At 37.5% G+C, this 57,671-nt stretch carries 45 protein-coding genes (1 of these 45 running past the window's edge); 10 read left to right on the forward strand and 35 right to left on the reverse strand.

The window, feature by feature from the left end:
* Positions 1 to 93: 93 nt before the first annotated feature.
* The 9 genes from CXF85_RS07725 to lrp form a co-directional block, all read right to left on the reverse strand.
* The gene (locus CXF85_RS07725) at positions 94 to 636 is read right to left on the reverse strand and encodes a tetratricopeptide repeat protein (protein WP_101227956.1); all 543 of its coding nucleotides are present in this window, start codon (positions 634 to 636) and stop codon (positions 94 to 96) included.
* A gap of 102 nt (positions 637 to 738) precedes the next feature.
* On the reverse strand, positions 739 to 1,101 hold the full coding sequence (locus tag CXF85_RS07730) for a hypothetical protein (RefSeq protein ID WP_101227957.1): 363 nt from the start codon (positions 1,099 to 1,101) through the stop codon (positions 739 to 741).
* 105 nt (positions 1,102 to 1,206) lie between these two features.
* Entirely contained in the window at positions 1,207 to 1,812 is a 606-nt protein-coding gene (locus tag CXF85_RS07735) for a hypothetical protein (protein WP_101227958.1), read from the reverse strand.
* A 381-nt stretch (positions 1,813 to 2,193) separates the two neighbouring features.
* Positions 2,194 to 3,474 (reverse strand): serine--tRNA ligase, encoded by a 1,281-nt coding sequence (gene serS / locus CXF85_RS07740; protein WP_101227959.1) that lies wholly within the window; start codon positions 3,472 to 3,474, stop codon positions 2,194 to 2,196.
* Between the two features lie 78 nt (positions 3,475 to 3,552).
* Positions 3,553 to 3,954: a fluoride efflux transporter CrcB gene (crcB, locus tag CXF85_RS07745; protein ID WP_101227960.1), complete on the reverse strand. Its 402-nt coding sequence runs from the start codon at positions 3,952 to 3,954 to the stop codon at positions 3,553 to 3,555.
* On the reverse strand, positions 3,938 to 5,368 hold the full coding sequence (locus tag CXF85_RS07750) for a replication-associated recombination protein A (protein WP_101228000.1): 1,431 nt from the start codon (positions 5,366 to 5,368) through the stop codon (positions 3,938 to 3,940). The genes crcB and CXF85_RS07750 overlap by 17 nt, the downstream gene beginning before the upstream one ends.
* A 100-nt stretch (positions 5,369 to 5,468) precedes the next feature.
* Complete coding sequence (lolA, locus tag CXF85_RS07755; RefSeq protein ID WP_101227961.1) at positions 5,469 to 6,185, reverse strand: outer membrane lipoprotein chaperone LolA; 717 nt, start codon at positions 6,183 to 6,185, stop codon at positions 5,469 to 5,471.
* Between the two features lie 115 nt (positions 6,186 to 6,300).
* Positions 6,301 to 8,934 (reverse strand): DNA translocase FtsK, encoded by a 2,634-nt coding sequence (locus CXF85_RS07760; protein ID WP_269801164.1) that lies wholly within the window; start codon positions 8,932 to 8,934, stop codon positions 6,301 to 6,303.
* Between the two features lie 290 nt (positions 8,935 to 9,224).
* Complete coding sequence (gene lrp / locus CXF85_RS07765; RefSeq protein WP_101227962.1) at positions 9,225 to 9,701, reverse strand: leucine-responsive transcriptional regulator Lrp; 477 nt, start codon at positions 9,699 to 9,701, stop codon at positions 9,225 to 9,227.
* A 174-nt stretch (positions 9,702 to 9,875) separates the two neighbouring features.
* Here lrp and ald point away from each other — a divergent pair, with 174 nt between their 5' ends.
* The 6 genes from ald to infA all read left to right on the forward strand — a co-directional run bounded on the left by ald (position 9,876) and on the right by infA (position 15,051).
* Positions 9,876 to 10,994: an alanine dehydrogenase gene (ald, locus tag CXF85_RS07770; RefSeq protein WP_101227963.1), complete on the forward strand. Its 1,119-nt coding sequence runs from the start codon at positions 9,876 to 9,878 to the stop codon at positions 10,992 to 10,994.
* A 226-nt stretch (positions 10,995 to 11,220) separates the two neighbouring features.
* Complete coding sequence (trxB, locus tag CXF85_RS07775) at positions 11,221 to 12,171, forward strand: thioredoxin-disulfide reductase (RefSeq protein WP_101227964.1); 951 nt, start codon at positions 11,221 to 11,223, stop codon at positions 12,169 to 12,171.
* 116 nt (positions 12,172 to 12,287) lie between these two features.
* Complete coding sequence (gene aat / locus CXF85_RS07780; RefSeq protein WP_101227965.1) at positions 12,288 to 13,013, forward strand: leucyl/phenylalanyl-tRNA--protein transferase; 726 nt, start codon at positions 12,288 to 12,290, stop codon at positions 13,011 to 13,013.
* 109 nt (positions 13,014 to 13,122) lie between these two features.
* Positions 13,123 to 13,950 (forward strand): hypothetical protein, encoded by an 828-nt coding sequence (locus tag CXF85_RS07785; protein WP_101227966.1) that lies wholly within the window; start codon positions 13,123 to 13,125, stop codon positions 13,948 to 13,950.
* Positions 13,943 to 14,704 carry an arginyltransferase gene (locus CXF85_RS07790; protein ID WP_101227967.1) on the forward strand — a complete coding sequence of 254 codons (762 nt, stop codon included), beginning with the start codon at positions 13,943 to 13,945 and terminating at the stop codon, positions 14,702 to 14,704. The genes CXF85_RS07785 and CXF85_RS07790 overlap by 8 nt, the downstream gene beginning before the upstream one ends.
* 128 nt (positions 14,705 to 14,832) lie before the next feature.
* Positions 14,833 to 15,051 (forward strand): translation initiation factor IF-1, encoded by a 219-nt coding sequence (gene infA / locus CXF85_RS07795; RefSeq protein ID WP_011043571.1) that lies wholly within the window; start codon positions 14,833 to 14,835, stop codon positions 15,049 to 15,051.
* Positions 15,052 to 15,352: 301 nt separating this feature from the next.
* Here infA and CXF85_RS07800 read toward each other — a convergent pair whose 3' ends face one another.
* From CXF85_RS07800 to CXF85_RS07845, 10 genes are all read right to left on the reverse strand, one after another.
* Positions 15,353 to 15,913, reverse strand: a complete 561-nt coding sequence (locus tag CXF85_RS07800) for a DUF3087 family protein (RefSeq protein ID WP_101227968.1) — start codon at positions 15,911 to 15,913, stop codon at positions 15,353 to 15,355.
* Positions 15,914 to 16,489: 576 nt separating this feature from the next.
* A complete protein-coding gene (gene recD, locus CXF85_RS07805; RefSeq protein ID WP_101227969.1) occupies positions 16,490 to 18,682 on the reverse strand; it encodes an exodeoxyribonuclease V subunit alpha in 2,193 nt (730 codons plus the stop codon).
* A 1-nt stretch (position 18,683) separates the two neighbouring features.
* Complete coding sequence (recB, locus tag CXF85_RS07810; protein ID WP_101227970.1) at positions 18,684 to 22,643, reverse strand: exodeoxyribonuclease V subunit beta; 3,960 nt, start codon at positions 22,641 to 22,643, stop codon at positions 18,684 to 18,686.
* A complete protein-coding gene (recC, locus tag CXF85_RS07815) occupies positions 22,643 to 26,296 on the reverse strand; it encodes an exodeoxyribonuclease V subunit gamma (RefSeq protein ID WP_101227971.1) in 3,654 nt (1,217 codons plus the stop codon). The genes recB and recC overlap by 1 nt, the downstream gene beginning before the upstream one ends.
* Before the next feature lie 241 nt (positions 26,297 to 26,537).
* A complete protein-coding gene (locus tag CXF85_RS07820; RefSeq protein ID WP_101227972.1) occupies positions 26,538 to 26,897 on the reverse strand; it encodes a DUF4870 domain-containing protein in 360 nt (119 codons plus the stop codon).
* Positions 26,898 to 27,089: 192 nt separating this feature from the next.
* Positions 27,090 to 29,270, reverse strand: coding sequence for a transglutaminase family protein (locus CXF85_RS07825; protein WP_101227973.1), 2,181 nt, complete (start codon positions 29,268 to 29,270; stop codon positions 27,090 to 27,092).
* The gene (locus CXF85_RS07830; protein WP_232771123.1) at positions 29,267 to 30,289 is read right to left on the reverse strand and encodes a hypothetical protein; all 1,023 of its coding nucleotides are present in this window, start codon (positions 30,287 to 30,289) and stop codon (positions 29,267 to 29,269) included. The genes CXF85_RS07825 and CXF85_RS07830 overlap by 4 nt, the downstream gene beginning before the upstream one ends.
* Positions 30,290 to 30,298: 9 nt before the next feature.
* Positions 30,299 to 31,363, reverse strand: a complete 1,065-nt coding sequence (locus CXF85_RS07835) for an AAA family ATPase (RefSeq protein ID WP_101227974.1) — start codon at positions 31,361 to 31,363, stop codon at positions 30,299 to 30,301.
* A gap of 82 nt (positions 31,364 to 31,445) precedes the next feature.
* Positions 31,446 to 32,498 carry a 3-deoxy-7-phosphoheptulonate synthase AroG gene (aroG, locus tag CXF85_RS07840; RefSeq protein ID WP_101227975.1) on the reverse strand — a complete coding sequence of 351 codons (1,053 nt, stop codon included), beginning with the start codon at positions 32,496 to 32,498 and terminating at the stop codon, positions 31,446 to 31,448.
* A 369-nt stretch (positions 32,499 to 32,867) separates the two neighbouring features.
* Complete coding sequence (locus CXF85_RS07845; RefSeq protein ID WP_101227976.1) at positions 32,868 to 33,128, reverse strand: DUF5062 family protein; 261 nt, start codon at positions 33,126 to 33,128, stop codon at positions 32,868 to 32,870.
* A gap of 225 nt (positions 33,129 to 33,353) precedes the next feature.
* Here CXF85_RS07845 and CXF85_RS07850 point away from each other — a divergent pair, with 225 nt between their 5' ends.
* Positions 33,354 to 34,469, forward strand: a complete 1,116-nt coding sequence (locus tag CXF85_RS07850; protein WP_101227977.1) for a DUF3083 family protein — start codon at positions 33,354 to 33,356, stop codon at positions 34,467 to 34,469.
* Between the two features lie 122 nt (positions 34,470 to 34,591).
* On the opposite strand, the gene CXF85_RS07855 is transcribed toward CXF85_RS07850, so the two are convergent.
* The 9 genes from CXF85_RS07855 to CXF85_RS07895 all read right to left on the reverse strand — a co-directional run bounded on the left by CXF85_RS07855 (position 34,592) and on the right by CXF85_RS07895 (position 42,040).
* Positions 34,592 to 35,350, reverse strand: a complete 759-nt coding sequence (locus CXF85_RS07855) for a hypothetical protein (RefSeq protein ID WP_232771124.1) — start codon at positions 35,348 to 35,350, stop codon at positions 34,592 to 34,594.
* Positions 35,350 to 36,255 (reverse strand): hypothetical protein, encoded by a 906-nt coding sequence (locus tag CXF85_RS07860; protein ID WP_101227978.1) that lies wholly within the window; start codon positions 36,253 to 36,255, stop codon positions 35,350 to 35,352. The genes CXF85_RS07855 and CXF85_RS07860 overlap by 1 nt, the downstream gene beginning before the upstream one ends.
* Entirely contained in the window at positions 36,245 to 36,601 is a 357-nt protein-coding gene (locus CXF85_RS07865; protein ID WP_442871866.1) for a cupredoxin domain-containing protein, read from the reverse strand. Before CXF85_RS07865 ends, CXF85_RS07860 begins: the two co-directional genes overlap by 11 nt.
* 43 nt (positions 36,602 to 36,644) lie before the next feature.
* Positions 36,645 to 38,159: a sensor histidine kinase gene (locus CXF85_RS07870; protein ID WP_101227980.1), complete on the reverse strand. Its 1,515-nt coding sequence runs from the start codon at positions 38,157 to 38,159 to the stop codon at positions 36,645 to 36,647.
* A 51-nt stretch (positions 38,160 to 38,210) separates the two neighbouring features.
* A complete protein-coding gene (locus tag CXF85_RS07875) occupies positions 38,211 to 38,939 on the reverse strand; it encodes a response regulator (RefSeq protein WP_101227981.1) in 729 nt (242 codons plus the stop codon).
* A gap of 9 nt (positions 38,940 to 38,948) precedes the next feature.
* On the reverse strand, positions 38,949 to 39,866 hold the full coding sequence (locus CXF85_RS07880; protein ID WP_101227982.1) for an FAD:protein FMN transferase: 918 nt from the start codon (positions 39,864 to 39,866) through the stop codon (positions 38,949 to 38,951).
* A 41-nt stretch (positions 39,867 to 39,907) separates the two neighbouring features.
* Positions 39,908 to 41,242, reverse strand: coding sequence for a DUF3570 domain-containing protein (locus CXF85_RS07885; protein ID WP_101227983.1), 1,335 nt, complete (start codon positions 41,240 to 41,242; stop codon positions 39,908 to 39,910).
* Complete coding sequence (locus tag CXF85_RS07890) at positions 41,242 to 41,430, reverse strand: DUF4266 domain-containing protein (protein ID WP_101228004.1); 189 nt, start codon at positions 41,428 to 41,430, stop codon at positions 41,242 to 41,244. The genes CXF85_RS07885 and CXF85_RS07890 overlap by 1 nt, the downstream gene beginning before the upstream one ends.
* 79 nt (positions 41,431 to 41,509) lie before the next feature.
* Positions 41,510 to 42,040 carry a TlpA disulfide reductase family protein gene (locus CXF85_RS07895; protein WP_101227984.1) on the reverse strand — a complete coding sequence of 177 codons (531 nt, stop codon included), beginning with the start codon at positions 42,038 to 42,040 and terminating at the stop codon, positions 41,510 to 41,512.
* Positions 42,041 to 42,643: 603 nt separating this feature from the next.
* On the opposite strand from CXF85_RS07895, the gene nhaD reads away from it, so the two are divergent.
* Entirely contained in the window at positions 42,644 to 43,888 is a 1,245-nt protein-coding gene (gene nhaD / locus CXF85_RS07905; RefSeq protein ID WP_198555557.1) for a sodium:proton antiporter NhaD, read from the forward strand.
* 103 nt (positions 43,889 to 43,991) lie between these two features.
* On the opposite strand, the gene CXF85_RS07910 is transcribed toward nhaD, so the two are convergent.
* Positions 43,992 to 44,660: a substrate-binding periplasmic protein gene (locus CXF85_RS07910; protein WP_101227986.1), complete on the reverse strand. Its 669-nt coding sequence runs from the start codon at positions 44,658 to 44,660 to the stop codon at positions 43,992 to 43,994.
* Positions 44,661 to 45,520: 860 nt separating this feature from the next.
* On the opposite strand from CXF85_RS07910, the gene CXF85_RS07915 reads away from it, so the two are divergent.
* A complete protein-coding gene (locus tag CXF85_RS07915; RefSeq protein ID WP_101227987.1) occupies positions 45,521 to 46,375 on the forward strand; it encodes a sensor domain-containing diguanylate cyclase in 855 nt (284 codons plus the stop codon).
* Positions 46,376 to 46,784: 409 nt separating this feature from the next.
* Here CXF85_RS07915 and CXF85_RS07920 read toward each other — a convergent pair whose 3' ends face one another.
* The 3 genes from CXF85_RS07920 to CXF85_RS07930 form a co-directional block, all read right to left on the reverse strand.
* On the reverse strand, positions 46,785 to 48,458 hold the full coding sequence (locus tag CXF85_RS07920) for an amidohydrolase (RefSeq protein ID WP_101227988.1): 1,674 nt from the start codon (positions 48,456 to 48,458) through the stop codon (positions 46,785 to 46,787).
* Positions 48,459 to 48,644: 186 nt separating this feature from the next.
* A complete protein-coding gene (locus tag CXF85_RS07925; protein ID WP_101227989.1) occupies positions 48,645 to 50,564 on the reverse strand; it encodes a YfiR/HmsC family protein in 1,920 nt (639 codons plus the stop codon).
* A gap of 78 nt (positions 50,565 to 50,642) precedes the next feature.
* On the reverse strand, positions 50,643 to 52,751 hold the full coding sequence (locus tag CXF85_RS07930; RefSeq protein ID WP_101227990.1) for a TonB-dependent receptor plug domain-containing protein: 2,109 nt from the start codon (positions 52,749 to 52,751) through the stop codon (positions 50,643 to 50,645).
* Between the two features lie 165 nt (positions 52,752 to 52,916).
* Between CXF85_RS07930 and CXF85_RS07935 the strand changes: the two genes are divergently transcribed.
* Positions 52,917 to 53,603: a cytochrome b/b6 domain-containing protein gene (locus CXF85_RS07935; RefSeq protein WP_101227991.1), complete on the forward strand. Its 687-nt coding sequence runs from the start codon at positions 52,917 to 52,919 to the stop codon at positions 53,601 to 53,603.
* A gap of 150 nt (positions 53,604 to 53,753) precedes the next feature.
* Here CXF85_RS07935 and CXF85_RS07940 read toward each other — a convergent pair whose 3' ends face one another.
* From CXF85_RS07940 to CXF85_RS07950, 3 genes are all read right to left on the reverse strand, one after another.
* The gene (locus CXF85_RS07940; RefSeq protein ID WP_101227992.1) at positions 53,754 to 54,233 is read right to left on the reverse strand and encodes a c-type cytochrome; all 480 of its coding nucleotides are present in this window, start codon (positions 54,231 to 54,233) and stop codon (positions 53,754 to 53,756) included.
* A gap of 220 nt (positions 54,234 to 54,453) precedes the next feature.
* Positions 54,454 to 56,937, reverse strand: coding sequence for an ABC transporter permease (locus CXF85_RS07945; RefSeq protein WP_101227993.1), 2,484 nt, complete (start codon positions 56,935 to 56,937; stop codon positions 54,454 to 54,456).
* Between the two features lie 25 nt (positions 56,938 to 56,962).
* Positions 56,963 to 57,671, reverse strand: partial view of an ABC transporter ATP-binding protein gene (locus CXF85_RS07950; RefSeq protein ID WP_101227994.1) — the 3' portion only. It continues 11 nt past the right edge of the window; the window shows 709 of its 720 coding nt (coding positions 12–720); its start codon lies off the right edge, out of view; its stop codon occupies positions 56,963 to 56,965.

Raw genomic sequence — 57,671 nt, forward strand, 5'->3', positions numbered from 1 at the left:
TAATAACAGGCAAAAAATAGTTTGCTAAAATGTTGAGGAACGAAAACAGCAAACTGTTTTTTGTCCTTGTTTATTAGCTTGTTAGGAGTACATTTACCCATACTTTTGAATCAGCTCTTTAGTATATTTAGATGCATCCTGTAATTGCTTTGTTGATAAATTTAGACCTGAAACAATCCTCTTTGCAGTTACTTGATCTTCGAGTTTTCTATGGATTGTGACTTGTAACCAAGCATACCCCTTAACTAAGTCTACATTCTCAGTGCCACCCATTTTGTAATACAGAACACCTAAATCAAATGGTGCCCTCTCATGTTTTTGTTGTGCTGCAAGAGTTAATAATTGAATAGCTTTTTTAACATCAGGTTCGCCAAAACTACTAGATAAAATAAGAATTGCAAGGTTGTAAGCAGAACGCCCATTTCCTTGTTCAATTGATTTTGAGTACCAATACTTAGCTTTGGATAAATCTTTAGGATTGCCGTCGCCTCGCTCGTAGCTATACCCCAAAAGGTATTGAGCATAATTATCACCACCCTCAGCCACTTTTTCTAGATTTTCCATTTTCTCATTTGAAGTAGACTGGCAACCAGAGAGGGTGAGTAGCAATGCTATGATGATTACTCTGAAATCCATTTGTACTCCTAACGCCGTTTTAAGCGGCAAATTGCAGTTGGCTAAAATAAGTGAGGCACGAACAAAAAGCCAACTGTAATTTGTCCGTCTTGAAAACCCTTGTTATGTTTTACATTTCACGATTTCTTTTGCTTCGGAAATCTCTAGCAGAGTTTGTTTAAAAAGCTCTAATGAAGGCTTTAACAATTCACAATGAGATATTTCAGTGTGCTCGATTGGATATTCGTTATTTTCTACCAATGTACCACAGTCAAAAGCATTAGTGCCCTGAGCATCGGCTATGCAGCTAGCAACAGCTCGCCAATGTTTAGAGCTTTTTGTGGATTTTTTACACTCGTTATACGGCTTATTTACTAAAGTATAAATCTCACTGCGCAACTCAGCATACTCTTTAGTTGGTTGGCACGAGTCATTAGCAACAGCAAAAAACGGTAATGAAGCTATTAACAATATTCGAATTACCACTTAAACCTCCGTAAAACATAACGCCCAAATAACAGGCTAAAAATTGTGGGCTAAAATGGAGCGAAGCGAACAGCCCGCTGTTTTTAGTCCTTGTTGATTTGCTTGTTATGTACCGATTTCACACAACACTTTGATTACATTAACATGTTCTTCGCCAACAAGACCAACATCTTGATGAAACCTAAACCCTGAACGTTTTACTTTAGCAACATCAAGTGCCAACTTTGCTTGTGTAGAGTCATTATTTATTAGCGCGAATGACGCGTGCCATTTGAATTTGTCTAACGAAAACATTAGTCGGCTTTGATATTTGTTAAGTACAACAAGTACATTTTGATACTCATCCTCTATTGCTTGAGTAGCAACAATATACGGATAGTCAACATAAGTTGTTGTCTGGTGATTTGGAAATTCATCTTCACGTTTGAGTACTGCACGATAGGCTTGCATTGAATTATCAACTTCACTGAGAGTCATAAACGCCTCACCCTGCACAGAATAAGCAAGAACATCTTCATATTTATCAGTTCGCGTTTCAAAGTATTCTTTAATTAAGCGTAAAGAGATTAAAGGGAATGAATCTGTTAAATATGAGGATTGAATAACAATATATTGATCTCGTTGAGAACGAGCACGTTTTAACTTTGCGTAGAACAGGGTTTCGATTTCATCATTCCATTCATTATTTCTATACCAGTCGTCAGATGACATAGCTTTCCTTAGGTACATAACAGTTTAATATGAGGCAATATCCCTTGTTTCTACAAGATGGGATTAATCGTCCATAATTTTATAATATCAAGAGATTACGCGATTGTTATCGATAGATCAATGAGTTAAAAAATTAGCTTTACGTGGTCGATGTGTGAAAGGAGGAAATTTGCACGCTTTCTTGTAGAAAGAAGGAATTACTGAGGTGCTGTATAAAAACACAGTAAAATTAAAGGTTAGTCTAAGACTTTTTGGCTATTAAAAACTCTCTTTTTAAAACGGGTTAAACTATCTAATTCCTCTAGATCAAAAAACGCGACGTAGTTGCCTACCTCGCGTTTTACCTGAATACTCACTGAACTACAGTTAACTAAAGGTTAATTAACCTATGTTAGTTAAACCGCCCATGTAAGGCTGTAATACTGTAGGAACATTGATACTTCCATCTGCTTGCTGATAGTTCTCTAAAATAGCAACTAAGGTACGCCCTACCGCTAAACCCGATCCGTTCAGTGTATGCACTAATTCCAATTTGTTCGTTTCACTATTTCTATAGCGTGCTTGCATACGGCGAGCTTGGAACGCGCCCATACTTGAACATGATGAAATTTCACGGTATGTATCTTGTGCAGGTAACCATACTTCTAGATCGAAAGTTTTAGCTGCACTAAAACCAACATCACCACTACATAATTGTACTGTACGATAAGGTAATTCTAGTTTTTCAAGAATAACTTCCGCATGACGTGTTAGTTCATCAAGGGCCGTCATTGAGTTTTCAGGCTTAACTATTTGAACCATTTCAACTTTATCAAATTGATGTTGGCGAATTAGCCCTCGAATATCACGACCACCAGAGCCAGCTTCACTTCTGAAACAAGGCGTATGTGCAGTCATCTTCATCGGTAAATCTTTTTCATCTACAATTTCATCACGAACTAAGTTAGTTAGTGGCACTTCTGATGTAGGAATTAATGATAGTTTTTTATTTGATAAATCAGTATGAAATAAATCTTCACCAAACTTAGGTAGTTGACCCGTACCGTATAAAGAATCGGCATTAACTAAGTACGGTACGTACATTTCTAGGTAACCATGTTCTTCTGTATGGGTATCAAGCATGAATTGCGCAATAGCTCGATGTAACCGAGCAATTTTGCCACGCATTACGGCAAAACGAGTACCAGCAAGTTTAGCACCACTTTCAAAATCTAAACCTTTATCAACGGCAAAGCCTAAATCGACGTGGTCTTTTACTTCAAAGTCGAATTCACGTGGTGTGCCCCAACGTTTTAGTTCAACGTTGTCATCTTCATCTTTACCAGCGGGTACCGAGTCATCAAGAAGATTAGGTATAGCACTAGCAATAGCATCAATTTTAGCTAACACTTCATCTTGTTCTGTTTTAGCCGCATCAAGGTCATTACCTAGCTGACTTACATGAGCAAGTAATGGTGCAATATCTTCACCGCGCGCTTTCGCTTGGCCGATAGACTTTGAACGCGTATTACGTTCATTTTGCAGTTCTTGAGTTTTCACTTGAACAGCTTTACGCTGCTCTTCTAACGAACTTAACGTCACGGTATCTAATTCGAAACCACGTTTGGCAAGTTGTTGAGCGATATTATCTAAATCTGTTCTAAGCAGTTTTGCATCAAGCATAATTATTCACATTCTTGTTAATGAAGTTATTAAAAATTGTTTTATGTTTATTCTATACCCGCGATTAGTAATCAGCGGTTATTTTGTTAAAGCAGTTACCATATACATTCCCAGTGCTGCTGCACCAATACACAGTGAAACATTCAGTAAGATATTTATTGCCGCTTTTAACACGTCCCCTTGTTGTAATAGTAACAAGGAGTCTAAAGAAAATGTAGAAAAGGTGGTAAATGCACCTAAAAACCCTATTCCTATTAAGGTTCTATGCACACTAATATTGAGAATTTCATGCTCAATTAGTTGATATAACAAACCCATAGTCAATGAGCCGATGATATTAACCATCAATGTGGCAAAAGGGAAACCTTTTCCGAGCCAATTTAATACTAATTGAGAGATATAAAAGCGTAAACTTGCTCCGCAAGCACCACCAATGGCAACAAATGCGTATAAAGTGAAATTACTAATAGCGTTGGTCATGGCTATTCCTATCAAGCTGGTTTAAATAATCGAGCTTTTCTTTGAGCTTTTTCTCTAAGCCACGTTCCGTTGGCTGGTACAAACGAGTATGTGAGCTATCGCCTTTAGCTAATGCTTCAGGAAAGTAATTTTCACCTGCGGCGAAGGCATTAGCCTCATCATGGGCATAGCGGTATTCTGTGCCGTGGCCAAGTTCTTTAGTGATACTGCTGGTAGCATTTTTTAAATGCAAAGGTACATCTAAGTCACAGGTTTGTTGCGCTAATATTTTTGCTTTATTAAAGGCTTGATAAACCGCATTACTTTTAGGCGCTAAGGCCATATATACCGTAGCTTGTGCAATAGCACGTTCACCTTCACTTGGGCCAACACGATGAAATGTGTCCCAGGCGTTGATAGCAAGTTGCATGGCACGGGGGTCAGCATTACCTATATCTTCACTGGCAATAGCAAGTAAACGTCTGCCAACATACAGAGCATCACCACCGGCGGTAAGAATTCTTGCATACCAATAAAGAGCCGCATCTGGGCTAGAGCCACGTACTGATTTATGAAAAGCACTAATCAAATCATAAAAAGCGTCACCGCCTTTATCATAAAGGGCTATTTTACTGCCCGCAACTTGGGCGATTAACTCAACAGTAATGGTTTTTACATTACCGTTAGTCTTATTAGCACCCTGTCCGCCTTGCTGACTTTCTGAGTTAGTTTCTTGTGCAGTAGATATTGTAGGTACACTATCAAGGCAATTTTCTAATAAATTAAGTAATCGTCTGGCATCGCCATCACTACGATTAAGTAAACTTTGTGTGGCATCAACACTTAACTCAATACTCAGTTGCTGTTCAGCTTCACATAATGAGAGTGCGCGTTGTAATACTTGTGCTAAGTCATCACGAGTTAATTTTTTCAAGGTATATAAACGGGCGCGCGATAATAACGCTTGGTTTAATTCAAACGCAGGGTTTTCTGTAGTCGCACCAATAAAGATGATGGTGCCGTCTTCAATATGCGGTAAAAATGCATCTTGCTGTGATTTATTAAAACGATGTACTTCGTCAACAAACAGGACAGTTCTGCGTTTATTAGCGCCCTCACCTTGTGCACGCAATTTTGCTTTCTCAATAGCACTACGTATCTCTTTAATACCCGAGGTAACTGCAGATACACGTTCTATTTCGGCATTAGCATGTTGCGCAATAATTTCAGCCAGTGTGGTTTTACCACTACCTGGTGGTCCCCAAAAAATAAGGGAGTGACAATGACCTTGTTCAATTGATTGTGCTAAGGGTGAATCTCCCCCTAATATATGCTGTTGGCCTACATAGTCTGCTAAGGTTTTTGGACGCATTTTTGCAGCAAGTGGCATAAAGCTACTTGCTGGTGCGTTATCCTGCGTTGAAGCATTGCCCATTGAAGAATCACTAGAGCCTGATAAAGCATTATTTTCTGGGGTTAGATCAAACAGTGAATTTTGCTGACCGTCACTACTATTGCCTTGTCTATTGCCTGAGTTATCGTTTGTCTTCAAGTCTTACACCTTCAGGTAAGCTAAATGTAAATAATGATGCCTCAGGCTTAACAGTACTATTAAACTGACTTAAGCTGATTTGGCTAATTTGCCCTGTTGCATCCTCAAACGAAAACTCACTTAACTGAGTATCCTTCGTTTTTGTTTCACTAAAAGTTAGGGTGAGCTTTTTAATTTGGCTGCTTTCATCTTTTGGCATGACGACAAAACGAGAGCCTTGTTCGATAACATTGTACTGTTGCCAAAGTTGAGGTTCATCACTGGTTAGTAACAAAATGGGCGTGTTATGAATGGATTTAGCTAAGCTAAAAGCACTGGCTTGTTCAATAAACGGGTCATAAAACCACAAGGTATTACCATCGCTAACAATCGAAGTTTCATCCGGAGTAATGGTTTTCCAATTGACAAGGTTAGGCTTGCTTATAGCAAGTGTTCCCGATCCTTGTTGTAATAATTCACCTTGTCCACTAACAATTTTTTGGCTGAAATCGGCACTAAAATAAGCCAGTTTACTTAACTTGGCCATTAAGTGCTCTTTAGCTGCATTTGTCGGTGACGCTAATGCAGTCTCGTCGACCTTAGCGCTAATTGGTGCTTGAACCGCATAAGCCATCGGTTGATAAAAACTCAGAACTGGCAGTAATAGGCTCGTTAACGCGAATGTTCGAAAAAATGGTTTCTGTTTAAAATTAATTTGCATAGCTTTACTTCTAATAAGATGAACTGTATCTGCGTTTAGCTGACACAGGGAAAATAATAAGCGATAACCTGATCTTGAATTTAATCAATCGCTGTGAATAAGTTAACAATATAAATTAAAAGTCGCGCACTGGTGGCGGCGCTAAGACTTCACGCGCACCGTTATTGCCCGGTGTAGATACGACACCTTGCAATTCCATTTGTTCAACTATTCGTGCTGAGCGGTTATAACCTATTCTAAATTGTCTTTGAACACTCGAAATTGATACGCGGCGTTTTTCAGTGACAAAATTAACGGCTTCGTCGTAAAGTGCGTCAACCTCTTCAGCCTCACTACCTTCAGCTTGTTCACCAGGTAGTAAAATATCTTGGTCGTGTTCACCTGATAAAATTTCTTCAACATAGTTAGGCTCGCCACGGGATTTCCAGTCTTTTACGACCGCATGAACCTCATGATCATCAACAAATGCACCATGCACACGCGTTGGTACACCGGTACCCGGTGGTAAATAAAGCATATCACCCATACCGAGTAACTGCTCTGCCCCTTGTTGATCTAATATGGTACGAGAGTTTAATCCTGACGATACCTGAAACGCCATACGCGTAGGTATGTTCGCTTTAATCAAACCAGTAATAACATCTACGGAAGGACGCTGTGTCGCAAGAATTAAGTGAATTCCTGCAGCACGCGCCTTTTGCGCAATACGGGCAATAAGTTCTTCAACTTTTTTACCAACAATCATCATCATATCGGCAAATTCATCGACGATTACAACAATGCTTGGTAATTTCTCTAACATCGGTGGCGTTTGGTCCATACCATCATTAGGTTGCCATGTTGGGTCAATTAATGGCTCACCGGCAGCAATAGCTTCAAGTACTTTCTTGTTGTAACCTTTTAAATTACGTACACCTACCGCTGACATTACTTTGTAGCGACGCTCCATTTCACCAACACACCAGCGCAGTGCATTAGCCGCATCTTTCATATCCGTAACTACTTCAGCCAATAAATGTGGAATACCTTCATAAACCGAAAGTTCAAGCATTTTCGGGTCAATCATAATCATACGCACATCTTCAGGCGTTGATTTATATAACAAACTGACAATCATGGTGTTTACACCAACCGATTTACCAGAGCCGGTAGTACCCGCAACCAGTAGATGTGGCATTTTACCCAAATCGACCACTACTGGATCACCGGCGATATCTGTACCTAAAACCATAGCAAGTGGTGAAGGAGACTCTGCAAAAGCGGCACAGCCAATAACTTCACTTAAGTAGACAATTTCACGGTGTTTATTAGGTAGCTCTAAACCAATAACTGATTTTCCCGGGATAACTTCAACTACTCGCACACTAATAGCAGATAAAGCTCGGGCTAAATCTTTCGACAAACTGGTTATTTTGTTTACCTTAATACCGGGGGCTAAATCTAATTCAAAGCGTGTAATGACAGGTCCAGGGTAAACAGCAACGACTTGTGCTTGTACACCAAAGTCGAGTAATTTTGCTTCAACTAAACGGCTAACCATGTCTAATTCATCTTGGTTAATCGGGTTTTTTGCTTTATCTGGACGATCGAGCAAATCGATAGACGGCATTTCTTGAGAAGGTTTTTCTTCCACAGGCACAAGATTAACCTGGCCATTTTTATTAGAAATACTTTGCTCAATAGGTGCTAATTGCGCCGGAGTGGGGAATTGGAAATCATCGGCAACGTCAGGTTTATCGACTTCTGCGAAAGCAGCGGTGATTTCTTTTGTACTAACATGCTCTTGAACATTACCTGCAGGCAATTGATTCATTAAGTCAGAAATATCAATAAAGGGTTCACTTTTATGCGCAGCCTTGTTTGACTGTGGAACTTGTTCTTCTTCAGCACTGAAAGATTCAGGTAAGTCAATAATAGCTGTTTGGGCAAATATTCCTGAAGGTAAGTTGTCGGAATTAACTGGCTCTGCGGTTATTTGATCAAGCGGTAAGTGTGTTGATTTTAACTTTTCTTCTTTAACGTTAGTTTTGTTTTTAACCAAACGACTTTTAACATCACCAATATGTTCTTCAACATCAACTTTTTCATCACTGGTAGCAAGATGCGTTTGAATTAGTTTAGGTAAGCTGATGAGTTTAAGTACACCCGCAATGGCATACCGACCTACAGCGTCGATGAATTGAAGCCAAGAAAAGCCGGTTAATAATACAAAACCTGCACAGGTGAAAAGGAGAAACAATAAAGTAGAGCCGACAAATGAAAAGTAAGGCAGTAAGGTTTTGCTGAGTACATCGCCTAAAATCCCACCGGCAGAGAAGTAAAAAATATCATCAAAATTCATACTGGCTAAAGAAGTTACGCCAAGATAGAACATGAAAAAACCAATTAATTTTAGCCCTAGCGTTAAATAGTCTAGTTTCATCAATTCATGAAAGCGTTGGAACAACAACCAACCGACGATAGCGATAACAAAAGGCAAGCTATAGGCGATAAGCCCAAAAAGGTTTAAAAACAGATCAGAAAGGTAAGCACCAACCGCGCCACCTAAGTTCCGCACTTGTGATTGATAACCTGTTTGTGCCCAGCCAGGATCAGCCGGGTCAAAGCTAAATAACGCCAACATCATAAACATGGCAAAGACTGTGAAAAACAATAACCCAGCTTCAAGTAAGCGTTGTACGCCCGTGAGTTGTTTATTGGTCAATGTATCAAGTGAAACATCGGAATTTTCTATGAGATCAGAAGACAATTATAAGTACCATTGGAAATGAATACGTAAAAATTACGTATAGCAGAGCTAAAGTATCAAATTAGCGCTTGGTTGGCAGCAACAAATTGTCATTAGTGCATGTTTTTTTATACAGCTATGTCAATTGATAAGGTAAAAAGTACTTTTACCTCGATAGAACCACGAATTTAGCAAGATGGTTAAGTTAAAAATCATTGGCGCTATATATAGTAAAGCCGCTTTAATTCTCACGTAAGCAATTGCTAGCATTGTTCTAATCAATTGCTTACTCCAATATGAATTTTTTATAGTTAACGTTTGATAGCAAGTAGGTTGGTCGATTTAATCTCATCCATTACAACATAAGTTCTACTTTCACTTACCGCTGGTAGCCTTAGTAATGTGTCTCCAAGTAACTCTCTATAGGCAAGCATATCCTTAACGCGAGTTTTAAGTAAAAAATCAAAATCACCTGACACTAGGTGACATTCTTGAATAACATCAAGTTCATCAACGGCTGCAGAAAAGTCATCAAAAACGTCTGGACTGGTTTTGGTCAAGGTGATTTCTACAAAAACTAATAGCGCAGCTTCAAGTTTATGTGGGTTCAAAATAGCTTTGTAACCGGTAATATACTGCTCTTTTTCTAAACGTTTAACCCTTTCTAAACAGGGCGTTGGACTTAAACCTACCCGTTTAGATAACTCAACGTTAGATAAACGGCCATTTTTTTGAAGTTCAACAAGAATGTTTTTATCAATTCGATCAATCGTTTTGTTAATACTCATTTATATAACTCTGTATTTCTCTTGGTTTTTAGCATTATATATCGCTTCCTGACAAATAACGACAGGTTACTCTAGAAGATTACTCATATACTAGCTGCATCTAAAAGAAAGCACTTCAATTTTTCACTATGAAGCTGCACTAAATATAATAAGTTAAACATAAGAGAGATAAATATGATTATTGGTGTACCTAAAGAAATTAAAAACCACGAGTACCGTATCGGCTTAACACCTGCAGGTGTTAAAGAGTTAACAGTAAATGGTCACGAAGTGATTGTTGAAAATAATGGCGGTGCTTCAATTGGATTTGATAATGAGCAATATATCGCTGCGGGTGCAAAAATAATTGATAGTGCTGCAGAAATCTTTGCCACTGCTGAAATGATCATCAAAGTAAAAGAGCCACAGACTGTTGAATGTAACATGCTTCGTCCTGGCCAAATCTTATTTACTTACTTACATTTAGCACCAGATCCTAAGCAAACTGAATTATTAGTTGCTTCAGGCGCAATCTGTATCGCTTATGAAACAGTTACTGCTGCTGCTGGTGGTTTACCACTATTAGCACCTATGTCAGAAGTTGCCGGTCGTATGTCTATTCAAGCGGGTGCTCATGCTTTAGAAAAAGCACAAGGCGGTTTAGGTGCTTTATTAGGCGGCGTTCCAGGCGTTGCTCCAGCTAAAGTTTTAGTTATTGGTGGTGGTGTTGTTGGTACTCAAGCTGCACGTATGGCTGTAGGCATGGGCGCTGACGTTACTATTTTAGACCGTTCTTTACCGCGTTTACGTCAATTAGATACTGAATTTGATGGCCGTTTAAAAACTGTTTACTCAACTGCTGATGCGATGGATACATTAATTGTTGAAGCTGATTTAGTTATCGGTGCTGTATTAATTCCAGGTGCTGCTGCACCTAAATTAGTAACAAGAGAACACATCAAAATGATGAAGCAAGGCGCTGTTGTTGTTGATGTTGCTATCGACCAAGGTGGTTGTTTTGAAACATCAAAAGCAACGACTCATCAAGAGCCAACTTATGTAGTTGACGGCGTTGTACATTACTGTGTAGCTAACATGCCTGGTGGCGTAGCACGTACTTCAACTATGGCGTTAACAAATGCAACAATGCCATTTGCTGTTACTATTGCAAACAAAGGTGCTAAGCAAGCATTACTTGACGATGAGCATTTAATGGCTGGTTTAAACGTAGCTGCTGGTAAAATTACTTACAAGCCAGTTGCTGATGATCTTGGTTATGAGTATGTTGATCCACGTGTTGCTTTAAACGCGTAAATATCACTCGTTCGGCCATAAGATAAAAATAAATTTTTATCTTAAATAGCGCACTTATGCTTACAGTTAAGCAAAAGTGCGTTTTTTTTATTTACCGTTTTGTTTATCTTATAACGAACTAACCATTTACCCCCTTGCATTATTTCCTTATCATCCCTATTAATGAATGTAATGTAGTTAAAATAAAGTAACTATTTCAACGTAATCAATTTTTCTTGGAGAATCCATGAGCGACGTAAGACACTGTCCCCTTCTAATTTTAGGCTCAGGCCCTGCTGGTTATACTGCTGCTGTTTATGCTGCCCGCGCAAACTTAAAGCCAGTAATGATCACTGGTATGCAACAAGGTGGTCAATTAACCACAACAACTGATGTAGAAAACTGGCCAGGCGATGCTGATGACTTAACGGGTCCTGCATTAATGGATCGTATGCAAAAACATGCTGAGAAATTTGATACTGAAATTATTTTCGATCATATTGATTCTGTAGATTTTTCTTCTAAGCCTTATAGATTAAAAGGCAGCAGTGAATACACCTGTGACGCGTTAATTATTTGTACTGGTGCTTCTGCACAATACCTTGGTTTACCTTCTGAAGAAGCCTTTATGGGACGTGGTGTTTCAGCTTGTGCTACTTGTGACGGATTTTTCTACAAAAACCAAAAGGTTGCTGTTGTTGGTGGTGGTAATACTGCTGTTGAAGAAGCACTTTATTTATCAAACATTGCCAGTGAAGTTCATTTAATTCACCGTCGTGATACGTTCCGTAGTGAAAAAATCTTAACGGACCGTTTATATGAGAAAGTAGCTAACGGTAATATCGTTTTACACACTGACCGTACTCTAGATGAAGTATTAGGTGATAAAATGGGTGTTACTGGCCTGCGTTTAAAAGAAATGAATTCAGATGCGACTGAAGAGCTTGAAGTATCGGGTGTATTTATCGCGATTGGTCATAAACCAAATACTGATATTTTTAAAGACCAACTGGATATGAAAGATGGTTATTTAACGATTCAAAGTGGCACGCAAGGCAACGCAACACAAACCAGTGTTGAAGGTGTTTTTGCTGCAGGAGATGTTGCTGACCATATTTATCGTCAAGCAATCACGTCTGCTGGTGCTGGTTGTATGGCCGCGTTGGATTCTGAACGCTACCTTGATGCGCTAAAGTAAAAGTACAATAGCAGAGTCACGAAGACCTTTTAGTACATCAATAAACCACTTAAATTTTATAATTTAAGTGGTTTATTTTATTCTGTTTTATAGAATTATTCTTTTGGTAAGGAAATATGAGTCAAATACTGTATCAACTTGATGAGTCGACCTTAGATTTTCCGCCCATCGACTGTGCACTAACAGAGCCAAACGGTTTACTCGCCCTTGGTGGTGACTTGTCTAGTGCTAGATTACTACGTGCTTATTCCCAAGGTATTTTCCCTTGGTTTAGTGAAGACGACCCGCTTATGTGGTGGTCACCCGATCCAAGAGCCATTATAGATATTGAGCAATTGCGTATAAATCGCACTTTGGCTAAATCGATTCGTAAAGTGCCTTATACCATAACCCTTAATCAAGACTTTATTCAGGTTATACAGCTTTGTGCTGATGCGCCCTTTCGAACCGACGAAACGTGGATACTTGATGATATGCAGGCAGCTTACATTAACTTGCATCAACAAGGTCACGCGCATTCAATTGAAATATGGCATACAGATGAGCATAACCATAAAGAGTTAGTCGGAGGCTTATATGGCGTAGCCATTAATGGCTTTTTTTCCGGCGAGTCAATGTTCTATAAACAAAGTAATGCGTCAAAGTTTGCCCTGATTGCCTTAGGGCAATTACTAAAAAGCAATAATATAAATTTTATTGATTGTCAGTTACTCAATCCTTTTCTGGAAGACATGGGCGCAAAAGAAATTTCTCGAAACGATTTTATTCAACGACAACAACGTGCTATAACTAAAATAATGCCTGATTATTTTTGGCAATCGCGGACGTTAACGCTAACTTAAGCTTTTCAATAGCTCACTTAGCCATAAGGAGATTTCTACTATTAAGCATTGGCTTGTTAAAATTGGATTATTTAGCGTAGTTACTTTCTATACGGTTATCTTTAGCTTAGTGACGTTAGCTCAACCAACAAAGATCAAAAAAAATCCCCCATTGCTTATTGGTATTCACCAAAGTGGACAAGAGAATTTTAATCATTTCCTAAAAAACAGAGATCCTTTAACCATCGATAATTTCACCGGTAAATTTGCTTACCGAGATAACATTGAACAAGTTTTATTATTACAGGCCTTACACCGAGGTGGTTATCAAGCAAACATCAACTTAGTCTCTGTTGATTTTTATAAGCGACGCTTAAGGCTGATAGAAAATGGCGAGGTCCATTTAAGTGGCACGACCTTATGGATGGCTGATTTAAAAACAGCAAATAATATCTTTATTAGTCCTGCATTAATCAAAGAAGGTGAGTTTACTGCGGGGTTGTATGTTCATGCTGACAAAACACCACTATTAAAGTTACAAACGTTACAGCAAATAAAAAAGCTACATGCCGTTTCAAATAATAACTGGCTGGTTGATTGGCAAGTATTAACCAAAATGAATTTGGCTGGCGTTAATCATTCGGGTCAATTTACTTTGATGACAAAGATGTTAATTAAAGGTCGAGCCGACTTTATGTTGGCGCCTTTTTACAACACCCCAGATTTATCTTTCAGGCAAGATGGTGAAAAATTCATCCCTATTCCCAATATTAAAGTCGTTTTACCTGGCAGTCGCCATTTCGCCTTAAGTAATAAGCACCCTGATTTTGAAGAAATTAAACGTGCCTTAATCAAAGGGTTTAATCTATTATCCACTGAAGGGATTATACAAAAAGCTTATACTCAAAGTGGCTTTTTTAACCCTCAAGTAAAAAACTGGAAAATTATCAATGAGTAATACTTCCTATACATTGGGTGTAAGCAAAATATTTCCCTGTAATTATTTACCCGAAAAACAAGAGTGCTTGTTGATTGCTGTTGATGAACGTTTACATAACAGCGAAAGTTATGGCTGGCTGATGACACAAGGCTTTCGACGTAGCGGCGAGCAAAGTTATAGACCCCACTGCCCTGATTGTAATGCTTGTCAGTCCATTCGTGTGCTAACAGATGAATTCGTTCCCTCTAAAAGTCAGAAAAGATCTAAGAAACGAAATAGTCATTTTATTGTTAAACAATCTTCACAGTTAAAAGATAGCTATTACCCATTGTTTGAAAACTATATCAACACCTTGCATCAAGACGGGAGTATGTACCCGGCTTCTTTTACACAGTTTGAAAGCTTCTTGAGCTGTAACCTAACTAAGCAGCTGTTCATTGAAACTTGGGCACCTGTGGAAGAGGAAAACGGCGTCAACGAAGAGGTACTCGTCTGCGTTGCTGTAACTGATGTATTGAGTAATGGCTTATCTGCTGTTTATACCTTTTATCATCCTGACTATAAAAAAAATGGTTTAGGCATATTTTCAATTCTGACCCAACTTAGTTTTTGCCAACAAATGGCTTTACCTTATTTATATTTAGGTTATCAAATCGATGAATGCCAAAAGATGAATTATAAAGACCGTTATTTCCCCTTTGAACGCTTTATTGGTGGTCAATGGATATTAAACAACAAACCCAGCAGTAATAAGTATGAAATTGCTAAATAAATAGCCACAAGCCTTTACATTAGCCAAGCAATTAGGCATTATTCGCGCAGCTTTTTAACTGCCAAGAGATATCACCAATACTGGGGTATTTAATGGTTATTTGCACAACATTAGAGGTTTAGCGCCCCATGGCGAAAGAAGAAAATATTGAAATGCAAGGTACGGTTTTAGATACTTTACCAAACACTATGTTCCGAGTTGAACTTGAGAATGGCCACGTTGTAACTGCACATATTTCTGGGAAAATGCGTAAAAACTACATTCGTATTTTAACTGGCGATAAAGTAACGGTTGAATTAACGCCATACGACTTATCAAAAGGTCGCATTATTTTCCGCGCTAGATAAGCCAGTAATGACTTAGCCTTCCTTTTTTAATTAATTGTAGAAGTCGAAACAACAATACTAAAAACCAGCAACTCTTTTAGAATGCTGGTTTTTTATTGTCTGAAATATGAGTTCAAGAATAACTTCGAGCTTAGTCGTAGTCTTAAATATCAGTGCACAGCTAACCGCTTGTTAGACCAGAGCCCTATTCACATTTGGATCCCCGATTAAAACACCACGGGCATGACGTTCTGAGCCATGAGCATAAGTAATAAACCTAAAGATAAAGCAGAGACAGCGCTATAGCCTGTCTCTTCATTGGTTATTTATAGGTTGCTATCAAACTTTTTTCGAATTGATCGGCACTGATAGTCAGGCCATGCTCAGTGATTGTATCGTTAACTTGTTGAAAATGTTTTTCAATCGTTTCTAAGGTAATCGTATTATCATCAAGCTTATAAATTTGTAGTTGGCTTTGATAGTAGAAAGATAAAATGATCAATGCTGTCTCTTCACCCTGTTTAGCGGCAACTTTAATTTTTTTAAGTTTACGATAAACTAGATTTTGTAGCTGCTTGATCTGCCAAACATAATAAATCTCAGTAAAAAACTTACTGTTTTTAATACCATGTAAAACAGCGCCATTCAATAAAAGTGCTAATACAACACCTAATAAGTTATATCTAAAATTAGTGTCTTGCTCAACTTGTACAGCATCACTAGCAGCTTTTAGTAACTCATTAACCTCACCTGCCGTTGAAAAAAGACTAATAAGTATTGTGCCAAAAAGTAATGACATCACTAATAACGAGCTAATAAAACCTACAATTACTATATTTAAATGTTTTCTATAACGTACTTTATCTATATCAATCAATTGCATGAGGGTATGAAATCCAGGGTTAATCTAAAAATAAAAGCTAAAAATCTAATAATACCAATCTCATTAAATTTTTGATCTGGTTGTGTTTAGGAAAAATAATTCAAGGGTAGACGCTTGATTGACTAATAGCTGGCTATTAGGATTGAGAGCAACGCCGCCTTGGAATATTTTAACCCGCACAAGTGAACAATAAATTAATGGAATTGGTATAAGATAGTGCTAAAGCACTATCTTAACATTTTATCACTTTGACATGTCATAGGAATAGAATACCAAACGGATTAATTTATTGGTCAGCTTAGGGTTGCATTAGCGAGCTTAAAACAAGGAAAATGAGTTAAACATAGTTAGTCTATATTTCATTCATTTTGTGTCGTTATCAGTTTGCTAGTGAACTCCCGTAGGGCGAGTCCCGAATAAAAGGTAAAGGCTTACATGCTGCGTTATTAATTTTGACAAGGACGCTACATGGATGTAGCTTACTAGAGAATGCAGGAGCACATTCTCCTGATAACCATTCTCTTCAATCAATGCCTTGCCTCTAAGCCTTTTAATTATCGCTAAGTAATCAATAAACTAGTCCGATTGGTATAAGTCTAAGCCTGAATGGCGTTGAACTTGTGCGCTAACACCTTGTTGCCATATACGTTGATTAGTGGCAATGGTCAGCTGTTTTTTAGCTCGAGTAATACCGGTATAAAGTAACTCTCTAGATAATAACTTGCTGCCACTTTTCTGCTTTTCTTGTTGCCCGCTTTGTGTAGCAGAAAGTACCATAGCGACATGAGAGAATTCACTGCCTTGGGTTTTGTGGATAGTCATGGCATAAACACTTTCAAATTTAGGTAAACGTGATGGCAGTATTTGTCTGATAGCTTGCTTTGATGCCTCACTCTGCTCAAGTATTCCACTTCCAAGGTCTTTACTTTGAACCTTTTCATTTTGAGCTGAGCTATCTTCAAAACACGCCATTAGATGTGTTTTACCTGCTTGATCGACAACACGCCAAATAATACCTATATCACCATTATATAAACCTAAGCGGTAGTCATTTTCATTTATCATAATCGGCTGACCATGATAAAGCGTTTGCTGGTTTTGCTGAAAAGGTGCGTTATTTTTTCCTAAATAACCTTTAATCACTTCATTAATATTCTCAACACCGTAATCTCCCTGCCTTGTAGCACATAGCACCCTAAACTGGGCTAACAATGCAAAAGCATCACTCACATCAGCACAATACTCAATCGGTTGATAATATTGTTTCACTAACGGCGCCAGCCAGTTGCTAAGATCACCTTGGGCAAGAGATAACTGTCCAGACTGGGGAGTTTTCTGTGCTTGATTCAACAGTTGCCAACTCGTTTTAACATCACCTTGAATAACACTATTCGCAATTAAACCTATGCCACCCTTACCGTCAAAGCGTCTTGATTTAACAAGAAAAGATAAATAGTCAAAGCTAGCTCCAATACTTTGATCATTATGATTATCTTGTTGATTACTTAAATGAGTACTCGCGAAGTAGTTATTAAGTTGATCCGTGTTGAGTTGGCAAACTTGCGTTAAGTATTTTTCATTATCAAGACTAAAGCCACCATGTGGTCTCGGTGCTATATCAGCTAAAACACTACCGGCAGCGACAGAAGGTAGTTGATCGGCATCACCTAATAAAATGACTTTAGCCGTGTCTTTTAATGCGCGAAATACTCGGGTCATGAGTGGTAAGTCGACCATGGACACTTCATCAATCAGCACAATATCATAGGCCAGTAGATTATCTTCATGGTGCCTAAAATTAGGTGAATTGGGTAATACACCTAACAATCGGTGTAGTGTTTGTGCTTGTGTAGGAATTTCAGCGAGCACTTTATCATCAATTAAATTTTTAAAACCAGAAACCGCATTTACGATGGATTCTGACAAACGTTGTGCCGCTTTACCCGTAGGTGCAACAAGGGCAATATTTAGAACAGGTTTGCCCTGCTGTTTTGGTTTATCACTTTGCTGCTCTAACTTTGACTGTTCTAACATAACCAACGCGGCTAATAATTTAGTAACCGTATATGTTTTACCTGTACCTGGACCGCCAGCAATAACACTAAAGTTCTTATTAATGGCATTGGCTACCGCCACTTTTTGCCAATCAATTTCCACTCCCCCAACATCGGTATCTTCCGCTTGAACTGGCTCATCTGGAAATAGCGCGGCGATACACTGGCTAATATGGTCGTTATCATATTGACATTGTTGTCGTAACCGCGAGTTTATAGCCTGTCCCAAATCACTTTCAAACTGAAAGTAACGGCGCAAGTATAAATTATCATGCTCAAGCACCAATAATTGCTGGTCTAATGCTTGGATGTTTAACTCACTAAACAGGATTTGAAGTTGTGCTAAGGGCGCAAACACAAAACCAGCGTGACTGAGATCTTGATTTAGGTCATCACTATTGTCTTTATTTGTGATAGCAAAGCCCTTGCCCCAGTGTTGATCGGCAATCTCACTCAAAGGCAAACAACTGTGACCTGCGCGCAAACTAGCACTTAACGCTAAGAATACGTGGTATAAATTACGATGATTGATACTCGCAGTTTCTGACTCAGTAGTTTCTTCTGCTCGTATTTGACCATTAGTTTGAGGGGTTAACGCGCTGAGCATTTCTTTTGCAAAGAAATAATCAATGGCTTCAACACCTTGGATAACTTCTTTTACTTGGCTAAAACGACTGTACACTTGTTCAACCACGCTATGTTTATTATTAGCCATGCTAAGCTCCCTCATTACTTTGTTCATTACTTTCTTTATTAGAGAAGAGCGCATCTAAATTATTGATTTCTTGCTCAGCTATTTTTCGATAATAAACCCCTGCACCTTGATGCTCTGGATCTGTCGTCATACCACGCAGATATAGATAATACACGCCACCAAAATGTTGGTTAACATCATAGTCCACTAAGGTTTGCTTTAAATAACGATGTAGTGCTAATGAATAGATAAGATATTGTAAGTCATAATAATTTTTCTCAACATTATCGAGCAAGGCATCAAACTGATAATCTTGAAAGTTATCCCCTAAGTGGCTTGATTTATAATCACACAGGTAATATTTCCCTTGATACTCAAAGATTAAATCGATAAAACCATGCATCATACCGGATAGTTTCTTATAGCTAGGCAACATTACTGGATATCTTAACGATGCGCCTGTTGCCTCAGTATTAGTACGCTCGGCACTATTTCGGTGATCGGTTAGCAAATTAGCTAATGCACTCGTGCCCCCGCCTTGCATAGGAAAATAGAATTCACTTTCACGTAAGGTTTTATTGCTAGCGAGATCAGCAAGACATCCCAATGCTTCACTCTCGTTATTATCACCGTTATGATTTCCAGAAATAAAAGGCGCGCTAAGCACTTCTTCTAACCACTGAATTAAATCATCCGCTGTGAATGAAGTACCTTTACTGCCAGTATTAGCATTCGTATTATTGCCATTTAATTCGCCATAAGCTAACAAAGGTTTTTCCATACTTTCATGCCAATCGGGCTCAGAAAAATTAGTTTGCTCTAAAATATCGTGTAATAAGTTACCCGTATGAGCACCTTTGGTTAATTTAAAGCAAATCTGCTCGCCGTTAGGCTCAATGTTTATCTCTGTCGCAGGTAATGTTGCTAGATGAGTACTTGCCGTATCAGTATCTCTATCTGGATTAGAAACGCCGGCATGGCGAATATTACGGCTTAAGGCTGAGAATGAACTTAACCACCAATCTCGCTCTATTTTACCTATGAATTTGCTGACTGCTGTATCAGTTAAATCTTGTTTTGTTTTATTTAACTGATTCAGCGCAGCTTTATCATCACTGTCTTCATCAAGGTAACATTCAAGTGCTACTTCACGAATACCTATGGCATGCTCAGCACTTTTTCTCAGTGCTTGTAGCGGTTTAAGGATGCTCTCTTGCTCTTGAAACTGCAGTGTTTTACCTAAAGGCGATAAATGATAGTTATCAAAAGAACAACACAGTACATAACAGCGTCGTTCCGCTCTGGTAATTGCAACATACAGCAAACGAATACTTTCAGCATAGGCTTCATTGCTCATCGCTGCTTTAGCTTCTTTTGATCCATCAAGACTCAAGCATAAATCACCGTTTTTATCATGATACTCAAGATAACTTACTGACTTATTGCCAAATTTAAGCGGATCTTTATGACGACAGGCAAAAGGAATAAAGACATAAGGGAATTCAAGGCCTTTACAGCCATGTTGAGTTATCAAACGGATAAGATCGCCGTCACTCTCTAAACGTAGCTCAGCTTCAACATCATTAGTTTCTAGATGACATTGCTGCTCAAACCAATGTAATAGTTCTTGCCCCTGACTTAATCGAACACTCGCCGCTTGTAAAATCTCAAATAAATGCAGCACATTGGTCAAACAACGATCTTTATTATTTTGAGGAACATCAAGTAGATTGTGCATCAGATTAATGGCCATGGTGATAAAACCTTGTCGTTGCCACTGGGTTCGATAATCGACAAAAGCAAATTTCAATGTTTGATAAGCCATTTCATCTTGCTGCAGTTGATGGAGTTTATTCGCATCAAAGCCTAATAATCCACAGGACAGCGCTGCAACAAATAATCGTTCATTCTCTGGTAATAATACCCCTTTAAGTAAGCCCAATAACTGCTTAGCTTGTTGAGAATGAAATAAATTGGCTCTATCTGATAGAAACACACTATCAAGACCGGCTTGTTGTAAGGCATGTTTTATATCTCGTGCTTCTGCGCCATCTCTGACAAGTATGGCGATGTCTTTTGGTTTGACCTTAGTTGATGTGACTTTAGAAGACTCACCAGACGGGCCTGTCGAAGCCTCTCTAGATGCTTCCCTAGTAGATAACAAGGTAACAATCTCATTAGCACACCAGTTAGCCAACATAGGACGACTGCCTTGACTAACTTTGTTACCTTGCGGGTTAGTATCATCATCGGCATTTTCATGATCTGTGAAATGAATAAATTGCAGTGCTTTATCACTGTCTGCGATAACTGGTTCATCAACGGCTTGGGCTTTTTTCCCCGCTAGCCCTTTACCCGCTAGCCCTTTACCCGCTAATACGGGTGAATATGGAATACCAAAACCAAAGACACTCTCACTTTTTTGTGTAGATTGCTGTGTTGCTGACCCTTCAACTAAAGACTCATGACGCTTATAGGTAAAAAATTGATTATAACCTGCAATCATTTCAGCCGTTGAGCGCCAATTGGTATCCATCAACCAATGGTAGTCACAGCCACTACGGGCATTTAAATAGGCAAATATATCACCGCCACGAAAGCCATAAATAGCTTGTTTTGGATCGCCAATGAGGAATAAACCAGCCTTTGCTTTTTTAGCATTCTCACCATAATAAATCGACTGTAAAATGCCGAACTGTTTCGGATCGGTATCTTGAAACTCATCAATTAAGGCGACTGGATATTGCGCCAGTAACTGTTGTGCTAGTAGGTTAGAGCCTTCATCACTTGCACTGTCTTCGCTTGATGCCTCATCGCTCGAGCTACTACCTTTTAACATGTCAGCGTTAAGACAATTGGCTAAGGTATTAATAAGATCGTCAAAATCTAATAAGTTCAGCGCTTGTTTCTGTTCAATCACTTGTTGTCGGATAGTATAAATACCCGACTTAACAATAGCGTACGCTTTAGCTTTATTAATGTTGGTCGCTATTTTTTTAACTTGCTCTTTAACTTCTTTAACCGCTGCAAACGCTTCAAGTAAATCTTCTTTAAAAGTCGATCTGGCATAACGTTTACCATCAAAAAAGCCATCCGGCATTTTGACCTTACCCTGGCCAACATCAAGCAGTGATAATTCTTTGCTGATAATGCTTTCAAGCCAAGCGGTTAATTGCAATAGCTCGTCACGTCTCTTCTCTTGATCTGCGCCCTTTTTAACTAATATTAAGGCGTTTTCAAATAGATCACTGTTGGCACTTAAGCTTTGTGAGGCAAGACGAACTAGCGCAATAAACTCCGCTTCAATACTTTCCACATCAACAACAGACAAAACACTGGTGTGCCCTATCGCTTTACTAAAGCTAGAGACAAAACTATCTGGCGTCGCCCAAAAGCTTGCTAGTAGCATAAAACTTTCATCGTCTGACTTGGCTAAACTGCGATACCAATCTTGGCAAACTTGTAGGGTTATTTCAGACGAATTGGCAGCCATATTGGCATTGAACGGTAAACCGCTGGTAAAGGCATATTGATTTAATACCCGCTGACAGAAACCATGAATAGTAAATATGGCTGCTTCATCTAAAAACAATAACGCGCGTTTTAAAAGAAATTCACGCTGAGGTTTTTCAATACGTTTATCAAGCGTAGCAAAATAAGCGTCTTGCTGACACAAGCTATCCCAATCACACAGAGCTTCGCGAATAAAAGCATCAATTCGCCCTCGCAGTTCTTGAGTGGCATCTTTGGTGAACGTCATCAATAAAATTTGTTCTACCGTTAACTCGCGTTCAAGCAGTAAACGTAAGTAGATACGGGTAATATTATAAGTTTTTCCGGTACCAGCACTGGCTTCAATAAGATGTTTGCCATTTAATTGAATAGTCGCGGCATCTAAGTTTTTTAACTGAATTTCTTCAGAAGTTGTCTTTGTATTAGGCGCTAGTGTGGTATTTAAAGACGTAATGGTCGTATCAGACATTATTTAGCCTCCTTGCTTGGCTTAGCAGTGCTTTTAGTCGCCTTTTTAGCGGCCGGCTTGGCTGCTTTTTTAGTGACGACTTGATATAAGTCTTGATAGACAAACTCAAGGTCAGCTTGGTGATTATGATACTGCGGACACTCGGGCCAGAAATAACTCAAGTAATCATCATCACTTAATCCACGTGTACTCATATCACCTAACCACAAACCTTCAAAACGTGCTTGTGTCATTTCAACGAGTTGACCACGTTTTTTAGTAAAAACTTGCTCTGCTAATTCTCCATTTAGCAACAATACTTGCTGTTGCCCTTTAAAAAATAGCTTAATGAGGTTAATAAGTTTTGATTTGGCATCGGGTATATTTGCCACAGTGAATTGTTCTACTTTTTGCGCTTTAGTATTAAAATACAAACCGATAGTCTCAGTTACTTGCTGCAGTTTATGCGCGTGTTCATCGGTACTTATTGTATTAGACGTCTTCACTTCATTGGCAATAACTTGGCCTTGCCATACCTGTAAGACAAGTTGCTGAAAATACATAACAAATTTATCTTTGGCTTTGGCGCTTGAACTACGATAGTGCACTAATAAGTTATTCTTAACCGCTACTTTGGTATTCAGCAAAACCTTGATTTTTTTAGCGCTAAGTCCACCAATGTTAGCATCGTCGATACTATTACCGTCGATAGCAAGCACTATGTTGCAGTCGATAAGTTCTGGGTTTTCACAGCTAAGCTTATTGATTTCTTCGCTAAATAGTTGCACATCATGCTGGTAATCAGTAAACAGCGTTGACGTTGTTGGTAGATCTGGAAACTTACCTGATAACTGAGCACGGGTTAATACTTGCTCAGACTCATCTTTATATGACTGAGTATCGATTGTTCCAGTTAATGCCGCACTGAGTAAGTCTTGTCGCAATAAATAGCTTTGCAAGTGATTAACGCTAAAGGGCTCAACATCTTCAAGTACTGTATTGTTATTATCAAAATATAAATTAAGCTGCTGTTGCGCGAACATCTTCGCCGGATGCTGATAAAAACGTATTAATTGCTGGCAAGATAAACTCACTTCATTCGTTATCTCTTCACTTTGCATCACTACTTGGGATGCTTCTAAATTCATATCCAGATCATTTTCAATAGTGTCCGCTGGACCTTGCCCTAATGCTAACCAGTTAGCATCGAAACTTGGCCATTTACCTTGATAGTTTTTCGGACTAAAAGCTTGCATGGCTAACTGATAGATAGCTGATTTCTCTTGCTCTGCATCACCTTCATCGGTCTGTTCAGTAAAATCCCAACCATAACCTTGTGCTAAGTATTCCATTAGCTCTTTTACAACCAGTGAGGGTTCTTTTTCTTTATTATTCTTGATATTTCGGCCTTGATAGCTCAGATATAACGAATCTCTTGCTGAGATGATTGCTTCAAGAAATAAATACCTGTCATCACCACGGCGTGATCTGTCTCCTAATTCAGCTTTCGATAGCGACATCAGATCAAACCCTAAAGCTTGGCGTTGACGAGGAAATTGTCCATCATTCAAACCAAGCACCGCTATTACTTTAAAAGGAATACTACGCATAGGTAACATAGAGCAAAAGGTTACTTGCCCTACCATAAACTGCTTACTAGCATCACCTTGACTAAAATGCTGTGATAGATAATCAACAATAATTAATAGGGAAATATCATCGTCAAAATGTGCATGATGACAATGTTCAACTAGACCGGAAATAGCTTGTTCAATCACCATCAGGCTATTTTCATTACTGACGTTGTCCGCATCAACTCGGCTAAATAAATACCCTAATTGCTCAAGTAAAAAGCTCTGCCATTGAACCGCAGTGCGCGATCGTTGTAGGTTTTCACTAAAATAATGTAATTGTTCGATAAATAGCATTAACTGACCGAGTAAAACGCCATCACTACCTTCAACATTACTTAACAACAGTTGTTGTTGATAAACTTGCTCGCTATCGGCATAAGCAAAACCACGTAGCAAGCGTGACAAGCCTTGTTGCCAAGTAAAAGAAGCGTTTGCTTGTTGTCCTAACAATGATTGCTTATGTGTTAAATCTAAGCCCCAGTGGACTGTGGCTTGTTCTAGCCAAGCAGAAATTTTAACTAAGTCTTCAGAGTTAATAGCAAAGTTGTTTGCCATGGCAGGTAAACGCAAAAATGATAACAATTGTGACACGCCGAATCGGCTATCAGGTAAGGTCAGTAACTCAGTAAAAGCAGCGACTAAAGGATCGCTATCTTTTGCACTACGATCCGCAATAGAGCATGGTAACGGCGGTACCTCACCCGCTATATCTTGCCAGCCGCGGGTAAATACTGCATTGACATAAGGGGCATACTCTTCAATTTGCGGACACATAACCAAGATGTCTTTCGGTGTTAAACTTTTATCTTGGTTAAATTGATGTAACAAATAGTCATGTAGTGCTTGAACTTCCCGTAATGCACTATGACAACTGGTGATAATAATTGAATCATCAAGCTGTACTTCTTTAGGATTAGCAGTCTCATCATCAGAGGGCGCTCTTGCATCAGACAATTCAAGAATATCGTTTTGTAGCTGATGTAAAACACTGTTTACTTCACCGGCAATTAAGTCGCCGCTCATTATTTCGCCATGCTCATTTACTGGTTGGGCGCTGTTAGCTTGCTCAATTTTAGCTTGTTCAAACAGCTCAACATCAATGGTACTGTAATCTTGTAACATTGAGATGAACTCACGCCCTTGTTGTCCTAAATTTGCTAATAAAGGATTACCAACAAAGCTTTGTATGTCATCGACACCATCCGACCATTTGCATAGCTTATTTAACGCAAGTTTCTCAGTAACTATATCGCCCCAATAGGAAAAACAAGGATTAAGATGAAAGAAATGGACTTCAACATGTTCACTTAATGCATTAATAAAATTTAGCCACATCGGCGCCATAGTATTAAGGCCGAAAAAACTAATACGTGGCGGAACAAGGTCTTTTTTGTCTTTGATATTGGCAATAGCGTCATGCATTAATTCAACCGGGTTATACGGTAATTGTTCGATTAATAAACACCATAATTTCCCCTGCCATTTGTGCTCACTGGTTGCAATATTTTCTAAACCTTTGAGCTCAAATTTTCCTTGTTGCCAATTGTCTAACCACTGCGGTCGAAATATCAAATACTGTTCATATAAATCCGCTAATTGTGTGGCTAATTGGTAACGTTTTAACTGCGCATGTTTACCTTCATTCTGCGTGTTTCCTTCACCTTCGCTTACCACTTCGTCACCACGCCAATAGTGGGTAGCTTGACTAAAATCAGCATCTTCAACCACTGAATCACGTGCTAATATTTCATGGATACGCCAACAAAGCACTTCTCTAGAGTAAGGTGACTGATCAGGCACCTTATCATCGCTAGCAAGCGACCTGATTAACTTCCACAAAAACTGAGCCGGTAACGCGTAACGCATATTCATGCTAATACCACGTTCTTTGGCAATAGCTAAGTTAAGCCAATGTTGCATGCCAGCATTTTGAACCACAATGACTTCTTGATTGAATACGCCTAGGGGAGAAAGCTGTGAAATTTTGTTGAGTAACAGCAACAAATTTTCCATTTTGTTGGCAGGATAAAGGTAAATCAAGATAATGCCTTAGAAAGCTAGAAGTCAGCTAAATTTAATCAAATTGGTATTATACAAATTTAACCACAAGGCGTAGATGAACACTAGTAAAATCAGTGAGCTATTGTGTAATTGGGGATGTACTACACAGTTATTATAAAACGGTATTATTTATTAGAACCAAATTCGATTTTAACTTGGTTCTAATTCCACTTTTAATTCATCTCATAATCAACATTTATTCAACGGTCTACTCAGTTTTTTATTGGATGAAGTCTAAATGCTTTTGATAGAAATCACCTAACAAAGGTACCTTGTATTCTTGGCCTTGAATCGCAGCATAAAGCCCGATTGCCCAGCCTAGAAAGACACCAATATTTAGTACCCATCCCACTAAAGGAATCAATGAAAGAATTGCACCGGTAATAATTAAACCGAGAGACTGACGCAAATGAAAGCTTGCCAGTGATGATTGATGCTTATCATAAATTATCATGGCCACTATCCAACCTATAAGTGTAAAGTAACTTATAACCGCAACTAACGTGGCCATTTTAAATCGTTCAGCTAGGCTCAACTTCTTTTCAAAAACATTGTCATAATCACTTGGGGTATGTGGCATAACAGACACTCCGTAGTAAATATTAAGAAGGAATTCACCTAAGTTTTATAAGGTAAATATTTAACGTAAAGTTTAACTTAGGCTTACCTTAAACTTAGGAAAATTAATGCCATTCAACAAGGCATTTTTTATATCTTAATAAGACTAACGGCTAAATGTTTCAATTTTATGACATATAATCATAAAATATTTTTATGGCTGCTTTTTCAACGTTTGGACAAAGTCACGATATTGTTCTTGTATTTTTACTATGTGTTTTAGTTGTTCATCAGTCGATAATATTTGATAAGACAAACAATTATAACTCACACTCAATCGAGTAAAAACAATAGCTAACTCAGGATATTGTTCTCTTACCTGTTTAGAAAAATCGTTAACTGTCATCGCAACAGGTTTAACTATGCCCTGCTTTGCTAATTTTCCTAACGCTTTTTGATAAACTAACTGCCATTTAGATAGTGGTTGTTTTTTTACCTTTGACCGATTAAATAAGTGGAGAAATAACATAAGCATAACCATACTGATGACCAATGCTATGGCAATAATCAAAGCGAATTTCCAACTCGCCATCTTGCCAAACCAGTGTTTTAATAAGTTATATTGCTGCTTACTATTAAAACCAATGACCCATCGGGTCCATTGATAATCAAGAATATCGAATTGTAAGCGTAAGCTATTGAGCCAGGCGATATTCTTCATCTGATACAAGCTAAACAGCTCATTGTTCAGCTTAGATTGTTCTTGCAATAATTCATTAGACCATCCTGAATTAACACGTTCTGGGTCTACTGCACCCGTTGGATCAACCCGAACCCAACCTTTATCTTTTACCCATATTTCAGACCAAGCATGGGCGTCATATTGATAAATACTTAAATGACCCTTCTCTGAATAATCATCCTCATTATTGCTACCGTTATACTCACCACCTAAATAGCCGGTTACCAAACGTGCAGGGATGCCTGATGCACGCATAATAAAGGTAAAAGCACTGGCATAATGGACACAGAAACCTGCTTGAGTATCAAAGAAAAATTGGTCTAAGCTATTATTTATCAATAATGGCGGTTGCAAGGTATAGGAATAATTTTGTTTATTTATACGTGACAGTATCGCTTGTGCACGTGCTTGAGCGTCAGGGTAATTATGCTTTAATTGTAACGCCATTTGCTCTAATCGCGGGTTACTTCCCTCTGGGTAGTTTAAGTTAACTGTTCTACTGTGCTCAGATAACACAAGCGATAACGGCAGTGATAAGTAACTACTTAGTTGGTAGGATTTCGCTTGCGTTATAATTTTTGAACTCATAAAGGTGAAATCACTTTTTGCCCTAATGCCATTGCTCGCATTTGAAGCAATAGCCGGTGCTAAAGCAAATAAATACTTTTGAAAGCTTGGCTCTACGGTAACTTGATAGTTTAAGGGAACAATATCGCTGTCATTGGGATTAACACTAAAGGTGTTGCTAGGTGATTGTTTGACTGTATTCTTCAGCGCTGCTTTTATCCTGGTCCATTGTCTACCATCGTAATCCTCTAGCACCATTGCACGCCAATATAACTGAGAATAATTAGGTATGCCTTGTTGACCAAAATCAGCGCGAAATGCCAATTTTGTTGATCGGGATAAATTGGCGATATCTCCGGGTTTTACTGTATCAGACAAACCCGTTTCCGCTGACTTTGCGCTCGGCATTTGCCAAAAAGGCGATAATCGGGGAAAAACTAAAAAAAGTACCACTGCTAATATGGTACTTTGCCCCAGTATGACAGCCATCACTTTGATATTTGTGGCAAAAGTTTTCTCCGATGAAAAAAACTGTAACAAAACCGATAAGTTGATGACTAATAAAGTGAGTGTAATGAAGCTAAAAAGTAAATCTTGTCTAAAAATAAGTGATGATGCTAAAACAAATAGACCTAAAAGTAGTAGTTGATAGAAGTCCCTGCGTGCCTTTAATTCAAACGCTTTCAGTACATAAGAAAAACAAAGTAAATGTACCATACTTGCAAGAATCCCTACTTCTTTAGCAGTAAGAGCAATGGCTAGACAGCCTAGTAAAGCAAATATTCCTAAAAGGATAGGTGAAACAATGGTTGCCTGTTGTTGTTTTTTAAGGTGATTTGAGTGTTTAACCGTAGCTTCTTTCTTTCTCGTTTTTATACGATCTCGGCTGTTATGTAATAAAAGTGCCTGCCACGCCAGTGACAATGAAATAATAGCTAACATCCAAGTACTTAATTCTAAGGCAATCACTGCAATATTTAAGCATTGGCACAGCCAAAGTAGCCAAGCATTTTTTCTACTTAAACAAAAATTTACTTTAGCTTTCCCTACAGATCCCGATGATGTTTTTTTATTGAAAAATATCATGAATATAAAGCCAATGCAGTTAAACAGGCTTGTTGATGTTCAAAGCCAACGTTAGGTGCTATGTTCATTGACTCATTGTTGATATCAGCAGAAAGCGATAAACCAAACGCTTGATTAGTTGCTGTTAGCTCGCCAATAAGGAAACTTAAATAGGCAAGTTGTGTTTCAACATCATTACTTGGCATATCCTTAAGTTTTAACCACTGTAATTGGCCCTGACTTGCTTGATAATGTTTTGAATAATGTCCTTGCCCTTTCGCTAACTGCTTCCAGGCCGTTCTTGCTCTTGATTCGCCACGAACAAAACTTTTCAGTTCAGAAAAATCATCGGTGCCAACACTGTTAGTTGTTTGATAACTCTCCATATTCGGTTCGTCTGGTTGAGCCGAAAATTGATATTGGCCCGCCACTAAGTTTTTAGCTTTAGGGTAAACAATGGCGTAATGACCAAAGTCTAATACGGTTTTACTTTTAAAAAGACCTAATGAATATTCACTAAAAACAGTAACTCGGCCTAAATAGTGCTTGCCTCGTTTAGACGATTTATACGTTAATTTTATTTCTTCGCTGCCTTGTGCACACTGAGCGATATGCTCAGACTGGCTAATCAGAGTACGGTCAGTGAAATGAGCATTAATATCATAATGTGTTTTATCAGCTGTGACTTTAATCGGAAAGTAGATCAGATCATCGGCGTAACCTAGCTGCTTAGCCCGACTATAAAAACGTAATTGAGAGAAATTATAAAAGCTATGTAACATCACACTAATAAACACGCTCGCTAATAGGTAACTAAACAGCAAAATGATATTATTTTGGTAGTTAGTCCCCAAAAAAAACACCAATACCACAAAACCTAGATACGACAAGCCAAACCGAGTTGGGTATATCATGATGTTACGGCTATTTAGCTGATGTTCATCCCTTGTTGGGATCCTCTTTGAAAGCCAACGCTCAAAATTTCTATTAAAGAACCCACTGACCGACTCAGGTATTGAAAATGCTGGCATTATTCCCATCACTCGCCCCTAGGCATGGCCAAGAGGATTTAACACATCAACACATTTAAGTATTTTATTAGCGACACTGGTATCGTTAGCATGACTAGACCCTAACTGCTGACTAGGTTGCATTTCTAAACGGTGCTGACAGACCACATAAAACACTGCTTGCACATCATCAGGTAAAACATAATCTCGGTTATCAATAAAAGCCATTGCTTTAGCCGCTTGTAATAGTGCTTTTGACGCTCTTGGTGATAAGGGCTTACAACTAATCTCAGGCTCATTTACCTGTGTATTAGCGTGGATAGTATTGGTTACGTTACTGTGACTGCTATAAGCACGTCTACTGACATGACTTAAGGCTATAATATATTCAATAACATCATTTGATACATTAACTTGAGTAACCGCATTCTGCATAGCAATCAGCTCTTCTTGCTTGATCACCCCCTCATTATCGATTTTGTTATCTGGAGCCGTTTTATTTGTTCGCTGTGAAGTATTTAATAAAATTTTCTTTTCAGCTTTTAAATCTGGAAAGCCCAAAGATAAACGCATCATAAAGCGATCAAGCTGTGATTCTGGTAAAGGATATGTCCCTGCATGAAATAACGGGTTCTGGGTAGCAATAACAAAAAATGGTATAGGTAATTCATGAGTAATGCCATCAATACTTACTTGCTGCTCTGCCATTGCTTCAAGCAGTGCGCTTTGTGTTTTTGGACTCGCTCGGTTAATTTCATCCGCAAGTACTACTTGGTTAAAAATAGGACCTTTGTGAAGTTTGAAATGATTAGTTTCTTTATCAAAAATCGAAAAACCAACAACATCGGCAGGTAATAAATCATTGGTAAACTGAGTACGCTGATAACTCAAACCTAATGTAGTCGCCAATACATGGGCAAGTGTAGTTTTCCCCATGCCAGGTAAGTCTTCTATTAATAAATGACCTTGAGCGAGTAAACAGGCAAGCGCTAATCGACATTCTTTCGGTTTACCTAATACCACGGATTCAATTTTATTTAAAATGGCAGTAATAGACTGTTGACTGGCTTGGACTTGATCTACTATGAGCGGCGTTTGTGGCATAAAAAAACGTCTAATTATAAAGAGTTAATTAGACGTTTTATCATGAATTGAGAATAAAGGGAATTGTTAGCCCTTATTCGTTTTAGATATGTCGGCGACTAACAACCGCTTCATTTAACTGACTTAATAGTTTTTCAGTATCATCCCAACCAATACAAGCATCGGTAATACTTTGTCCATAGACTTCCGCTTTACCATTAACTAGGCTTTGATTACCTTCAACTAAATGGCTTTCAACCATAACACCAAAAATATTGTCATTACCTTCGCTTATTTGACCACTGACATCAGTAGAAACTAACATTTGATTTTCGAATTTTTTACTCGAATTAGCGTGGCTAAAATCAATCATCACCTTAGTATTTAATTCAGAAGACGTTAATTGCTCGGTTACTGCTTCAACACTATCTGCATCAAAGTTAGTCGTTCTACCACCACGTAAAATGATATGACAATCACTATTACCTGTGGTTTCAACAATCGCAGCATGACCAAATTTTGTTACCGATAAAAAGTGATGTGATGCAGCTGCTGAGCCAATAGCATCAATCGCTATTTTAATAGTGCCGTCTGTTCCGTTTTTAAAGCCTACCGGACATGAAAGGCCTGACGCTAATTCACGGTGAACTTGTGATTCAGTGGTACGAGCACCGATGGCTCCCCAACACATAAGATCAGCCATATATTGCGGCGTGATCATATCTAAGAATTCACCCGCGGTAGGTAAACCGAGATCATTTAGCTCAACTAATAACTTCCGTCCTAAACGTAAACCATCATTGAGTTTAAAGCTATTATCCATATAAGGGTCATTAATTAACCCCTTCCAACCAACGGTAGTACGTGGTTTTTCAAAATAAACACGCATAACAATCTCTAGACTATCTTGATATTTATTACGTAATTGAACTAAACGTCGACCATATTCAAGCGCCGCTTTAGGATCGTGAATAGAACAAGGACCGATAACCACTAATAAGCGATCATCTTTGCCTTTAAGAATATTGTGAATAGCAGTTCTACCCGCAACGACTGATTTAGTTGCTTGCTCTGACGCAGGAAATCGTTCCAATAAGGCAATTGGAGGTAAAAGATCTTTAATTTTATTGATGCGTACATCGTCAGTTTGGTACATAGTTGGCTCTCTACTGCTATTTCGTTGTTTATTCATTACTAATAGATGACTAATTCATTATCAGCATGAATGTTGACGATACTCATTGAAGTTAGTTTTACTTTACGTCTTATTTTACGGTCTAGTTAACTAACTTACGTTATACCCATTAAGTTTATTAATGTGGTGTTAAGTACCTTATTATTAATTCCTAATTAGAATCCCAACATTAATCTAGCAGTGTTGATGATTGAATACCATGGAAAATTACGGTTATAGGCTAGTTTTTAGAATATTTAGTCTAACGACGTATTAATAGAGAAATTGAAGTAAATATTAAGGCCATATTTACTTCAATTGCTACCTTAACTGTTACCTTCATAAATACCATTACTTCAGTAATTCATGATCCTTTGGAAGTTGCTTTGCAATCCATAGCGCCAGTTTATGCTTCATGTTGGGGTGGTCTTCATTATCAACGGCTAACGGTTGAATAAGTTTATCATTGACCAATAAACGATAAAGGCTTTCAATCTTATCTTTGGCTGAGTTTGTCGCTGAAAAACTATTGTAACCGCGATTAACCGCATACTTCTCACCAATGGTTAATGCTTTCTTTAATAATTCTGCTTCATTTTTTAATTTTTTCATCTGATTTTTATCCTGCTGTACAACAAATTATATTCTTATTACCATGCGTGAAATAAACATAAATATCAAGTTAATAGCGATTAACTTCTTCGCTTAGCGTTTTAACTGGAAGCCCTACTTTATATTGATTTACATCATGTAAACTCTATAGTAGCCTTTGTATAATATCGTCATATTAATCAGTACAATTTTTATTAACTGCATACATAAATTCATAGGTGAAACATGCCCATATCACGTACCAAAAATCTTCAACATAAAGTTTATATTCCGTCGTCTGCTCGTGAAAACCAATATTTAATGGCTAAAATCCCATTGACTGATGAATTACTTGAAAAGTTTAGTGATTTAATTGATAACAATGCTGAGGCTCCTTATGAAAAACTTTATCAAACATTAGCGGATTATTTTTTCGCTATTAACGATAAGTTAGAGATTGAAAGCACACAATTTATTGCTAATGATAAGTTCGCTCGTGTACGTTTTAGTCCTGAAAAGCTAACGGCACAAACCAAGCAACAAGTTTTATTTTTATATAATCCTAAATATCATGCGAGCCAAAATACTTTCTATAATGGTAAAAATAAAGCTAAAAAAATTACCTTAGTCTTTTTAGCTAATGGTAATGATATTCGAATTCAATCAGCGCTATTTCACCGTAAAGTGACACAAGCACTTGAAAGTTTTGCCAAGCAAGCCTCTATTCCGCTTGCAGACATAAGAATTTGTGATCACCAACACTTAACCTATGATTTGTTTGCTAAAAACAAAGGGATTGAAGGCAGTCAGCCACATAAATTCCGTTCAATGACCGACAGATATTCAGCTGATAAGTTGACTTTGCCAGCCAATGCCGATGCGTTAACGTATGCAATAGTAGATTTCCCAATTAATCGTCGAGTGAGAGCATTAGCGCCTTTAGATGAAAATCCGCAAGAACGTTATAACCCACTATATAACCTTATCAGTGATACCTTTATTAATGCGGCAAAGCATTGTAATTTAAACAATGGTGCTGTTATTGCTAACGGTTTAGTACCTATTGTACGTCGGGGTGCTGATGAGAATATTATCGCCAATGGCGAGTTATTGATGTTAGGTTACAACCCTAAACATACGAGCTGTGGTTATACCTGTAAATGGAATTCAGCCAAACTTGTCGATTCAGTACAGTTGGTCTTTGTGGCTAGTGTGCAAGATAAAACGCCTCATGGTTATGGTAAATTTGTTAATAAAATAGAACAAGCATTGCATAACTTTACTGAGAAGTTAGGTTTTGTTAATGATCAAGAAGAAATGACTGTTCGTTTGCACCAGCATGTAGGTTTTTATTCAGAATAAGTTATATCTAAATAAAGTACTCATTAGATCGTACGTAAACAGCAGTAAAAACAGAAAGACCCGATATAATCATCGGGTCTTTTTTTTGTTCTTCATTCTGCTATAAAATAAAACAAGCGATATTAAAACTCATATTCAATAGCTAACCGTAAAATATGACCTTGGCTTTCGCTGTTTACCCCTGTGATAAAAGCGGCTTCCCATTTAAGTTGTTTTTGACCACTAAAACGCTGAACGCCCATAAAAGCAGGCCCTATTCCCAGATAGTTTTCTCCTGAGTACACTTCAATAGCCGGCTGGAATTGCTCAAGATGACGAAAACGATATTGTAATCTAAACTCCGTTTCCATTTCGTCATCAATCGTGTCGCCCCATTCATAAATGAGAAAAGCATTTAACGTTAAGCTGGTACGGCCAAATTCTTTTTCCATAATAACGCCAGAGGTTACTTCCCAGTTATTCTCTTGATGCTCTTTTTCAACCTCAAACAACATGCCCCAATCAGCCCAATATTGCCCTTGCTCTGTCATCATCCAGCGCGCTTCAATCTCATAAGCACTCAAGGTGAAATTATCATTACTGTCGCGTTCACCAATAAGATAAAATTCTAACATGAGGTTGTCAGCTACCGATTGTCCATAAGCAAATCGTTGCGCTAAATCGTTACTGACACCATTTTCTCGTTGGGCTAGCATACGCCATTCTACTTCGCGCTCGTTTGGCAAAACATAAGGATGATAGACCTTATCAACGACAATACCATCAGCTAAGGCTATGTTTGAAAAGACTATGTTTGAAAAGACTAACACAGAGCACAACACACTACTGATAAGGCTAATATCGGTATCAATTAAAAAGCGCTGACGAAGAAAAGTAAACATTAGTAAGTCCCTTTCATTAAAGAAGCAGTAGTGTTTTGTCTATGGCTGATTAATTTTGCAATGATTATTGGCAAAATAATTGCGCTTAAATAGACGATTAACTGCATTGCAGATGGTGTTGCTTCATATCCAAATAAGATTGTAAGAAAGTAACCTAGTTCGGAATCTTCAGCAATAAGATGACTCGTACTCCATAAATGCACATTACTTGAAATAATATCAACTTGTTCAAGTAACTGTAAGCCTTGCATTAATTGAGCGACACCAAATAACAATAAGAAGTAGTACACCATTTTACCCTTTAATTTTTTATCTAAAGTCATAAGAATAAAATACAATAAGATGGCAATACTTAAACAAATTCCCGTACCGATTATCACGCCAACAACAATGCCTGAATACGATGCTTCAATCGTCGCCTTCGAAAAGAGTAAACTCCTGACATAAAGACTAAAGTAACTGCCATGAACACATAGCACCAATAATAAGATGGCAAGACTAATAAATGTTTGTTGTCGGTTTAATGTTTGTTGTTCATTAATGGGTTTGTCGTGCCATTGGTGATGGCTTGAAGTTAGCCTAAGTAGGAATGATGTGGTAATTAAACAATAGATCAAACTAAAGAGTATGGAAAAAACAATCTCTAGGCCCATACCAGCAAAGTGTTGACTTAATATTGGCATATAATGACTTAATGACCCGATCAGAAATAAACCAATAATGGTTGTTTTAACAACTTTACTTACCGTTAAATCGAAAGTCTTATCGCTTTTTTGATGTATCGATTGAAATTTAGAATGTTTATTAAGTTGCAGACAAACGCCTTGCTGTGCGAACAGTAAACTAAATACCACAAAGATAGGCAAAATATTTTGTAAAAAAACTAACACGGTATTAATTAGCATTATCGACCTCCTTAATGGCAGGTATGGGTAAATCAGCCTCACTGACAATAATTACACCTCTAGCACTATCAGGGTGATACTCACCAAAAAAGTCATAACGCCCTGGGGATAATGGTCCGATATAAATAGTGGCTTTTTGCTTAGGAAAGAGTACTTTTTCACGATTAAGTGAAAAGCTATCAAACTCTTCGACACTGTCATCTTGATTATCAATAATCAATTTAATTTTTTTATTTGCCGGTATGGTCATTTCAGCCGGATAAAAAAGGTGATCTTTCAAGGTGATACTAAACTCTTGTCGCTGAGCAAAGACGTTATAACTCGCCATTAGCAGTATATAACTAATAATAAACTGTACTTTAAACAGGCTTTTGGGTCTTGTTAGAGTGCTAGACACGTTCATCCTTGTTATTTAAGTTACCATCGCTACTCACTGCATTCACCTTGGCAGCTAATTGTTCTGGGATCTGCTCAAATGACACTTCAACATGTAATCCCCCTAGCAATATTGATTGCGACAACGCTATATTACCACGATGAATATCAACGATATGTTTCACTATAGTTAAGCCTAAACCACAACCGAGTACGCTGGAATCGTGTTGATCGCCACCAACTCGATAGAATCGGTCAAATACACGGTGATGTTCTTCTGCTGCAATCCCCTTACCTGAATCTTCAATAATAATGGCTATTTTTGTCGTTTGCTTAGCCTCAGCTTTAATACATTTTGTACTAACCTTTATCTCGCCATGATGTGGGGTATATTTATTAGCATTTGATATTAAATTGGTGAGCATTAACTGTAAGGAAAGTTCATCTCCTTTGAGGGTTACCTCATCACTCGTTAAGGTAATTGTTTGTTGTTTATTCGCAATAGCTTGGTAGAGATCACCAATCACCGCTTGTAATAATGGTTTTAATTTTATCTGCTGTTGATTCTGATTTATTTGGTCTGGATTAGTGCGATTTAAATGCAGTATTTGATCAATCACATGCCCCATACGATCAACACTAATGCACAATGGCTTAATTAAGTCGGTTGGATATTGTTGTCCTTGATCAGTTAAACCACGAGAAAGATTATGGACATTTATTTTTAACACACTTAATGGTGTTTTCAATTCATGGGCGGCATCAGCGGCAAAATGCCTTTCTCGTTCGAACGCTAAATTTAAACGGGCAAGCAGCTGATTTAAGGTGTTCACCACACTGCTCAGTTCACTGTTATCAACCTGTAAATCGAGCGGGGTAAAATCGTTACTTTGTTTATTTGCTAGCGCTTTAGTTAATTTATGTAATGGTTTTAAACCTTGCGTAATAATGCCAAAAATGAGCAGTGACAATATAACAATAGCGATAATCATCGGCGTCACAGCGGCAAGAATGACCTCTTGAGCAAGAAGAAACTGTTTCTTTAGCGGTTGAGCGACCATAACAACCAATTTATGTTCATTAGCTTTAAATGAATGCTCAATGACATCATTGGCGGTCTTACCCGGCGGATTACTCATGTTGTTATCTGGAAAGTTTTCCAGGCTACTGGCTAAATAGATAGCGCGCCAGCGTTGACCTGCAAAATTCACTTCACCAAAATGTGTCGATGCCTGCTGTAGACTAATTATCGGTTTTGTTGGTGAATTAGCACTCTGGATAACTAAATGATCCCCTTGCCATACTTGAAAAGCAAAACTGGTTTGCTGCTTGATTGCACCAAAGTGTTGTTCTTGATTATCAAAGGTTTGGTGAAGGCCTTTTATTATATGAGCAAAATCAACTAACTGCTGATCGAATAACTTTTCAGCACGCGCCATGCTTGCTTTATAACCTTGAATAGCGGCAATAAAAGTAATTAATGTTAATAGGGCAACTAAGGTCAATACCAAATAACGACGAATGCTCATATATTTATTTCTATATGTTAGTTATTTTTAAAAAAGAAGATCTCAAGGTGATTAATTTTGAGGAGTATTAATAATGTAACCCACACCACGAACATTTTGTATGAATTTATCAGGCAAACTCTTTCTTAATTTATGGATATGAACTTCCACGGCGTTACTTAATACTTCTTCGCCCCAATGGTAGAGTTTAGACTCAATTTGCTCTCGTGATTGGATACGTCCGGCATTTTCCATCAGTGCTTTCAATACCATAAATTCTTTTTTAGAAAAGTGTATTTCACTTGCCCTCTGTTGCTCTTCTTTTGTAGCAGTTTGTCCCTTGTTTGCCTCATTGGTGTTCGAACATGGCTGTAAAAAGACTTTATGAGACGTAGTATCTAAGCTTACTTTGTCAATCGTTATCAATGAACTCGATGCCGTGCCCAACCGTCGCTCTATCACCCTTAATCTTGCCAATAATTCTTGCATATCAAAGGGCTTGGCTAAGTAATCATCTGCGCCATAATCTAAGCCTTTTACTTTGCTATCAATGCTATCTCTGGCGGTTAAAATGATAACTGGCAAATCATTTTTCTTAGCTCTTATCTCTTTTAATACCGTCAAACCATCAATATCTGGTAAACCTAAATCAAGAATCACCATATCATGGCTAGGCACTGCTAATGCAGTTAACGCCTGTTTTCCTCGGGATAAATGATCTATAACAAAACCTTCTCGCTCTAGAGACTGTTGCAATGCCTCTGCTAGCCCTTGATCATCTTCTACTAATAAAATTCTCATTATATTTAGCTACCTTCTTGCCCAAAAAGTAATGTCTTGTTCAGTTAAAAATTGTTCCGCATGTTCACCTTGTAAAAGCGCTAAGGTTGCTAAAATACCTGCTTGGATACACTGTGGTGCAACGGTTGTGATGGAACGTGGAGCGTGGGTTATCGGCCAACCTGTTTTCGCATTTAATACGTGGCCGTAACGGATCCCGTCTTTTATTAGGTAACGCCTTGCATCACCACTGGTAGCCAATGCCCCTTGCACAAGTGCAACAATCATATCTTGAGGTTGACCAAGTGCATCACTGTCAGGGTGCTCAATAGCGACTTGCCATGCTTGTTTATTAAGTCTGGGACCTGTCACAGCCAAATCCCCACCTAAATTGACTAAAATAGGTTCGTCAGTAATTTCTTTTGCTAATAATATGCAGCGATCTACCGCGTATTCTTTACCTATACCGCCAAAATCTAACTCCATATCTTGTGGTAAACAAATGCTATGTTGATCATAAGTGACTTTTTGCCAACCAACAAAGCTCAATACTTTACTAACATCTATTGAGCTAGGAAATTGTTGACATTCACCGCTTAATCCAGAAAAAGACCACACCTGCCTCAATACACCGGAACTAATATCAAAAAGGCCATCACTTAGCTGGTAACATTGCTCGGCAAAATTAAGCAACAGGTAAGTTTCTTCATCAATAGCAATTTTTTTACCAGCACTGTTATTTATTTCACTACAAATACTAAGGCTGTCATATCGACTGTATTTGTCTTCAATACGCCAAACCTCAGCACTAACACAACGAGAAATTTGCTCAACGACCCGTTTATCTTGCGTTTGTATTAATACTTCACAAGGACTGGCCATAGCATTAAAGCTAACGCTATAGCCGTCTTTTTGTTGGCTTAATTTAACTGACCGTTTTTTTTGCATCTTTTGTTATATACAACTACAAAGTAAATAATGACTAAAGTTTAAAATGAATAACTCACTTGCGCAATAACGGCTTCAACTACCGGATACAAATCCACGCTATTCAAGCGTTGAGGATCAACAAAACCTGCATTAGTTGGCATTTGGCGATAATATTCAATCCTAAAGGAGAGTTCATTTCCACCGTTAAGTACCACACCATATTTTGCGCCAACAGTAACAGCAGTCATTTCACCAATTCGATAATCTGCACTAACAAAACCTGTCTGAGCTTTACCATCACCGATATAAGGTTGGTAAAAGTCAGCTGCACTTTGTTGGTAAAAACGAATATGCGGTTCAATATAGCTTGCTGCGCCAACAGGAATAGTAAAGCGAGTATCAATTGTATGAGAGTTAATTCCCCAGTCATCCCACATATAGCGATAAGAGACATCTGCCACAGTATTAAGCAAACTATCATCAAAATGATATTTAGCTTGCATAAATGTGCTCTGTTTTACCCTTGAGTCTGGACGGTTCTCATAAATATAATCTTGTGCTATACCATCGCTATTTAGCACACTGACTACTTTAAAGGGGTCAGTTAAGTAACCATCAACCATCGAATATGAATAATTAAAAGCTGTGATCATGCGACGATTTATCACTTGAGTAAAACCAACAAGTAAATCGGTAGTACTCTTATCCTCGCTATCGCTTATCCTTGTTTTAGCAAATTCAGCATCCCAATCAGATGAACTAGAGTCACCCACTAACATGGATGACAATGGTTTTGGTATGCCGCCTTCTGGGGTGAAAGTATCTTGAAAATAACTTAAGCCCATTGAGATAGTCGAATTTTTCCTATTGAAATCATAAGCTACATTACCATTAACACCTAAAGACAAATAATCATATTCTTTGGAGAAATGTCCACCAACACTACCTGTAATATTATCCGCTAATGGTTGAGTCCATTGGCCATTAAGCTGGACACGCGTATCATGAAAAGTATCATCAAGTGGCGTTTCACCTGCCGGTGTAACGTACTGTCCATTACCTGAAGGACGAGTAAAAGTTTGTGCATTAGGCTGTGCAATAGCACCATTTGCTGATGCGCCTGTTAACGCATCAACCGTTAATTTTAAACTTAAAATCTCATCATTATCAAAGGTTTTTGTGCCCGCGATAATCGCTTCTGTGGCACTGACTCGGTCTACTTCAGAATAAACTAAAAATGCACTGTCAAATTGCCACTCGTCAGCTTCTTTTGCCTGCGCCACAGGAGCAGTGACAACACTAGTGCCGAGTAAAGCACTAGTTGCTAAAGATAATGCTGCTTTTAAGTTTACTTTTTTATTTGTTTTTTTACTTTTTTTATTAAGGTTATTCATTAGTTACACCCACATCCGCCGCCGCCAAAACTTTTTCCACCACTAGATGCTTCTTTAGAGAAATAGATATGATCATCTAAAGCGGCATCAACAGGGCTGGAAGTAAGCGCCATTTCTTTTTTTGCTAATAAGTCACGCTCCCAAGGTTCAACGCCTAAACTACTACAGGCGCTGAGATTGATAGTCATCACTGTTAATAAAATAAGCTTCACTTTTGACGAATGAACTATTGATGAGTTAACTTGCGATAACGTGTTAAATACAGCTTTATTCGCTTTCATGATTGCCTCTGTTTCTCTTGTTAGAAGTATTTTTCAAAAATGTGGTGGATGATGAGTTAAGTAACTGTTTAATCTCATCTTCATATTGGTTAATTTTACCGGAAAAAAAGCCACTATGGCGATATTTAATCTCACCATCTCGACTTATTAACATACTTGTTGGCATGCCTTGAATGGCAAAGTGTTTAGCGATAGTGCCTTTATTATCATAAATAACAGCAAATGATGCGGGGTTATCTTTTAAAAATTGACTGGCCTTAGTTTTATCTGCATCTAAGTTGATACTGATCACAGTAAAACCCTGATCTTGGTATTGCTGCTGAAGTTTATTCATCCAAGGAAACGATTTAACACAAGGACCACACCATGAGGCCCAAAAATCAACATATACTACCTTACCCTCCTCTGCCAACAGCGCTTGCTCAAGAGACTTCCGTGGACTATCACCTTGTTCTACTGGTGTAGCTAAAGCATTAAAGCTTATTAACAGAAAAGTTAAAGCGAGTATTTTTCTCATATTCATTTCCTTAGCAATGATTCTTAAAACTATTTATTGTCATTAGCTTAGACAAGTAAACTTAACTGAAACTTAAGAACATTAAGTTTTAGCAAAGTTTGTAATGAAGGTTGCCTATTTCAGGGAAATTAACACTTCCTAAAAGTTAATTTGGGTATATAATCCGCCTACATGGTGCTAATAAATGATTCAACAAAATAATGATTACTCATAAAGCTTTTGCTTTATTGTATTTTTTATTCTTCTTTTGCTTTTTAAGTACAGCTTATGCTCAACCTTGCTTGGCTGAAAGTAACTTAGCACCCGAATCACAGTCCCAATTTTCATTAGAAGATATCCCTGAATCTGACGCACTGTTAAATAGTAATTTCAGAATAAAACAGGTTAGTTACACAAGCCTTCTTATAGACATCACACTATTAGAAGATCGAAAAAATCATACCTTACCTTGCTGTAACCGTGGCCCTCCTCCACATTATTTTATAAATCAGCAATCAATCCCCTAAGCCACTACTCTCATTGAGTAGCGATAGCTTAGTATTTTCTTTTTATTAAGCAGGCAACTTGTTGTAGCGGCCTCTTAACGCGTTAGCAGCCCTTATTATGATCAATACCGTTATTCTGGTCTTAGTTATCATCAGCTTTTTGATGATTATTACTGAAGACTTAATTCACATCAACAAAGCTAAAACTACACTTTTTTTTGGTACCCTTTGTTGGATCCTTGCTTTTATATTCCCCATAAACAATAACTTGGCGAGTGAAACGACTCACCAGCTAAACGAAAACCTACTCGAAATAGCCACCTTATGGTTGTTTCTTATGTCAGCAATGACCTTTGTTGCTTACTTAAATAGCAAAGGTTTTATCTCCGCCCTAGTACAGAGAATACTTCCAGAGTATCTAACAGAACGTGGTTTAATGTTTGTTATTGCTATATTTGCCTTTGTTTTTTCCTCTTTCGCCGATAATGTCACAGCGACCTTAGTGTCTATCACCGTAGTAATGAATTTACAATTAGAAGTGAAAAAACGACTAAAATACGCCACGCTAATCATTTTCTCAGTCAACAGTGGCGGCGTTTCGCTTATAACTGGTGATGTCACTACCTTGATGATATTTTTAGAAAACAAAGTAACTATTTCTAATTTACTTATTTTAATTGTCCCCTCGTTTTTAGGGGTATTAACGTTAGCCAGTTTATTATCGATGAAACTCTCTGGAGAGGTTAAATTAGCACAAACACGTATTAAAATTGAAAAAGCCGATATCGTCATAGCACTCATTTTTGTATTTACTATTTCAGGTACCTTACTCGCCAATGTGTTATTTCAAATCCCCCCGGTATTAAGTTTTTTGTTTGGTTTATCCGTTATGTTTTTAGTGGCAAACCAACTTCCTAATAAAAATAATAAAGACGTATTAAACTATATACGTGAAGTTGAATATGATGCCCTACTGTTCTTTTTAGGTGTATTGTTACTGGTAGGGATTTTAAAAGAGATTGGTGTGTTGAATGGTTTTACAGAGCTGTATCAATACTTCCCCGCGATAACAGTTAACTATTTAGTAGGTTTTATGTCTTCTGTTATTGATAATGTGCCGCTGACCGCAGCTTTATTAAAAGCCGATGTTGATATGAAAGTTACCGAGTGGTTAATGTTAACTTATGCAACGGGCGTTGGTGGTTCAATTCTAGTTATCGGCTCAGCTGCAGGTATTATCGCAATGAGCAAAATTAAAGAGTTGAATTTCATTAGTTACTTGCGCAATGCTATCTACTTAATTATTGCTTATACGGTGGGTTATATTGGTGTATATTTCGCGGCTAATTGGGCACTGACTTAATAATATCAAGGCATAAAGCGCTAATCCCCCTATGATCATTCATCATTAGGGGGATTCTCATTTAATAATAAAGAGCCCTAATGACTAAGCTAACTAGCGCTACTTACAGATTCAAATATTTATCATATATTTTTTTAAATTCGCCACTCTCTTTCAAGTAATTTAAGCCTAGATTAAAGTCATCTCGTATCTTTTTATCTCTAAATACCGGACGATAATCCATTGGGTCGGCGGTGGTAAATTTATGCTCATCTACAACGACATCACTAATTTCTAGATTTTCCATTAACTTAATTTTATTTACGAAATATTTGAAAATATAACGATCGCAGAGCACTACATCAAACCGTCCTAGATGCAGTAATTTAACTTGTTTTAATTGATCGCTAACCCCAAAAAATCTATTTTCATTAACCACCTTAGCTAACCAATGTGCATAACGTTTTTCAGCGCCTTGAAAAGACGCAACGAGTAGAGAATTTAAATCACTCGGTTTATTTATAATAATATTGCGGCTTTTCAGTGTAATGAAGACATTGTCATAAATAACAGCGGGATTGCCGTAAAAAGCCTCTTTTAATTCAACCCCCATATCGCCCATTGCTGCATCAACAAGATTCTGACTATAAGCGACAGGAACTCTACCTAAAGGATAGTAAAAAGGCTTCAGTGTATGTCCCTTAATGGCTAGAGCAGCAGCTATGATATCAATTTCAATACCAGCATTATTTTTTTCAATAATATACGGAGGGATTTCTTGGCTAAAGGCCATTATTATTTCTTTGCCATCAGCTATGCGGCAAATTAATGCAATGATAAAAAATAGACTATATTTGAGTAATTTAATTGTTATTCTCAATGCCTAACGAGTAAAGCTTACCAACAGTATATGGCAAAGACCGTAATTTAAATTAAATTAACCGTAATAAGCACATATAAAATTAAAATTTGGGGAAATTCACTGGCACTAAATTATTCTACTTGATAAATCCGGTCTTATATCATATTCCCTATATTGAGATGCGTTTCCTACCCAATTAATATGTAGAATAATCATAGGATATAACGTGAAGTCTCATATACTTTTTATGATCACTTTTCTTGTCATCTCAACTTCATCGAAGGCTAAAATCCGAATAAGTTCATCATTAATGCTTCATTCACAGTAATACGATGCAACCAAGTCGACAGACTTGAGTAATTATTAAAATATGTTATTTTTTCACTAGCCCCTCAATCAAAATATTTAATTTATCTTGTTCTAAAATAACAGAATATTGTTATTTCAGTGACTGTTATTCCCTTTTTAATTGGCTAACGGTAAACTTTAAGTTAATCAATAGTTACTCGATAATCACTCTTTAATTACCCAGCCGTTTTGGTGTCTTTGATTATTTATAGTTTGTTCAATAACTACAGTAGCATACCGAGTTATACCTGCTATTTATTGCAACAAAAAACGATGGTCATTACCCTTACTTTTTTCGTTATAACAGTTATGTACCCTCTTAACGTGAATACTGCTATCTTAGAGATCTGTTTTTACTAAACCGACTGATTTATCCTTAAAATACTCAACTGTGAACCCAACATACCTGTTTTAACATTGGCTGATATAGGATTTAATAAATAATGAATATAGACCTACTCAAGCAACGACAGAAAGCTTTCGATTACTTATTTGATGCTGTGGTAGTAACCGATTTAAATGGCATCATTATCGATTGGAATAAAGGTTCACAAGCTCTTTATGGTTATTCAAAAGAGCAAGCTATTGGCCAGCCAGTTAATATTTTACATGTTCCCGAGGATAGCGTAGATATAACCACAGAAGTCATATCTACGGTAGAGCAAGAAGGAAAATGGTCAGGTGAAATACGTATGTTACACCAAGATGGTCACATTGGCTGGGTCGAGTCCATGTGTGTCCCCATCTATGATGATAATGGCCAAATGCTAGGTGCGCTGGGTATCAATAGAAATATCACAGAACGTAAAAATGAAACTGCCCGACTTGAGCATCTCGCACATTATGACCAGCTCACCAATGTTCCAAATCGTTATTTGTTGCTCGACCGTCTAACGCATTTGATCACACAATCTCTACGTAATGAGTCTAGGTTTGCTTTGCTTTTTATTGATATCGACAAATTCAAGCATATTAATGATACAAAAGGTCATATTTTCGGTGACCAAGTGCTAATAGAATTAGCTTTGCGCCTTAAAAGTTCTATTCGTAATTCAGATACACTGGCAAGATTTGGTGGTGATGAGTTTATTATTTTATTAGAAAATATATCAGATATAAAAGATGCATCAACTATGACAGAAACGCTATTTAAAGCACTGAAAAACGAATTTCTTGTCGATGACGCAATGATTAAAATACGTTGTAGTATTGGTATTGCCATATTTCCGGATGATGGAATCACAACGGATAGACTTATTACTACAGCCGATAGGGCTATGTACGAGGCTAAAGATTAACCTTGAAGATAAAGTTTGTGGTAAAGGAAAAATCGATTTTCGCGAATAACTTGCAGGTTTAAAAGTTCATGCTGAAGCACAAGCAACTGATTAACAATTTGAAAGTGCTAGCTTTAGATTTCCGGTAAATAATCCAGAGAGTAAAGCAGACTATTACTATAGTAGTATCTTTGAATAAAGTTTCTCGTTATCGTCTGCCGCTGACATCGCTGTAGGCGGAAAACCAGTTGCTTGTAGTACAAAAGAAGCACTATCTTGGTAATAGTAAAATCAAAAAAAACCGATAAATAGCTATTATCGGCTTTTTCAAAACTAAAATTTATTCAATTGAATTTGCGACTTATTTTGTCGCATAGTGAACATAGATTGAATATAAAAATAGCGTCGTTATAACAACACCCCCTATTACCTATTTAGCTGTTGAAACATCCGTTGCGGAGAAAACCTTTTTACCTGCTACCCACGTTTGCAAAACCTGCTCTTGCCAAATTTTATATGCAGGCATAGTAAGTATGTCATTATCTAAAAGGATGAAGTCTGCTTTTTTACCTGCCTCTAGACTGCCTATAATGTTCTCTTGATGTCCTGCAAAAGCCGCATCAAGTGTAAAACTTCTCAATGCTTCCGTACGTGTCATTTTCTCATCTGCATACCAGCCACCAATAGGTAAGCTTTTATGATCTTGTCTGGTAATTGATGCATGTAAACCATAAAAAGGGTTAGGTGATTCAACTGGGAAATCTGATCCCGCAGCGATAACTGCATTACTATCAAGTAACTTTCTCCACGCATAAGCACCTTGGATACGTTCCTTACCCAGCCGAGAGACCGCCATGTTTTTATCACTAGTAGCATGTGTCGCTTGCATTGAAGCAATAATATTAAGTGATGAGAATCGAGGGATATCTTCTAAACGCAATACTTGAGCGTGTTCAATTCTATGACGTAACGCCTTAGTTTTACTTTTTTTGATTGCTTGTTGATAAAGGTCTAAAATCAATTTATTCGCATTATCACCAATGGCATGTGTATTGACTTGAAAGCCAGCATTCATAGATAAATCAATATAGTGTTGTAAATTTTTATTATCATGCAATAACAAACCTTTATGCCCCGAATGATCACTATATTCATTGATTAATGAAGCTCCTCTACTACCTAATGCGCCATCAGCTTGAATTTTCACACTGTGCATGACAAACATTTCGTCAGTAGATTTATAAGGCCCCTGTTCTAATTGTTGTTGCCAGTTAGGACTCGGCAAATACAACATACCATTTATACGGATAGTCATATTGCCTTCAAGAGCAAGCGTCTTATATAAACCAATATTTTTTTCGTCAATTCCTGCATCGTGAACACTGGTTAAACCTAAACTTGCTAATGATTGCATTGCTCGAGTTAACGCTATTTTATCTTCTGTAAGTGAAGGTTTGGTAATGCTAGCTATTATTAAGTCCATTGCATTATCAATAAAAACGCCCGTAGGCTGACCATTATTGTCTTTTATAATCTCTCCTCCTACAGGAGCTTTACTTGCTGAGGTTATCCCAGCTAACGCCATTGCTTTAGAATTTGCCCAGCCGGCATGTCCATCAACTCGCCTTAACCATACTGGTTTGTCAGGAAAAGCTTTGTCTAAACTTTTAGCATTAGGAAAAGTGTTATTGGACCATTTTACCTGATTCCAACCACGACCCTGTATCCATTCCAAAGATGGATTCTTCTTGGAATAAGATATCGTCCTATTAACCGCATCAATTTCTGAAAAAGTATTAACCAAATCGACGCGTAGTAAGCTGTGTCCATAGCCAAGGACATGACCGTGAGCATCAATTAATCCAGGGAGCATTGTTTGACCTTGGCCATTAATCACAACCGCATCAATAGGTGTGTCAACTAGTTCACCTTGCAGGTACACTTTATCTATCGTGTCATTAGTAAACGAAATAGCAGAAAACTGTTTTAGTGATTTACCGATGAAAGTATAGCCATTAACGTTTTTTATTAAGGTAGTTTGAGCCATAAGTTGCGTGCTGATTAATAACACAGAAATGGCCGTTATCATTTGAGTTTTTTTCATAGTATTGGTCTTGTTATAGTATTGTATTATTTGTGTTTTATTGACTTTTTTGTCACTAAATCATCTTAACATGATCCTAAAAACATGCAAAAAAACTAGTGACAATAGAACCAGCTACTATTAAAAGTTAGATTATAGATTTGCAAGAGAACATTACATCTTGGAAGGTATCGATTATCGTGAGTATTAAATCATAAGAGGTAGGATTATATTTATCGATGTGCCGACATCTTTCTCTGTCGTCACTTTAATTAAACCTTTTAGCTGTTGATTAACTAAATTATAAACGATGTTCATACCTAAACCAGTACTACCCGAACCTCTTTTGGTAGTAAAAAAAGGTTCAAAAATATTATCCAAGGTATGTTGGTCCATACCTTTACCTGTGTCATGGTAATTTATTTCAATGCTTTCATCTGTTGCTTCACAGACAGTAATTGTAATACTACCTTCTGGTATATCGTCAAAGCCATGGACAAGTGAATTCATCACTAAATTAGATAAAACTTGTGAAAAAACCCCTGGTATCGTTGTAATTAGTATCTTATCTGGACCATTACAATGATAACTTATATTACGTTTTTTCATTTCTACAGATAGTGTCGACATTACCTCATCAATATATTTCGCTAAATCAATTTGTCTTTGTTCACTAACTATTTGGTCGGCTGCTACTAATTTAAAGTTTACTAATAAATTTCTAACACGTTCTAGAGCCTTTTCTGACATAATTAATGATTGTTCAGCTTTAGCTATATGTGTGTTCATCCGAGTTTTACTTAATGCTGCGTTCTCAATTTTATTTTTAATTTCTAGGGTATCATCTAATACCAGACTGTTTGCTGTTATCGCAATACTTAGCGGGGTATTAATTTCATGTGAAACACCCGCAACTAACCGTCCTAAAGAGGCCATTTTTTCAGACTGAACTAACTGTTCTTGTGTTTCATTTAGATGGGCCAATGTTTCGGTTAATTTTTTTGTTGTTTTTTTATTTTTATTAAAAAAGAAGATTATTAATAAGGTACCAAGGATAGCTAGGGTAGTTACCACCGTAGTTAACAACAAGTAAGTTTGCTGATTACTGATAATTTTCTTTTTATTGATTAAATCATCACTTTGTTCTTTTAATTGAGTTCTGTGTTGAGCTAGTTCTCCTTCTTGTATCGCTAATACTTTTTTGTTTTGCTCGACAGTCACTAATATCCCTCTATTTTTCATTGATTGTTCCGCAAGCTTTGACTGCTGTTTGAATAACTCTCTTTCTGTTACCGTTGATTGTTCGGTTACTTGCGCTAACCTGAGTTTTTGTTGTGATAATGTCTGTCTTTGTACCTCAAATTGTTGCTGCTTTTGAATAACATTTAGTTTTAATTTTGCTAATTCAGATTTTTGTAACTTTGCCGCTCTAGCATTTCGAGATAATTCGATATTTAATGTGTTAAGTGCTTGCTTTGATGTAACTAATTGCTGCTGTTGCTTAGTAACGTTATTTTGTAAATCAATGCTTTTTTCTCGGGTCTTTTGCATTGCCATTTCAGTTTCACGATAAAGTGTTGCGATATCTAGTTCACTGCCACCGAGCAGTAATAAGTCTGCCGACATACTGAGTTTTTCATAAATGATATTCGATTTATTCACCTCAAAAGAAATGACAGTCGAGTTAGCCTGATGCATTAGATTTATCATCACATCGTGCTTATTTTGGCTATTGTCTGAGATTATTAACGTATTCGTTCCGCGAAGCGCATTGGCAATGTCATGCAAATCACCGTTGAATTGTTTCGGTATATAAACACTGTCTGCGCGCTTTAGCTGTTCAAAGTTATCAACATAACTTACTAGTATACTTTTGTTTTTAATTTTTTTATTTTTGAGAGCTTTGGATAGGAAATCAAAATAGCTAGGTTCTTTATAGATAGCTAAATGGTAGTTGTTTTTACTTGTCTCATTGGGCCAAGTAATATGTTTAAAGAAATTGACCATATAAGCTGATTTTATATGTTTAGCATCAAATTTTTGCGCATTCACAACACTAATCAAACTGACAATAAAATATATGCCAAATATAAAAAAAGCGTTATACCAACCAAATTTTCGTGTCATTCATGATAATCAGATAATAGAAGGTACTTTAAGCATAAGGTAAGCGCTTTAAAAATCAAGGTTAAATAGATATCTTGACTAAAATTGATAAGATAATCCTATTTCTAAAGCCCTACTCGGTAGTGGGTTACCAATGTCGCTATCGATAGAATGATAATTATCTTGATTGAAGACATTAGATATTTTTAAGTAAGTGCTGAAATTTTCATTTATGACTGTATATTGTTGAGAAATAGTAATATCAAATCTTGAAATATGATCAAGCTCTCCATTGAAATCACTATGATAAAGTTGCATAAGATTAACCGTAAACCAGCTGAATATCCCAGTGAGCGATAGATTACTTTTAAACTGTGCAATATCAAGGGTAGCTTCTTTAGAGTCGCCTTTTGGCATAACTTGGCTAATGAAACTATTAAGCTGCCAGTTTTGAGCAAAACGCCACTGTAACTCAACCTCAGCGCCGTAAACAGAATAGTCTTGTGGTGAATTGATAAAGGTATTTTGACTACTTATATTGTCATTCTTATTCACAAAAAACACTGGCTGACCATTTAATAAGTTCTCGGTATGGTTGTAAAAATTATTAATTTTTATCAATACATTATTTTTCTGATAAGAGATTGATACCTCTGAAGAGTCAATCGTCTCTGCCAGTAACTGTGAAGGTAAGCGCGCTAAAACTTGTTGAGGATCTTTCGCCTCTTGATTGATTAAGTCAGTTGCCTCTGTATTTAGCATGTACTCTTTTAAACTGGGTGCGCGAAAAGCAGAGCTATAAGACGCTTTGAGTGTCCACTGATCATTCAACACTTTTACCAAGGCAATTCGGGGAGACCACTGAGAGAAGCTATCCGTTAAGTACTCTCCTTTATCATAGCGAATACCTGCCGTTAAGTGAATGTCAGCGAAGCTACTCAGTAAATCATAGTATTGAAAATACACTCCCTGATTAGTTTTTATTGCTGAGTCTGAACGAGGGAAATAGTCAACGTCCGGTAAATCATCGGCTGGCTGGTATAGGTTACTTTTAGTGAAACCGGTTGCAAAGAAGTCACCTTGTTCTTGTCTTTCTTCAATTGAGGCGCCAAATATCAAAGATTGTTGTTGCGCAATCTGCCAGTTTATCTCCCCTTCCACTAGCTTGGCATTGACCTTAACCCGATAACGACTATAGGTAACAGGATCTCCTTGGCTAATTTGGTCACGATTTTCATTACTCGAAGCGCCCTGCTCTGTCGAATCATTGTTAACTAACTTTATACTTGCGCTAACTTCTCCACTAAATATTTTCTGCCAGGATAAATAACTAATTTTAGTTGCCCAATCAATTTGGTTTTCTTGGTCTGAAAAATCACCTGTCCAATGCTCTCCTAAACCACTTTGTCTATTTAACTCAATGTAACCCAAAGTAAAATCACCTAAACTATCCGTCTCTGCATGTTGCCTTGCATAGATAAATTCAGATTTCTGATCATCATAGTATTTTTGTAGGGGAGAAAAAATTGGACCGACCAACGCATTATTACTCTCTTTTTGATAGTGTGAATAAGCAAGATAACTGTGGCCAACTTGAGAGTGTAAATTTCCTTTCAAGTTAGCTCTTATGGCTTCGCCAAGATTTTGATAACTAGCTTGTGCTGAAAAGTCATTTTCATTATTAAATGCAGAGTCTAAACTTGTGACTCCTAAGAAAGCACTTTGTCCATAAAGCGCTGATGCTGGACCACGTAGGAGTTCTAGTTTATTTAGCATCCACAAGGGTAATTCATTTTCTACTGGTGCTTTATTAGCCCTTGCATGATTAATGCGAATGCCATCAAGTAGCACGAGATGTTTGTTATTTTCAAAACTTCCGGATTTTTGACCTCGTGTTTCAAAAACTCTTTCTCCATAAATACTGTAACTACTGAAACTGGGGCTTATATCCGCTAAGTCAGCCAACTGATGTATGCCCTGCTGGAATAGTTGCTGCTGACTATAAGTAGTAACGGTTGCTGGAGAAAGGTTTAATGGCAAATCAACTTTAGACGAGACTGAAACGTTTACCCGTGATAATTGCTCTAATGTTAGATCAAATACAGACTCTTGCGCGTCGCAAGTTAGTCCCCATAGAGATAATGAAGTCACTATAAATTTTAGATAATCACTCGAAATCAACGTGTTTTGCGAACGAATTATGTACATATAACAGCCATGAAAAATGATCAATTACATAATATTATTTTAGGTTAAGTTATTCGATATTACAAAAAGTTAACTGTGTACAATTCACCGCTTAACTTCATCGTGCCATTTAGGGTAAAATGACCTTCATATTTATAATTTATTGACGTAATAAAAGGTTATCGCGTGACAGAAAAACATCTTATTTGGGACTTACCCTTACGCATTTTTCACTGGAGCTTTGCCGTTACTATTCTAGCGAGTTGGTATACTGCAGAGCAAGGCGCAGATCTCGTTGAAATACACATGCAATTAGGCTTCGTGGCCTTAGCTTTGATCGTATTTCGGGTATTGTGGGGGGTAATCGGCCCTAAACATGCACGATTCTCTCAATTTGTGCCGTCACCAAAAACACTATTATCCTATTTACAAAAGTCAAAAACCGATAAAACAACACCTGGTCATAATCCATTGGGTGCCATGATGGTTATTTTAATGATAGTACTCATATCTGCGCAGGCAATTAGCGGCTTATTTATCAATGACGATGTATTTTCTTCAGGACCCTATTACGGCAGTATAAGTAACGAGTTAGAAAAAATAATGCGTTTTTTACACCACAATACTTTTGATTTTATGATTGCGGCTATTGGCTTACACCTCGCGGCGGTTACTTATTATTGGCGAGTAAAAAAACAAAACTTGGTTTTACCTATGATTACAGGGAAAAAACCTGCAGAGCAAGTTAAGGCTGTTGACGCTATCCCTCATTCTAAGGTTATTCTTGCCTGCGTAGTGGCTGCTTGTTGTGTCGGTTTTGTTTATTGGTTGGTTGTGATGAATGCCCCCGTAATTGAAGAGTTTTATTACTAAGCGTAAAAGTGAACAAGCCATTTAGGCTAATTGTTTGATTAAAAAAATAACCTGACACAAACAAAAAAGCCTTTGCTAAAAATAATCTTGCAAAGGCTTTTTTATACGTTTTTATTAATTAGTAGGATGGTATAAAGTACTTAAATTGATTTATTCTTCTTTAAAGTGATCATGACAACCACCACAAGTCTTACCAATACCACCAATAGCCTTTTTAATCGCGCCTTCATCTTTAGATTGAGCGGCAACCATTAACGCTGCTGATGCTACCGTTAATTTATCAATATCTTTGCTGAAATGTTTAGGATCCTGCCAGATTTTAGCTAATGCTTCAGTTTTTACATTGAACTTAGATGTATCTGTACGAGCATAGTCAGCAATCATTAAAGATAATTGGTTGATACGTGTCGCATTTTTTTCAGCTACGGCTGCATCTACAGGGATTTTTCCCTTAGCCATTGCGCCCAAAGGACCCATGTTACTGCCAAGTAATTTGAATATAGATTGACGTAACTCAGTTGCATAAACAGCATGTTTTTCAGAACTTGCTGGTTGCGCCATACTCGCCGTTGCAACAACTAAACTAGCAGATACGGTAATAGCTAAAATACTTTTTTTCAGAACACTCATCGAGTTTCTCTCTTAATAATTATTATTTGATGATTTTTACAGGGCTAGTGTAGCGTAATAACTCGCTACAACAAGCAACAACTTGTAACAAAAGTAAAAAGTACATAAGTAACCAAAACATTGTTAGATATTAAATAACTTATAAACCTTTCACTCTGTCTTTAATTAGTGTTGACCATTGTTAAATCAGCTGATTTTAATGGTTCTAGAATTTAAATCATTATTCAGATCCTCGCAGACTATATAAGGCAGGTTTGTTAATGTATGCGCGCAGTGGTAGATAACAGGCGTTAAAAGCAATGCAGCTAATCAATAACAAGGTCAATAAAAACAAAGGTAATAAACTGACATTAACAATGTTTTGTAATTGCTCATTAAAACCAATCATTAACCCGATTAAGATCACAATACTAATAATAATGCCAAGGACAACGGCTATTAAATTATCTAAAACAATCAATTTAACAATGTCACGACGTTTCGCGCCTAGTGCTAAACGTGTACCTATTTCAAAACGGCGCATTTGAGTGCTGTAACTTAAAATACCAAACAAACCTAAGGCTGCTAATAAAATAGTTAATAAGGCTAATGTCCCTGTAGTAATTGCTGTTGCACGCTCACTAAAGAGTAATTGTTGATGAATTTCAGCAACATCTTTCATAGAAAATAGAGCAAATAAACTGGTGACTTCACTTACCGCCGTAACTACCTGCTCTCTACTTAATGTTTGATGTGGCTTAAGCTTCACTGTCATGCTGATTGAATGTACAGAGCTCGGCACATATGCACGCACGGGAATAGTACTAGCGCCGGGCATTTGCATCCCTTTAACTATACCTATCACCGTAAAGACTCCACTCTCATCCATTTTAAATTTCATTCCTAATGCATCATCTAAACTAGCGCCCTGAGAGACCAATTTCTTTGCTAAAACATCATTAATAATCATCACCATATTATCTACTTTGCCTTCCGGTGCTGTAAAACCTTCGCGAATATCATGAATAGTAAAATAGTCTCCTGCAAGTAACGGTTGGTCAATTAATTGGAAGTATTGCTCATCAATCCATTTAACCCCTGGGATCATGTGTTCGTTAGTGACAACATTGGTTAGCGCCATGTCATAAAAGCCGCTCAAGGGTGATTGTGAATTACTGACAGCTTCTACTTGTGGCAAGGCTAATAAGCTATTTTTGATCGCTGTGCCAAGTACAGGACCGTCTCTTTCTTCTTGAGTTGGTCTACGCACAGTAGAAAAGTCGATATCAACAAAGTTCTCGGTATTAATACCTATAGGCTTATTAATCACGTTAAGCGCTTGGCTAAACAAACTTAGATTGCCAAAAACTAAGACACTGGCAATAGCAACTTGACTGACAATAAGCGAATACCGTACTTTTTTAGAGACTTGCACCTCAACGCCTTTACCACTGCCATGTAAATGCTGGCTAATCGCTCGGTAGTTGATCATTTGGTTACCTAACAAAGCAAAAAATAACGCAAACATGCTAGCGAAAAAAAGAGCACTTGATAAAGTAAAAGTGCTCAACGCCACTTCATCAACACGAAGGAATACCTGCGCCATATTTTGCTGTAATACTGCAAAGCCAACGCTAGCGAAAGCAAGTGCAATGACCAAGGAAGCAAACATTAACAATGACGATTCTGCTAATAATAATTTAAATAGTTGTGCTTTTTTTGCCCCTACGGCAGCAGAGATAGCCAGTGATTTTTGTAATTGAGCCATACGGGCAATAAATAGATTGGCAATATTACTACATGCTATCAGCACTAAGCCAAAGACACCGGCCAATAACAATAAAACACTCTGCTGATGAGTAGATAAAATGGCTGACTGTAGTTGCGTTACTCGTATATCAACCCGCCAACCATCAAAAAATGCATCACTCGCAACACCCTCTTGCCACTTATTATTTACTGATGTTGTTAATTGTTGTTCAGCTTGTTCTTTTGAACTATTTTTATCGAGCTTAGCTACAACAATTAAATTCTCATTAATACTACCCCAGTCTTTTCTAGCGCGTGCACTCATTCTATTAAAATTCCACGTTAACCAGACTTGGCTTTTAAACCCGACATTATCATCTTCATAGAACCTCAATTGAGGTTCTATGAATGATTGTGCACTCACGCCGATCACTTTAAAACTGACATCACGAAAACGTACTGTTTTACCAACAATATTCATATCACTATTAAACGCTTCTTGCCAAGTTTCAAAACTTAAAACCGCCTCAGAAATATCACTTTTTATGTTCACATCAGTTAAAAAATCTCGCCCTAATATCATCGGTACTTTAAAAACTTTAAACCATGACGGTGTTACATAAGTGGTTAACATCGTTGGCTGTGAAGAGTGTGATGTTAACACTTGCTTGTCATAAGAACTTAACGCAACATCCGTAAACGCCGTTTGATTTTCAACTAAATACATCAGACTAGGATAACTAAAGAGAGGTTCACTACTACTGCCATCTTTATTGGTCAGCATATGTTCTACTTTAACCAAGTGATCTGAATCTGGGTACGGCAAGGGTTTAAATAACATCACATACGCTAATGTTAATATACATAACAATGCACCTAGAGTGATTGACATAGTGGTGATAACACTAAAAGCAAAACTCGGTGTTTGGGTCAAACTTAGGTAAGCCTGTTTAATTGAGTAAAAAAATGAATTCATTGTGCGCTTCCTTGTTGGCTCTAAATTAGTTGGCAATTTGCAATGAAGGCACTGTTAAAATAGCGCCATCAAGCAGTTTTAACTGAATTTTAGCCATATCAGCGTAACGAGGATCGTGCGTTACCATGCAAATAGTCGTGCCGTTTTCATTGAGCTTAGCGAGAACATCCATAACCTGGTCACCACTTTTTGAGTCTAAGTTACCTGTAGGCTCATCAACTAATAAAATCGCTGGATTAGTCACTAATGCACGGGCAATGGCTATACGTTGTTGTTGACCACCTGATAATTGATTAGGTTTATGACTTGTTCTGTGGGTCATCGATACTTGTGCTAAACACTCATTGACCCTCTTTTTTATTGTTTCTGCATCGGGTTTATCGCGATGATAACGTAAAGGCAAAGCAACATTGTCAAATACAGACAATTCGTCAATAAGATTAAACGACTGAAAAATAAAGCCAATTTTACTGTTTCTTGTTTCAGATGCTTGATCAAGGGATAATCGACTAACGTCTTCACCTTCAATAAAATACTGTCCTGATGTTGGCATATCTAACAAACCAAGCAAGGATAGAAGCGTTGATTTACCACAACCAGATGGACCTGAAATAGACACATAGTCGCCTTTGTTAATCGTCAGGTTAATATCAGTTAAGGCATGGGTTTCTAATGCTTCTGTTTGAAATACCTTAGAGACATTAGTCATCTTTATCGCTATATCTTTTATACTC

Source organism: Colwellia sp. 75C3 (assembly GCF_002836255.1).
GTDB lineage: Bacteria > Pseudomonadota > Gammaproteobacteria > Enterobacterales > Alteromonadaceae > Colwellia.

Bases quoted from the DNA above. Each gene is read 5' to 3' on its own strand.
- CXF85_RS07735 (WP_101227958.1), bottom strand. From the start codon at position 1,812: ATGTCATCTGACGACTGGTATAGAAATAATGAATGGAATGATGAAATC.
- CXF85_RS07725 (WP_101227956.1), bottom strand. From the start codon at position 636: ATGGATTTCAGAGTAATCATCATAGCATTGCTACTCACCCTCTCTGGT.
- recB (WP_101227970.1), bottom strand. From the start codon at position 22,643: ATGTCTGATACGACCATTACGTCTTTAAATACCACACTAGCGCCTAAT.
- lrp (WP_101227962.1), bottom strand. From the start codon at position 9,701: ATGAGTATTAACAAAACGATTGATCGAATTGATAAAAACATTCTTGTT.
- lolA (WP_101227961.1), bottom strand. From the start codon at position 6,185: ATGCAAATTAATTTTAAACAGAAACCATTTTTTCGAACATTCGCGTTA.
- infA (WP_011043571.1), top strand. From the start codon at position 14,833: ATGGCGAAAGAAGAAAATATTGAAATGCAAGGTACGGTTTTAGATACT.
- CXF85_RS07835 (WP_101227974.1), bottom strand. From the start codon at position 31,363: ATGCCACAAACGCCGCTCATAGTAGATCAAGTCCAAGCCAGTCAACAG.
- CXF85_RS07910 (WP_101227986.1), bottom strand. From the start codon at position 44,660: ATGGCCTTTAGCCAAGAAATCCCTCCGTATATTATTGAAAAAAATAAT.
- CXF85_RS07940 (WP_101227992.1), bottom strand. From the start codon at position 54,233: ATGAGTGTTCTGAAAAAAAGTATTTTAGCTATTACCGTATCTGCTAGT.
- CXF85_RS07920 (WP_101227988.1), bottom strand. From the start codon at position 48,458: ATGAAAAAAACTCAAATGATAACGGCCATTTCTGTGTTATTAATCAGC.
- CXF85_RS07925 (WP_101227989.1), bottom strand. From the start codon at position 50,564: ATGACACGAAAATTTGGTTGGTATAACGCTTTTTTTATATTTGGCATA.
- CXF85_RS07880 (WP_101227982.1), bottom strand. From the start codon at position 39,866: ATGCAAAAAAAACGGTCAGTTAAATTAAGCCAACAAAAAGACGGCTAT.
- CXF85_RS07845 (WP_101227976.1), bottom strand. From the start codon at position 33,128: ATGAAAAAATTAAAAAATGAAGCAGAATTATTAAAGAAAGCATTAACC.
- CXF85_RS07885 (WP_101227983.1), bottom strand. From the start codon at position 41,242: ATGAATAACCTTAATAAAAAAAGTAAAAAAACAAATAAAAAAGTAAAC.
- aat (WP_101227965.1), top strand. From the start codon at position 12,288: ATGAGTCAAATACTGTATCAACTTGATGAGTCGACCTTAGATTTTCCG.
- CXF85_RS07800 (WP_101227968.1), bottom strand. From the start codon at position 15,913: ATGCAATTGATTGATATAGATAAAGTACGTTATAGAAAACATTTAAAT.
- CXF85_RS07915 (WP_101227987.1), top strand. From the start codon at position 45,521: ATGAATATAGACCTACTCAAGCAACGACAGAAAGCTTTCGATTACTTA.
- CXF85_RS07830 (WP_232771123.1), bottom strand. From the start codon at position 30,289: ATGGGAATAATGCCAGCATTTTCAATACCTGAGTCGGTCAGTGGGTTC.
- CXF85_RS07860 (WP_101227978.1), bottom strand. From the start codon at position 36,255: ATGCTAATTAATACCGTGTTAGTTTTTTTACAAAATATTTTGCCTATC.
- CXF85_RS07825 (WP_101227973.1), bottom strand. From the start codon at position 29,270: ATGATATTTTTCAATAAAAAAACATCATCGGGATCTGTAGGGAAAGCT.
- ald (WP_101227963.1), top strand. From the start codon at position 9,876: ATGATTATTGGTGTACCTAAAGAAATTAAAAACCACGAGTACCGTATC.
- CXF85_RS07870 (WP_101227980.1), bottom strand. From the start codon at position 38,159: ATGAGCATTCGTCGTTATTTGGTATTGACCTTAGTTGCCCTATTAACA.
- aroG (WP_101227975.1), bottom strand. From the start codon at position 32,498: ATGTACCAAACTGACGATGTACGCATCAATAAAATTAAAGATCTTTTA.
- CXF85_RS07855 (WP_232771124.1), bottom strand. From the start codon at position 35,350: ATGTTTACTTTTCTTCGTCAGCGCTTTTTAATTGATACCGATATTAGC.
- CXF85_RS07875 (WP_101227981.1), bottom strand. From the start codon at position 38,939: ATGAGAATTTTATTAGTAGAAGATGATCAAGGGCTAGCAGAGGCATTG.
- CXF85_RS07945 (WP_101227993.1), bottom strand. From the start codon at position 56,937: ATGAATTCATTTTTTTACTCAATTAAACAGGCTTACCTAAGTTTGACC.
- CXF85_RS07820 (WP_101227972.1), bottom strand. From the start codon at position 26,897: ATGCCACATACCCCAAGTGATTATGACAATGTTTTTGAAAAGAAGTTG.
- nhaD (WP_198555557.1), top strand. From the start codon at position 42,644: ATGATCAATACCGTTATTCTGGTCTTAGTTATCATCAGCTTTTTGATG.
- serS (WP_101227959.1), bottom strand. From the start codon at position 3,474: ATGCTTGATGCAAAACTGCTTAGAACAGATTTAGATAATATCGCTCAA.
- crcB (WP_101227960.1), bottom strand. From the start codon at position 3,954: ATGACCAACGCTATTAGTAATTTCACTTTATACGCATTTGTTGCCATT.
- CXF85_RS07930 (WP_101227990.1), bottom strand. From the start codon at position 52,751: ATGTACATAATTCGTTCGCAAAACACGTTGATTTCGAGTGATTATCTA.
- trxB (WP_101227964.1), top strand. From the start codon at position 11,221: ATGAGCGACGTAAGACACTGTCCCCTTCTAATTTTAGGCTCAGGCCCT.
- CXF85_RS07750 (WP_101228000.1), bottom strand. From the start codon at position 5,368: ATGGGCAATGCTTCAACGCAGGATAACGCACCAGCAAGTAGCTTTATG.
- recD (WP_101227969.1), bottom strand. From the start codon at position 18,682: ATGGCTAATAATAAACATAGCGTGGTTGAACAAGTGTACAGTCGTTTT.
- CXF85_RS07890 (WP_101228004.1), bottom strand. From the start codon at position 41,430: ATGACTATCAATCTCAGCGCCTGTAGTAGTTTAGGCGTTGAACCTTGG.
- CXF85_RS07850 (WP_101227977.1), top strand. From the start codon at position 33,354: ATGCCCATATCACGTACCAAAAATCTTCAACATAAAGTTTATATTCCG.
- CXF85_RS07895 (WP_101227984.1), bottom strand. From the start codon at position 42,040: ATGAGAAAAATACTCGCTTTAACTTTTCTGTTAATAAGCTTTAATGCT.
- CXF85_RS07790 (WP_101227967.1), top strand. From the start codon at position 13,943: ATGAGTAATACTTCCTATACATTGGGTGTAAGCAAAATATTTCCCTGT.